Source organism: Primorskyibacter sp. S87 (assembly GCF_049801055.1).
Classification (GTDB): domain Bacteria; phylum Pseudomonadota; class Alphaproteobacteria; order Rhodobacterales; family Rhodobacteraceae; genus JBNAGF01.
Window position 1 is genome coordinate 115344 of the sequence record NZ_JBNAGF010000008.1, and the last position, 56844, is coordinate 172187.

General features: G+C 58.5%; 59 protein-coding genes (2 of these 59 running past the window's edge). 31 read left to right on the forward strand and 28 right to left on the reverse strand.

Annotation, left to right across the window (positions count from 1 at the left end; translation table 11 throughout):
• The 8 genes from ACP15U_RS14570 to ACP15U_RS14605 all read left to right on the forward strand — a co-directional run.
• On the forward strand, positions 1-975 hold the 3' portion of the coding sequence (locus tag ACP15U_RS14570) for a YcjX family protein (protein ID WP_425045878.1). It extends 435 nt beyond the left edge of the window; 975 of the gene's 1410 nt are visible here — the last part of the coding sequence; the start codon falls outside the window, past its left edge; the stop codon is at positions 973-975.
• Positions 972-1448 carry an N-acetyltransferase family protein gene (locus ACP15U_RS14575; protein ID WP_425045879.1) on the forward strand — a complete coding sequence of 159 codons (477 nt, stop codon included), beginning with the start codon at positions 972-974 and terminating at the stop codon, positions 1446-1448. The genes ACP15U_RS14570 and ACP15U_RS14575 overlap by 4 nt, the downstream gene beginning before the upstream one ends.
• Complete coding sequence (locus ACP15U_RS14580; RefSeq protein WP_425045880.1) at positions 1423-2427, forward strand: YcjF family protein; 1005 nt, start codon at positions 1423-1425, stop codon at positions 2425-2427. The genes ACP15U_RS14575 and ACP15U_RS14580 overlap by 26 nt, the downstream gene beginning before the upstream one ends.
• A gap of 61 nt (positions 2428-2488) precedes the next feature.
• Positions 2489-3199 carry a VIT1/CCC1 transporter family protein gene (locus ACP15U_RS14585; protein WP_425045881.1) on the forward strand — a complete coding sequence of 237 codons (711 nt, stop codon included), beginning with the start codon at positions 2489-2491 and terminating at the stop codon, positions 3197-3199.
• A 210-nt stretch (positions 3200-3409) separates the two neighbouring features.
• Positions 3410-6334, forward strand: a complete 2925-nt coding sequence (gene ileS, locus ACP15U_RS14590; RefSeq protein ID WP_425045882.1) for an isoleucine--tRNA ligase — start codon at positions 3410-3412, stop codon at positions 6332-6334.
• Between the two features lie 133 nt (positions 6335-6467).
• The gene (locus tag ACP15U_RS14595; RefSeq protein WP_425045883.1) at positions 6468-7304 is read left to right on the forward strand and encodes an EamA family transporter; all 837 of its coding nucleotides are present in this window, start codon (positions 6468-6470) and stop codon (positions 7302-7304) included.
• Positions 7305-7344: 40 nt separating this feature from the next.
• Entirely contained in the window at positions 7345-7800 is a 456-nt protein-coding gene (locus ACP15U_RS14600) for a methylated-DNA--[protein]-cysteine S-methyltransferase (protein WP_425045884.1), read from the forward strand.
• Between the two features lie 67 nt (positions 7801-7867).
• Positions 7868-8326 (forward strand): hypothetical protein, encoded by a 459-nt coding sequence (locus tag ACP15U_RS14605; protein ID WP_425045885.1) that lies wholly within the window; start codon positions 7868-7870, stop codon positions 8324-8326.
• Positions 8327-8343: 17 nt separating this feature from the next.
• Here ACP15U_RS14605 and ACP15U_RS14610 read toward each other — a convergent pair whose 3' ends face one another.
• From ACP15U_RS14610 to fsa, 4 genes are all read right to left on the reverse strand, one after another.
• Positions 8344-9066: a CDP-alcohol phosphatidyltransferase family protein gene (locus tag ACP15U_RS14610; RefSeq protein WP_425045886.1), complete on the reverse strand. Its 723-nt coding sequence runs from the start codon at positions 9064-9066 to the stop codon at positions 8344-8346.
• 47 nt (positions 9067-9113) lie between these two features.
• Complete coding sequence (locus ACP15U_RS14615; protein ID WP_425045887.1) at positions 9114-10034, reverse strand: tyrosine recombinase XerC; 921 nt, start codon at positions 10032-10034, stop codon at positions 9114-9116.
• Positions 10031-10738 (reverse strand): DUF484 family protein, encoded by a 708-nt coding sequence (locus ACP15U_RS14620; RefSeq protein WP_425045888.1) that lies wholly within the window; start codon positions 10736-10738, stop codon positions 10031-10033. The genes ACP15U_RS14615 and ACP15U_RS14620 overlap by 4 nt, the downstream gene beginning before the upstream one ends.
• A 211-nt stretch (positions 10739-10949) precedes the next feature.
• Entirely contained in the window at positions 10950-11603 is a 654-nt protein-coding gene (gene fsa, locus ACP15U_RS14625; RefSeq protein WP_425045889.1) for a fructose-6-phosphate aldolase, read from the reverse strand.
• A 99-nt stretch (positions 11604-11702) separates the two neighbouring features.
• Between fsa and ACP15U_RS14630 the strand changes: the two genes are divergently transcribed.
• The gene (locus ACP15U_RS14630; RefSeq protein WP_425045890.1) at positions 11703-13910 is read left to right on the forward strand and encodes a primosomal protein N'; all 2208 of its coding nucleotides are present in this window, start codon (positions 11703-11705) and stop codon (positions 13908-13910) included.
• 147 nt (positions 13911-14057) lie between these two features.
• Here ACP15U_RS14630 and ACP15U_RS14635 read toward each other — a convergent pair whose 3' ends face one another.
• Positions 14058-15119, reverse strand: coding sequence for a YeeE/YedE family protein (locus ACP15U_RS14635; RefSeq protein WP_425045891.1), 1062 nt, complete (start codon positions 15117-15119; stop codon positions 14058-14060).
• Positions 15120-15285: 166 nt separating this feature from the next.
• On the opposite strand from ACP15U_RS14635, the gene ACP15U_RS14640 reads away from it, so the two are divergent.
• From ACP15U_RS14640 to ACP15U_RS14650, 3 genes are all read left to right on the forward strand, one after another.
• Positions 15286-16518: an MFS transporter gene (locus ACP15U_RS14640; RefSeq protein ID WP_425045892.1), complete on the forward strand. Its 1233-nt coding sequence runs from the start codon at positions 15286-15288 to the stop codon at positions 16516-16518.
• A gap of 101 nt (positions 16519-16619) precedes the next feature.
• Positions 16620-17492 carry a 50S ribosomal protein L11 methyltransferase gene (locus ACP15U_RS14645; RefSeq protein WP_425045893.1) on the forward strand — a complete coding sequence of 291 codons (873 nt, stop codon included), beginning with the start codon at positions 16620-16622 and terminating at the stop codon, positions 17490-17492.
• 106 nt (positions 17493-17598) lie between these two features.
• Complete coding sequence (locus tag ACP15U_RS14650; protein ID WP_425045894.1) at positions 17599-17943, forward strand: hypothetical protein; 345 nt, start codon at positions 17599-17601, stop codon at positions 17941-17943.
• A 179-nt stretch (positions 17944-18122) separates the two neighbouring features.
• Here ACP15U_RS14650 and ACP15U_RS14655 read toward each other — a convergent pair whose 3' ends face one another.
• Entirely contained in the window at positions 18123-18341 is a 219-nt protein-coding gene (locus ACP15U_RS14655; protein ID WP_425045895.1) for a DUF1127 domain-containing protein, read from the reverse strand.
• Positions 18342-18675: 334 nt separating this feature from the next.
• Between ACP15U_RS14655 and ruvC the strand changes: the two genes are divergently transcribed.
• The 4 genes from ruvC (at position 18676) to ACP15U_RS14675 (ending at position 21662) form a co-directional block, all read left to right on the forward strand.
• Entirely contained in the window at positions 18676-19173 is a 498-nt protein-coding gene (gene ruvC, locus ACP15U_RS14660; protein ID WP_425045896.1) for a crossover junction endodeoxyribonuclease RuvC, read from the forward strand.
• Positions 19170-19844 carry a Holliday junction branch migration protein RuvA gene (gene ruvA / locus ACP15U_RS14665; RefSeq protein WP_425045897.1) on the forward strand — a complete coding sequence of 225 codons (675 nt, stop codon included), beginning with the start codon at positions 19170-19172 and terminating at the stop codon, positions 19842-19844. The genes ruvC and ruvA overlap by 4 nt, the downstream gene beginning before the upstream one ends.
• Positions 19845-19855: 11 nt before the next feature.
• Positions 19856-20884, forward strand: coding sequence for a Holliday junction branch migration DNA helicase RuvB (gene ruvB / locus ACP15U_RS14670; protein ID WP_425045898.1), 1029 nt, complete (start codon positions 19856-19858; stop codon positions 20882-20884).
• A 154-nt stretch (positions 20885-21038) separates the two neighbouring features.
• Entirely contained in the window at positions 21039-21662 is a 624-nt protein-coding gene (locus tag ACP15U_RS14675; RefSeq protein WP_425045899.1) for a hypothetical protein, read from the forward strand.
• A gap of 547 nt (positions 21663-22209) precedes the next feature.
• Here ACP15U_RS14675 and ACP15U_RS14680 read toward each other — a convergent pair.
• Positions 22210-22998 (reverse strand): delta-class carbonic anhydrase, encoded by a 789-nt coding sequence (locus tag ACP15U_RS14680; RefSeq protein WP_425045900.1) that lies wholly within the window; start codon positions 22996-22998, stop codon positions 22210-22212.
• 346 nt (positions 22999-23344) lie between these two features.
• Complete coding sequence (locus ACP15U_RS14685) at positions 23345-23737, reverse strand: hypothetical protein (protein ID WP_425045901.1); 393 nt, start codon at positions 23735-23737, stop codon at positions 23345-23347.
• A 136-nt stretch (positions 23738-23873) separates the two neighbouring features.
• Between ACP15U_RS14685 and ybgC the strand changes: the two genes are divergently transcribed.
• The 13 genes from ybgC to folD all read left to right on the forward strand — a co-directional run bounded on the left by ybgC (position 23874) and on the right by folD (position 36577).
• Complete coding sequence (gene ybgC / locus ACP15U_RS14690) at positions 23874-24266, forward strand: tol-pal system-associated acyl-CoA thioesterase (protein ID WP_425045902.1); 393 nt, start codon at positions 23874-23876, stop codon at positions 24264-24266.
• A 110-nt stretch (positions 24267-24376) separates the two neighbouring features.
• A complete protein-coding gene (gene tolQ / locus ACP15U_RS14695) occupies positions 24377-25072 on the forward strand; it encodes a protein TolQ (RefSeq protein WP_425045903.1) in 696 nt (231 codons plus the stop codon).
• A gap of 3 nt (positions 25073-25075) precedes the next feature.
• Positions 25076-25549: a protein TolR gene (gene tolR, locus ACP15U_RS14700; protein ID WP_425045904.1), complete on the forward strand. Its 474-nt coding sequence runs from the start codon at positions 25076-25078 to the stop codon at positions 25547-25549.
• Between the two features lie 9 nt (positions 25550-25558).
• Positions 25559-26641 carry an energy transducer TonB gene (locus tag ACP15U_RS14705; protein WP_425045905.1) on the forward strand — a complete coding sequence of 361 codons (1083 nt, stop codon included), beginning with the start codon at positions 25559-25561 and terminating at the stop codon, positions 26639-26641.
• Entirely contained in the window at positions 26638-27969 is a 1332-nt protein-coding gene (gene tolB / locus ACP15U_RS14710) for a Tol-Pal system beta propeller repeat protein TolB (RefSeq protein WP_425045906.1), read from the forward strand. Before ACP15U_RS14705 ends, tolB begins: the two co-directional genes overlap by 4 nt.
• 92 nt (positions 27970-28061) lie before the next feature.
• The gene (gene pal, locus ACP15U_RS14715; protein WP_425045907.1) at positions 28062-28571 is read left to right on the forward strand and encodes a peptidoglycan-associated lipoprotein Pal; all 510 of its coding nucleotides are present in this window, start codon (positions 28062-28064) and stop codon (positions 28569-28571) included.
• Between the two features lie 5 nt (positions 28572-28576).
• Positions 28577-29395, forward strand: a complete 819-nt coding sequence (gene ybgF, locus ACP15U_RS14720; protein WP_425045908.1) for a tol-pal system protein YbgF — start codon at positions 28577-28579, stop codon at positions 29393-29395.
• Positions 29386-30657, forward strand: coding sequence for a tRNA lysidine(34) synthetase TilS (gene tilS, locus ACP15U_RS14725; protein ID WP_425045909.1), 1272 nt, complete (start codon positions 29386-29388; stop codon positions 30655-30657). The genes ybgF and tilS overlap by 10 nt, the downstream gene beginning before the upstream one ends.
• 77 nt (positions 30658-30734) lie before the next feature.
• On the forward strand, positions 30735-32651 hold the full coding sequence (gene ftsH, locus ACP15U_RS14730) for an ATP-dependent zinc metalloprotease FtsH (RefSeq protein ID WP_425045910.1): 1917 nt from the start codon (positions 30735-30737) through the stop codon (positions 32649-32651).
• A 137-nt stretch (positions 32652-32788) separates the two neighbouring features.
• Positions 32789-33364, forward strand: coding sequence for an MOSC domain-containing protein (locus ACP15U_RS14735; RefSeq protein ID WP_425045911.1), 576 nt, complete (start codon positions 32789-32791; stop codon positions 33362-33364).
• 176 nt (positions 33365-33540) lie between these two features.
• Positions 33541-35217, forward strand: coding sequence for a formate--tetrahydrofolate ligase (locus ACP15U_RS14740; protein ID WP_425045912.1), 1677 nt, complete (start codon positions 33541-33543; stop codon positions 35215-35217).
• Between the two features lie 96 nt (positions 35218-35313).
• Positions 35314-35592, forward strand: a complete 279-nt coding sequence (locus ACP15U_RS14745) for a chorismate mutase (protein ID WP_425045913.1) — start codon at positions 35314-35316, stop codon at positions 35590-35592.
• An 82-nt stretch (positions 35593-35674) separates the two neighbouring features.
• Entirely contained in the window at positions 35675-36577 is a 903-nt protein-coding gene (gene folD, locus ACP15U_RS14750) for a bifunctional methylenetetrahydrofolate dehydrogenase/methenyltetrahydrofolate cyclohydrolase FolD (RefSeq protein ID WP_425045914.1), read from the forward strand.
• An 8-nt stretch (positions 36578-36585) separates the two neighbouring features.
• On the opposite strand, the gene ACP15U_RS14755 is transcribed toward folD, so the two are convergent.
• Positions 36586-36993, reverse strand: coding sequence for a PaaI family thioesterase (locus tag ACP15U_RS14755; protein WP_425045915.1), 408 nt, complete (start codon positions 36991-36993; stop codon positions 36586-36588).
• Between the two features lie 310 nt (positions 36994-37303).
• Here ACP15U_RS14755 and ACP15U_RS14760 point away from each other — a divergent pair, with 310 nt between their 5' ends.
• Positions 37304-37876: a LytTR family DNA-binding domain-containing protein gene (locus ACP15U_RS14760; protein ID WP_425045916.1), complete on the forward strand. Its 573-nt coding sequence runs from the start codon at positions 37304-37306 to the stop codon at positions 37874-37876.
• Positions 37877-37885: 9 nt separating this feature from the next.
• On the opposite strand, the gene pdeM is transcribed toward ACP15U_RS14760, so the two are convergent.
• The 16 genes from pdeM to ACP15U_RS14840 form a co-directional block, all read right to left on the reverse strand.
• Complete coding sequence (gene pdeM / locus ACP15U_RS14765; RefSeq protein WP_425045917.1) at positions 37886-38551, reverse strand: ligase-associated DNA damage response endonuclease PdeM; 666 nt, start codon at positions 38549-38551, stop codon at positions 37886-37888.
• Positions 38552-38592: 41 nt separating this feature from the next.
• Entirely contained in the window at positions 38593-41007 is a 2415-nt protein-coding gene (locus ACP15U_RS14770; RefSeq protein WP_425045918.1) for a ligase-associated DNA damage response DEXH box helicase, read from the reverse strand.
• A 72-nt stretch (positions 41008-41079) separates the two neighbouring features.
• Positions 41080-42387: an ATPase gene (locus ACP15U_RS14775; RefSeq protein ID WP_425045919.1), complete on the reverse strand. Its 1308-nt coding sequence runs from the start codon at positions 42385-42387 to the stop codon at positions 41080-41082.
• Positions 42388-42541: 154 nt separating this feature from the next.
• Positions 42542-43036, reverse strand: coding sequence for a prepilin peptidase (locus ACP15U_RS14780; protein ID WP_425045920.1), 495 nt, complete (start codon positions 43034-43036; stop codon positions 42542-42544).
• 4 nt (positions 43037-43040) lie between these two features.
• Positions 43041-43889 (reverse strand): tetratricopeptide repeat protein, encoded by an 849-nt coding sequence (locus ACP15U_RS14785; RefSeq protein ID WP_425045921.1) that lies wholly within the window; start codon positions 43887-43889, stop codon positions 43041-43043.
• Positions 43890-43919: 30 nt separating this feature from the next.
• A complete protein-coding gene (locus ACP15U_RS14790; protein ID WP_425045922.1) occupies positions 43920-44522 on the reverse strand; it encodes a tetratricopeptide repeat protein in 603 nt (200 codons plus the stop codon).
• 11 nt (positions 44523-44533) lie between these two features.
• Complete coding sequence (locus tag ACP15U_RS14795; protein WP_425045923.1) at positions 44534-45508, reverse strand: type II secretion system F family protein; 975 nt, start codon at positions 45506-45508, stop codon at positions 44534-44536.
• A gap of 10 nt (positions 45509-45518) precedes the next feature.
• Positions 45519-46487: a type II secretion system F family protein gene (locus tag ACP15U_RS14800; RefSeq protein ID WP_425045924.1), complete on the reverse strand. Its 969-nt coding sequence runs from the start codon at positions 46485-46487 to the stop codon at positions 45519-45521.
• Positions 46488-46495: 8 nt separating this feature from the next.
• The gene (locus ACP15U_RS14805) at positions 46496-47935 is read right to left on the reverse strand and encodes a CpaF family protein (protein ID WP_425045925.1); all 1440 of its coding nucleotides are present in this window, start codon (positions 47933-47935) and stop codon (positions 46496-46498) included.
• 22 nt (positions 47936-47957) lie between these two features.
• Positions 47958-49196 (reverse strand): AAA family ATPase, encoded by a 1239-nt coding sequence (locus ACP15U_RS14810; protein WP_425045926.1) that lies wholly within the window; start codon positions 49194-49196, stop codon positions 47958-47960.
• A 195-nt stretch (positions 49197-49391) separates the two neighbouring features.
• Positions 49392-50018, reverse strand: coding sequence for an OmpA family protein (locus ACP15U_RS14815; protein WP_425045927.1), 627 nt, complete (start codon positions 50016-50018; stop codon positions 49392-49394).
• 19 nt (positions 50019-50037) lie between these two features.
• Positions 50038-51462, reverse strand: a complete 1425-nt coding sequence (locus tag ACP15U_RS14820) for a type II and III secretion system protein family protein (protein WP_425045928.1) — start codon at positions 51460-51462, stop codon at positions 50038-50040.
• 203 nt (positions 51463-51665) lie between these two features.
• Positions 51666-52523 carry a Flp pilus assembly protein CpaB gene (gene cpaB, locus ACP15U_RS14825; protein ID WP_425045929.1) on the reverse strand — a complete coding sequence of 286 codons (858 nt, stop codon included), beginning with the start codon at positions 52521-52523 and terminating at the stop codon, positions 51666-51668.
• Between the two features lie 180 nt (positions 52524-52703).
• Positions 52704-52880, reverse strand: coding sequence for a hypothetical protein (locus tag ACP15U_RS14830; RefSeq protein WP_425045930.1), 177 nt, complete (start codon positions 52878-52880; stop codon positions 52704-52706).
• Positions 52881-52970: 90 nt separating this feature from the next.
• The gene (locus ACP15U_RS14835) at positions 52971-53150 is read right to left on the reverse strand and encodes a hypothetical protein (RefSeq protein WP_425045931.1); all 180 of its coding nucleotides are present in this window, start codon (positions 53148-53150) and stop codon (positions 52971-52973) included.
• Between the two features lie 382 nt (positions 53151-53532).
• A complete protein-coding gene (locus ACP15U_RS14840) occupies positions 53533-53712 on the reverse strand; it encodes a hypothetical protein (RefSeq protein ID WP_425045931.1) in 180 nt (59 codons plus the stop codon).
• A 348-nt stretch (positions 53713-54060) separates the two neighbouring features.
• On the opposite strand from ACP15U_RS14840, the gene ACP15U_RS14845 reads away from it, so the two are divergent.
• Complete coding sequence (locus ACP15U_RS14845; RefSeq protein ID WP_425045932.1) at positions 54061-54882, forward strand: lytic transglycosylase domain-containing protein; 822 nt, start codon at positions 54061-54063, stop codon at positions 54880-54882.
• Between the two features lie 132 nt (positions 54883-55014).
• Here ACP15U_RS14845 and ACP15U_RS14850 read toward each other — a convergent pair whose 3' ends face one another.
• The 3 genes from ACP15U_RS14850 to topA form a co-directional block, all read right to left on the reverse strand.
• Positions 55015-55638, reverse strand: a complete 624-nt coding sequence (locus tag ACP15U_RS14850; protein ID WP_425045933.1) for a 3-oxoacid CoA-transferase subunit B — start codon at positions 55636-55638, stop codon at positions 55015-55017.
• A gap of 2 nt (positions 55639-55640) precedes the next feature.
• Complete coding sequence (locus ACP15U_RS14855; RefSeq protein WP_425045934.1) at positions 55641-56345, reverse strand: CoA transferase subunit A; 705 nt, start codon at positions 56343-56345, stop codon at positions 55641-55643.
• Between the two features lie 202 nt (positions 56346-56547).
• Positions 56548-56844: the end of a type I DNA topoisomerase gene (topA, locus tag ACP15U_RS14860; RefSeq protein ID WP_425045935.1), read on the reverse strand. The gene runs 2325 nt beyond the window's last position; the window shows 297 of its 2622 coding nt (coding positions 2326-2622); its start codon lies beyond the right edge, outside the window; the stop codon is at positions 56548-56550.

The following is a 56844-nucleotide window of genomic DNA, read 5'->3' on the forward strand; positions in this document are numbered from 1 at the left end:
CTGGATCTGGCGGTGCTTGATCTCAGCTACAGCGAGTGGAGCAAGGAAACTCTGCAGCGGATCCGGGCGCGGGCCTGCGCGGCTGAATTTCTGGCGCGACTTGATGAGGTCGACCCTGAAATCCCTCATGACGAACCTGTCGCTCAGGATCTGGCCCGATTGTTCACGGCATATCTCAACGCCGCACGTGACGCGGGCTTTTCGGATTGTACGCCGGGGCGGTTCCTGTTGCCCGGTGATCTCGCTGGTTCTCCTGCACTGACATTTGCGCCATTGCCCGATAACCCGGCGCGCCGCGGGTCTTTGGCCCGCGAGATGGAAAGGCGGTTCGAGGCCTACAAGGCAAAAGTGGTGAAACCGTTTTTCCGCGACCATTTCTCCCGCATCGACCGCCAGATCGTGCTGGTTGACGTTCTGGGGGCCATTCACAAGGGGCCGGAAGCGGTTGAAGACATGCGGCAGGCGATGGCTGGAACGCTCGGAGCGTTTCGACCCGGCCGAAACGCCTGGCTGACCAAGCTGCTTATGGGACGACGGGTCGAAAAAATTCTGTTTGCGGCCACCAAGGCAGACCACATTCACCATACGCAGCATGCCCGCCTGACTGCGATCATGGAGGCGCTCACCCGCGAGGCGCGGGATCGGGCGCAATTTGCCGGCGCGGATACTTCCGCCCTGTCGATCGCAGCCTTGCGGGCCACGACAGAAGAAATGCGCCGGCACGAAGGGGCGGACCTGCCATGTGTTCGCGGCACGTTGCTTGACGGACGACAGGCGGCGTTCCACCCCGGCGCATTGCCCGAAGATCCTTCACATCTGCTGACCCCCGCACGCGACGGTGCCAAACAGTGGCTTGATGCCGAGTTTCAGGCCATGAGATTTGCACCGGCGCCTCTCACTCTTTCGCCCGGTGACGGGCCTCCCCATATCCGGTTGGATCGCGCAGCTCAGTTTCTGATCGGGGACCGGTTGTGAACGTCACGCTCAGACCGGCCCGCTCGACCGATGCGGGCAAAATCGGTGATATCCTGCACCGGTTCAACACCGATGCGGAATGGATGCCGGATCTGCACACCGGAGCAGAAACCATCGCGTTCTGCGGAAAGATGATTGACCGGGGTTGGGTCACGATCGCTGAGGCGGACGGACGAGTGGCCGGTTTTCTGGCGCGGGACAAGGGCGAGATTTGCGCACTTTATCTCAACCCTGGCGTTGTCGGCCAGGGGATCGGAGTGCTCTTGTTGAATTCAGCCAAGGCGGAAAGTGAAACACTGACCCTCCGGACCTTCGAAGAAAACCGGGGCGCACAGAAGTTCTATCTGAGAGAAGGCTTTGTCGAAACGGGTCGGTCGGCAGGCGAAAGCAATGATGAAAACCTGTCGGACGTCGCCTATATCTGGCGGAAAGAGAAAGAGAAGACCAATGACACAGGGCCCGGTTCTGATTGATCTGGAAGGGCGCGAGGAACCAGCGCCGAACGTAACCGAAGCGCCCCCGGTGCCGGATAATCATCCGGCCCCAAAAGGCGAAGCTATGCAGATGGCGGCGCGGGTGGCGTCCCGGCCGGTGTCGGCCTTGGCTCGTTGGTTCTTTGGGCTTGTTGGTGCCGTTGTGGCCGCCATGATTTCAGTGGCGTTCTGGGATTTTGCCACCGGTCTGGTCGACCGTGTTCCGCTGCTGGGCTGGGGCGTCACCGCGCTGATTGCGGCGCTTGCGATCGTTGTGCTGCTGATCGTGGTGCGGGAGTTGGCCGCGATTGGCAGGCTGTCCCGCGTAGACGGATTGCGCCGCGCTGCGGATTCCGCGCTTGCCGACGAGGATCTGGCTGCGGCCCGGGAAACGGCAAACCGGCTGGTGGCTTTCTACCGGAGCCGGGAAGAAACCCGCTGGGGCCGGGAGCGGCTGGCTGAACGAATCGACGAACAGTTCGATGCGGCAACCCTGTTGGGTTTGGCGGAGGATGAGCTGTTGTCGCCGCTTGATGCGGCGGCGCGCGCCGAAGTTGAATCCGCTGCCCGACAGGTTGCCACGGTTACAGCGCTCGTGCCAATGGCGCTGGCGGATGTGGCAACCGCGTTGACGGCTAGCTTGCGGATGATCCGGCGCATCGCAGAGATCTACGGCGGTCGTGCCGGCACGCTGGGCAGCTGGCGGTTGACCCGTGCCGTGTTCGCGCATCTGGTCGCCACCGGCGCCGTGGCGGTGGGTGACGACCTGCTGGAGCCCGTTCTCGGCGGATCGGTGCTGAGCCGCTTGTCGCGGCGCTTTGGCGAAGGCCTCGTCAATGGTGCGCTGACCGCCCGGGTCGGAGTGGCCGCGATGGAGGTTTGTCGACCTTTGCCGTTTTCACCGGAAAGGCGCCCGTCGGTGCGCGGGATTGTGCGGACCGCCCTGACCGGGTTGTTCGGAAAACGAAGCGAGGATTGATCTGTCGCAAGGATTCCCGCGGTGCCGAACGGCAGATTGATCGTCGAAGGAGGGGCCCGCCATGCAGGATCACGGCCATAGCCAGAGCGAGGTATCCGCGCGGATAAACTCACCGCCTGGCCGAGGTGTGTTGAGAGATGTGGTCTATGGTGGAATTGACGGCTCGGTCACGACATTTGCGATCGTTGCCGGTGTCGCTGGCGCGGGGCTCTCACCCTTCGTGATCGTTGCGCTCGGGCTGGCCAACGTGCTGGCAGACGGGTTTTCCATGGCGGCCGGGAATTACTCAGGAACCAAGGCTGAACTCGACAATATCCGCCGCCTTCGGGCAATCGAGGAACGCCACATCACGCTGTATCCAGACGGTGAACGTCTGGAGGCCCGTGAGATCCTTGCGCAGAAAGGGTTGCAGGGCCGCGTTCTGGACGAAGCGACCGAGGCAATCACCGCAAACAGGGAAAACTGGATCAATCTGATGCTGGACGGCGAATACGGCCTTGGCAGCGTCGATCCGCATCCCATGCGCGCGGCCGTGGCCACTTTTGCCGCGTTTCTTGTGGCCGGGATGATCCCCTTGCTGCCCTTCATCTTTGGTCTCGACAACGCGTTTTCTCTGTCGGTCTGGATGACGATGGGCACATTCTTTGCGATCGGCGCGCTCAAAAGCCGATGGTCTCTGTCACCTTGGTGGCGGTCAGGGATCGAGACCTTTCTGATTGGCGGGGCGGCCGCCGCCATCGCATTCTACGTCGGTTCGCTCTTCCACCCCTGATCGGCGACTTGGATTCTTCCTGCGTCACGTAGGTTCTTTACCCGGCCCTGACTGCGCCATATAAGGCGCCTATGGCCCACTTCGTCGCCATCATTATTCGAATTATACCCCCGGCGCTCTGATTGACTTGAGACGCCGGGCAAAGGTGTTTGAGAACTCGCACCGACCGCTTCGATCCGAAACACCCAGTTTATCCGAAGGACGCCACCCATGTGCGCCGAAACCACGACCGAAACACCTGACTACAAAGCGACACTCAATCTGCCGAAAACTGATTTCCCGATGCGGGCGGGTCTGCCAAAGCGCGAGCCCGGCTGGTTGCATCGCTGGGAGGACATCGGGGTCTATGACCGTCTGCGCGAAAAGGAAGGCCGCAAGCCCTTCACGCTGCATGATGGCCCGCCCTATGCCAATGGCCACCTCCATATCGGCCATGCGCTGAACAAGACGATCAAGGACATGATCGTGCGCAGCCACCAGATGATGGGGTTTGACGCGCGTTATGTGCCGGGTTGGGATTGCCACGGCCTGCCGATCGAATGGAAAATCGAAGAGCAATACCGTGCCAAGGGCAAAGACAAAGACGAGGTCGACGTCGTCGATTTCCGCCGCGAGTGCCGTGCGTTTGCTGACGAATGGGTGGAAATCCAGCGGGAAGAGTTCAAGAGACTGGGCGTCACCGGAAACTGGGGCGATCCGTATCTGACTATGGCTTATCACGCCGAACGGGTGATTGCCGAGGAGTTCATGAAGCTCCTGATGAACGGCACGCTCTATCAAGGGTCCAAGCCCGTGATGTGGTCCCCGGTTGAAAAGACCGCCCTGGCCGAGGCCGAGGTCGAGTATCACGACCACCAAAGCCATACGATCTGGGTGAAGTTTCCGGTTGTCCGGGCAGTTGAAGCAACCGGTTCACGCTCGGAACTGCTTGGGGTCAATGTCGTAATCTGGACCACGACGCCTTGGACCATCCCCTCGAACCGGGCCGTTGCCTTCAATCCCGAGCTTTCCTACGGGCTGTATGAGGTCACCGAGGCGCCCGAAGAAAACTGGGCCAAGGTGGGCGAACAGTTCCTGTTGTCCGACCGGCTGGCCGAGGAAGTGTTCAATGCCGCCCGCGTCGATGGCTTCAAGCGCCTCCGCGACGTGTCGGCCAGCCAGCTTGACCTGATGATCTGCGCTCACCCGTTCCGTGGTATCGAGGGTGGCGAAGGCGAGTGGGATTATGATGTTCCGATGCTGCCCGGCGATCACGTGACCGATGATGCGGGCACCGGGTTCGTTCACACCGCACCCAGCCACGGTGCAGACGACTTTGTTCTGGGGGTCAAGCACGGGTTGCAAATGACTCACAATGTTGTGGAAGACGGATCCTTCCGCAAAAGCCTGCCGTTGTTTGGCGGCGCGCGGATCATGGACCACAAGGGCAAGGAAAAAGATGCCAACAAGCGTGTTATCGATGCGCTCGCCGCAAGCGGCGCGCTGATTGCCCGGGGCCGGGTCAAGCATTCCTATCCTCATTCGTGGCGCTCCAAGGCACCGTTGATCTTTCGAAACACACCGCAGTGGTTTGCCGCCATCGACAAGACCGTGGGTGACGGTCAGGATCAGATGGGCACCACCATCCGCAGCCGCGCGCTGAACTCCATCGACCAGTTGGTGAAATGGTGGCCGCAGACGGGCCGCAACCGGCTTTATTCGATGATCGAAGCGCGTCCTGACTGGGTCCTGTCGCGCCAACGCGCGTGGGGGGTTCCGCTCACCTGCTTTACCCGGAAGGACGCTTTGCCAACCGACGAAGGCTTTCTGCTGCGCGACGACAAGGTGAACGCCCGCATTCTCGAAGCCTTCGAAGCCGAAGGTGCCGATACGTGGTATGCGGACGGTGCCAAGCAACGTTTCCTGGGCGACGACTACAATGCCGACGAGTGGGAGCAGGTGTTCGACGTTCTTGATGTGTGGTTCGATTCCGGATCAACGCACGCGTTTGTTCTGCGCGACCGTGAGGACGGAACCGAAGACGGGATCGCGGATGTCTATATGGAAGGCACCGACCAGCATCGCGGTTGGTTCCATTCCTCGATGCTGCAGGCCTGTGGGACGCTGGGGCGTGCCCCGTATCGCAACGTTGTCACGCATGGGTTCACGCTGGACGAGAAGGGCAACAAGATGTCCAAATCGCTAGGCAACACCATCGTTCCCGGGCAGGTGATCAAACAGTACGGCGCGGATATCCTGCGTCTTTGGGTAGCCCAGACCGACTATACCGCTGACCAGCGGATCGGGCCTGAGATCCTCAAAGGTGTGGCTGACAGTTACCGGCGGCTTCGCAACACGATGCGGTTCATGTTGGGGTCGCTGTCGGATTTTACCGAAGGCGACCGGATCGAGGATCCCGCCGAGATGCCGCCGCTTGAGCAATGGGTTCTGAGCCGGATGGCGGATCTGGATACACAGGTTCGGGACGGATATGCGCGCTTTGACTTTCAGGGCGTGTTCAGCGCGGTATTCAATTTTGCCACGGTGGATCTGTCGGCCTTCTACTTCGATATCCGCAAGGATGTGCTCTATTGTGATGGCGACACCGAACGTCGACGGGCAGCTCGCACCGTGCTGGATCTGTTGTTCCAGCGCCTGACCACATGGCTTGCCCCGATCCTTGTATTCACAATGGAAGAAGTCTGGCTGGAGCGGTATCCGGGCGACAAAAGCTCGGTTCATCTGGTCGATTTCCCGGAAACCCCGGCGAAGTGGCGCAATCTCGAGAGCGAGGAAACCGTTGCCAAGGTGCGGCGCGTCCGCCGGGTGGTCACGGCCGCGCTTGAGATCCAGCGTCGTGACAAGGTAATCGGATCAAGCCTCGAAGCGGCGCCGGTGGTGCATGTCGAGGATGCTGAAACGCGCAAGCTGCTGGCGATGATCGACATGGACGATCTTTGCATTACGTCCGGCCTGCTGGTCAGCGCCGACCCGACCCCGGCCGAAGCATTCCGCCTGCCCGAAGTCGAGGGGGTCGGAGTGGTCTTTGAAATGGCCGAAGGCGAAAAGTGCCTGCGATGCTGGAAAATCCTTCCCGACGTTGGGCGCCACAAGCACTCCGGTGTTTGCGGCCGCTGCGACGGTGCATTGGGTTGACCCGATAAGATGATGTCCTCTGTCGTTTTGGTAGGGGGCATCTTCCAAACCTGATTTTGGCAGCGTCACGCTTGACGATCACGGGCCGGGTTGCGCAAATGCAGGCGATCTCCCACGGCCACGAGACACCCCCGTGACACTCTTCGTATTTCTTGCGGTTCTGCTTGCTGCCTTTTTGCATGCGCTGTGGAACGCGTTGATCAAGACCGGCACCTCGAAAGTGACCGGAATGCTGATCATGACCGTGGTGCAGGGCTCGCTCGGGTTGGTGATCGCGCTGACCCGCCCTTTTCCGACGTCCGAAGTCTGGCCATGGTTAATTGCGTCGGGGCTGTTTCACGTATTTTACAAGCTGTTTCTGGCCTTTGCCTACGAGCAGGGTGATCTGAGCCGGGTCTATCCGATTGCACGGGGGGCTGCCCCGTTGATTGTCACCGGGTTCAGCGCGCTGTTCCTCTCTGACCAGATCGCAGGTGCGGAATATTCAGGGATAGCCTTGCTCGGCATAGGTATTGCGGTGATGGCCCGTGGGGCTTTTGCCAACGGTGAGTCGCGGCGGCTGGTCCCGCTGGCTTTGGGTTCGGCGGTGATGACCGCCGGCTACTCGTTGGTGGACGGGTTGGGTGCGCGCGTGGCCGGAGATGCAGTGACATTCGTGGCGTGGCTGTTTGCGCTGGACGCGGCGTTATTCGTGCCTGCTGCGCTGGCCCTGCGTGGCCGGGGCATTGTCCGGTCGAACCGGCAGGACTGGTTGCTCGGGAGTGTGGCGGCAATTGCGTCATACGGCGCTTATGCGATTGCAGTATGGGCGATGACACAGGCACCGATTGCGCTGGTCGCGGCACTCAGAGAAAGCTCAATCCTCTTTGCGGTTTTGATCGGCTGGCTGCTGTTCGGTGATCGCATGGACCGCACTAAGGCCTTGGCTGCCGGGCTGATTGTGGCAGGGATGGCGCTGACACGGGTTTGACCCCTTGCCCGGCCCCGAAACCCCGGTCAGACTGAGCTTTATGGGGAGCATTGCAATAGAAACCCGATTTGGCCGTCTCGGCATAACCGAGGCCGACGGCGCCATCGTTGCAGTGAACTGGGATGGTAAGGATGAGGGGGTGGTAACTCCCTTGTTGAAAGAGGCAGCAGCGCAGCTGGTCGCCTATGATAGTGGAGAATTGGAAACATTTGACCTGCCTCTGCGGGTTGACGGCTCGGCATTGCAGAAATCGGTATGTGATGCCATGCTCGCCATCCCTTTTGGCTATACCCGAACCTATGGTGAGATTGCCCGTGATCTGGGGGTTCCGGCGCAAGCCGTCGGGCGGGCTTGCGGCGGCAATCCCATCCCGGTGATCATTCCCTGTCACAGGGTGATGGGGGCGAAGGGGCTGACCGGTTTTTCCGGTAAGGGTGGGGTCGAAACCAAGGTTGCACTTCTACGCCACGAAGGCGCAGCGGGCTTGCTCATCTGACTCAGATCAAGGCACAGTCCGGGCAGATCCTGTCAGAACAATATGCGGGTTTTTGAAGGAGACCGAAATGACCGATCGTGCAGCACGCAAAGCAGCCGTGCAAAAAAGGCTTATGGCTTTGGAAGAGGCGGAACTGGCGGCGGCCAAGGCCCATTACGAGGCGTTCCTGCATGACAGCGCCCTTGATGATCGCGAAGCCCATGACAAGGATGAAATTGCAATGTCTCGAGAGAATGCCGACTTGGCGGCAGCCTTTGACACACCGGTGCATACCCATCACGCAAAGATTGACGTCATTGAAAACCTCGATTTCTCGCTGAAAGAGGTTGTCGAGCCGGGCGCCGTTGTGTCGTTCAACGGCCGCAGCTTTATCATTGCAGTGTCCACTGTCCGGTTTGACGTTGATGGGCAGACCTATATGGGGATCTCGACCCAAAGCCCAATCTACAATGCCATGAAGGGCCTCGAAGAAGGCGCAAGTTTTGCCTTTAACGGACGCGAAATGACACTGGACGAGGTGTTCTGACACCGGTTGTCCGCTTCTCAGGGGCGGGCGGCTTGCTGGTCAGTGCCCTGCTTGCGTTCGGGGATGATCTGCTGCGCGATGCCCGCAAACAGCAGATAGACCGATGAAATGACCAGTCCCCAATGCGCCCAGCTTTCGGGATGGAAATCGACCCATGCCGCCCAACCTGCGAAGAAAGTCCAGATCAATGCCATGGGCAGGCTCAAATTGCGCCAGCGTTCCGTCCGGACAGGGTGGATGAATTTCAACGGCAAAAACATGCCCACGGCCAACAGGGTTACAAGCCCGAGACTGACCCAGAAATTCGGCTGCAACGCAAAAATGACCAGCACCACCATGTTCCAGCATCCGGGAAATCCGGAGAAGGAATTGTCCTTTGTTTTCATTCGAGTGTCAGCGAAATACATCGCGCTGGCAAAAGTGATTATCAACAGTGCGAACCAACCGGTCCAGCCGTCCATCAGCCCGGACTTGAACAGTGCAAATGCAGGAATGAACACGTAGGTCAGGTAGTCGATGATCAGATCCAGAAGCACCCCGTCGAACTCGGGTGAGTAGTGCTTGACATGGTATTTTCGGGCCAAAGGTCCATCTATGCCATCCACTGCAAAGGCCACTACGAGCCAGACAAACATGAGGCTCCACTTGCCTTCGACGGCGGCGAGCATCGCCAGCATGGCGAACACGGCACCGGTTGCAGTCAGGAGATGAACGGAGAGGGCGCGAAGTTGCGGAGTCATTCGGTCTCAATGCCTCAAAACGTTGCCAAGCGCAAACGGATCCCGGGTCAGGCCTTGGGATGGGTGCGGTTATAGACGTCCATCAGATGTGCCGTATCGACGGCTGTGTAAGCCTGTGTGGTTGAAAGGGACGCATGGCCCAGCAATTCCTGAATTGCGCGCAGGTCCCCGCCAGCGCCCAGCAAATGCGTCGCAAAACTATGGCGCATCGCGTGTGGTGTGGCAGAGGCCGGCAGCCCCAGTTGCATCCGGGCCCGCGCTACCGCGCCCTGTATCTGTCGCGGGTTCAGTGCGCGCCCGCGTACGCCCCGAAACAGCGCCTGTTCCGGTGTCATTTCGAACGGGCAAAGATCCAGGTAGTCATCGACAGCATCGCGGGCGGCCGGAATGACCGGAACCACCCGTTCCTTGCCACCTTTTCCCAGAATGCGGAGGGTACCGGGCAGAGGGGCATTCCTGCCGGTCAAACCCAGCGCCTCGGATATTCGCAGGCCACAACCATATAGTAGCGTTACAACCGCTACATCCCGCGCCGCGACCCAGGGGGTTTCCGATTGCAGCTCTACCGTATCAAGCATCGCCCGGGCCGCGTCTTCGCTTAAGGGGCGGGGGAGCTTGCGTTCGAACTTTGGTGCACGGGTGGACAGCACGGTGGTTGGTTCGAACCCTTCGCGTTCCGCCAGCCAGCGATAGAAGCTCTTGACTGCAGACAGTTTACGCGCCAGCGACCGCGCGCCGATACCACCCGATCGGCTGCGCGCCATCCAGGCACGCATATCCGCGACGGTGATCTGCTCAAGAGCCCGCAATCCCTGCGGGCTGCCCTGATGCACCGTCATGAACGAGATGAATTCGATAACGTCGCCCTGATAGGCAGTAATCGTATTATGCGCCGCGTCCTCAAGTGCCCTTTGGTGCTGCAACCAGCGTTGCAGCGCGTCCTGGGCGGCTGGAGAGATCAGGCTCACGCGAGCCAGTGGCGCATCGATCTTTCGAAGACGCCAGCGAAGAAGGTGAGCAGGTCCGTCCCTTGCTGCGGGGTGAACTGGTGCGGATCCTCTGACCCCATGAGAAACAGGCCGGGCAAACGTCCTTCTCCCAGATCGAGGCGAATGCAGGCTTCGGATCGGATCCAGTCGGCACGCTCTCCGAAAATCTGCTGATCTCCGCCATGGATCTGCCGCAGGGTGACCTGCCGGATCGGGCCGCCTCGGTTCTGGGTGACATAAGTGTCAATGTACCCCGGTTCCACCACCCGCAACACCTGATCCAGCCGCTGCACGGCGGGGTTGGCTTTGTTTTGAACCGACTCCAGCATCAGCGCGGCCGCGTCGACCCGCAGGATCTCGGCGACTTCGCCCCCCAGATCTTCGAGGAAGGTTTCGAAATCAGTTGGGTCGAGCATTCTCAGGATCGCCCGGTGCACAAGGTTGGTCCCTGCGAGATTGTCATAGGCGGCGGCGATAACGCTGCGGTGCGTGTCTTCGAGCCGGTCCAGCCGGGCTTCGAGCCGCTCCATTGCTATTCCCCGCAGGTCTATGATGTTGCCGCCCATAGATTTTTCGTTCGCGGCGACGAGGGCGCGCATCACGTCCGAATCTTCAAGCACGACATCGGGTTTGGCAATAATTGCCGCGCGGAGGTCTTCCGCAAGGGTGGGGCTGCTGCTCATTGACTGCCTCTGGTCTTGTATTTTTTTGGGTTTATAGCACGACTTCCCGGACTCTGCCGACGAAAATCATCCGAAAGTCCAAAAAATGGGTTAACTGCAACAATCCGATAAGCGGTAATTGTGAAAACCCGCGCCCAACGAAAAAGGCAGCGCAGGAAAGGCGCTGCCCTGTAGCCGGGTTGTGACCCCGGTCATTGGAATCCTGCGGAGATCAGAGGATCTTGATGCCTGCGGCGTCGATATCGGCGAGGAACGCCGCAAGACCCTTGTCGGTAAGCGGATGGTTCACCATTGCTTTGATCACGCCGGGGGGGGCAGTAATCACGTCGGCGCCAATGCGTGCGCTGTCGAGCACGTGGTTCACGGACCGGATCGATGCGGCAAGGATTTCGGTTGTGAATCCATAATTGTCGTAAACGGTCCGGATATCTTCGATCAAGTCCATGCCATCGAGGTTGATGTCATCTAGGCGCCCGATAAACGGCGAGATGAAAGTCGCACCGGCTTTTGCTGCCAGCAGAGCCTGATTGGCCGAGAAACACAGCGTCACATTCACCATGTGGCCGTCATCTGTCAGCGTCTTGCACGCCTTCAGGCCATCCCATGTCAGTGGAACCTTGACCGCGATGTTTTCGGCGATTTCGACCAGCTTGCGGCCTTCGGCGACCATCGTTTCGGCGTCGGTGGCGGTTACTTCGGCCGAAACAGGGCCATCCACGAGATCACAGATCTCTTTGGTGACTTCGATAATGTCACGGCCGGATTTCTTGATCAGCGAGGGGTTGGTGGTGACACCGTCAACCATGCCGAGGTCGTTCAGTTCGGCAATGGCGTCGATCTCGGCAGTATCAACGAAGAATTTCATGTCGGCAGTCCTTTGGTGGGTTGGCCTTGGTCGCGCATGGCTTTACCCCATGTGAAGCGGGATCGAAACCCCGCAGTCGCAACGATCGAAAGGTGACCTGTGCAAACCCCCACGCCGGAACCGGAGTTTTTCGAACAAGGCGAACTGGTCGGTGTCCTGACCACGCAACCGCTCGACAGGTTGCTGGATTACAAGGCGCCAGAGGGCGGGTGCTTTGCAGGTGCATTTGTCGAGGTTCCGCTGGGTCCGCGAAAGGTTCTGGGCGTGATCTGGGGTGCTGGCCGGGGCGACTTTGACAGGTCAAAGATCCGATCGGTCATTCGCGTGCTCGAAGGGCCGCCGATGCGCGAGGAGATGCGGCTTTTCCTCGGCAAGGCAGCCGACTACACTCTCACCCCCATGCCGGCCATGTTGCGACTGGCGACCCGGGCGCCGGGGCTGGGGGATCCGCCTTCGATGCGCAAGATCTATCGACCCGGTGACGGGGAACCCGACAGGATGACCGATGCCCGCAGGCGGGTTCTGGAGGTTCTGCAGGCCTATGGCGGTCTCGCATTTACACTGCGCGAATTGTCGGACATGGCAGGGGTCACGTCCTCGGTCGTCAAGGGCTTGGTAAAGCAGGGCGCAGTGCGCGAAGAAGACAGCCCCCGCGACCTTCCGTTCCCGACCCTCGACCCGGATCTTTCCGGCAAGGATCTGACCGAGGATCAGGCTTTGGCTGCGCAATTCCTGCGCGACGCTATGCAGGGGGGCAATTACGGCACGACCCTTCTTAAGGGGGTGACAGGGTCGGGTAAGACCGAAGTTTATCTCGAGGCCGTTGCAGAATCCCTGAGGATGGGGCGTCAGGCGCTGGTTCTGCTGCCGGAAATCGCTTTGACTGCCGAATTCCTCACCCGCGTAGAGGCGCGGTTCGGTGCGCGCCCTGCCGAATGGCATTCCGGTGCCACCATGACCGAACGCAGACGCATCTGGCGCATGGTTGGGCAGGGAGGTGCGCAATTGGTCGTCGGCGCCCGGTCGGCGCTGTTTCTGCCGTTCCGGGATTTGGGACTGATCATCGTCGATGAAGAACACGACACGTCTTACAAGCAAGAGGAAGGGGTATTCTACAACGCTCGCGACATGGCTGTGTTGCGGGCGGCGATATGTGGGGCGCGGGTGGTGCTGGCCAGTGCAACACCTTCGCTCGAAAGCTGGGCCAATGCCGAAGCGGGCAAATACGGCCGGCTCGAGCTTACCTCCCGGTTCGGCGCGGCAGTTCTCCCCGAAATGCGTGCCATCGACATGCGCTCGGAGACTATGCCTGCCGGAACCTGGATTTCACCGACCCTGAAACAGGCCATGCTGGACCGGATGACCAAGGGAGAACAGTCGCTCCTGTTTATCAATCGCCGCGGTTTTGCGCCGATCACGCTCTGCCGGGCGTGCGGTCAACAGATCGGGTGTGATCATTGCGACGCGCGCATGGTCGAACATCGTTTTCTGAAACGGCTGATGTGCCATCAATGCGGTGAAACCAAACCTGTCCCTGAAACCTGCCCGGCTTGTGGTGTGGAGGGCAAGCTTGCTCCGGTCGGTCCCGGCATTGAGAGGTTGGCCGAAGAAGCAACGGCCCTGTTTCCGGATGCACGAATCGCGGTTCTGAGCTCGGACATGTTCGGCTCGGCACGGGCGTTGAAGGCCAAAATCGAAGAGATCGCCGAAGGTGATGCCGATGTGATCCTTGGCACCCAACTGGTGGCCAAAGGACACAACTTTCCCAAACTGACACTGGTCGGCGTGATTGATTCAGATCTCGGCTTGCAAGGGTCGGACTTGCGCGCGGCCGAACGTACATTTCAGCTCATGCGTCAGGTGGCTGGACGCGCGGGTCGGGCTGACCGCCCCGGACTGGCCCTGTTGCAGACGTTCCAGCCGGAGCATCCGGTCATCCAAGCTATTCTCTCGGGCGACGAAGACGGGTTCTGGAGAGCCGAAGCCGCCGAACGGCAGGCCGCCGGAGTGCCGCCTTATGGCAGGATGGCAGGCATTATTCTGTCCGGTCCCGAAGTCGGCCCGGTCTTTGATCTTGGCAATGCCATGGCGCGAAATGACACGCCTCTGCGGCAGATCGGGGCGCAGGTGTTTGGCCCAGCGCCGGCGCCGATTGCGCGGATCCGTGGCCGTCACCGGGTTCGCCTTCTGGTCAAGGCGCCCAAAGGCGCGTCCATTCAGGATGCCATAGCGCGTTGGATCGCGCCATTACGGCTCAAGGGAGATCTGCGCCTGTCTGTGGATATCGATCCGCAGAGCTTTTATTGACCGCTCAGGAAAGACGGGTTTCAGTCAGGGGTTCTGTCCCGTCGCCTGTGGCGTTTTCTCGGGGTAATTTCGGCGAGATGAATGAGGAATCCTGGTCTTCATCTTTTGGCAAATACTCCGGAGCGCGAGGCGGAGCCTCGCTGAACATTACGCCGTGACCGTCTTCCCGGGCTGGTCCACGAGATAATCGGTCAGCATCGCTCCGACCCACATGAAAAAGAGCGCAACCCAGGCGGTGCCCACGAAAATCGAACCCCCGGTGACACCGGCTCCGATTGCACAGCCCCCGGCCAGCATACCGCCGAACCCCATCAGGGCTGCTCCGATCATGGCCTTGCGCATGGTGACCGGGCCATCGAACGCCTGAAGTTTCATCTCGCCGGATAGCCCGGCAGCGACCATTGCGCCAATAAAGACGCCGGGCACCAATCCGATATCGAATTCGAGAATGGCGTTGCGGTCGAGGAAGAACATTAGCGTATGAGCTGACGGGCCGGTAAAGGTGGCGCTTTCGATCTGCACCGGTTCAAACGCCACTTGCGAAAGTGCGTAAGTCAGGACCCACCCGAGGGCCACGGCAAAACCAACACCAGAGGAAAAGATCAGGCGGGGTGCGCCGATGTGATTGCGACGCGCAAGGATCAAGGCCAGAACGGCAATGGTCAGTCCCAGCACCAACCCGGCCTGATTTGGAACACCCATTGTGGCCAGCAGGTCCATGTTGCGTCCGCCATCGGTTATCCAGAGCCCGGCTATTCTGTCCCGCATCGGCGACAGAATCCCAGCAAGGCTCATCTGAGCCACAACCGCAAAGATCAGCCCCGACACAACGGACCGCAGGTTGCCGGTCGCAGCCAGAACCAACAGACGGCCCGAGCACCCCCGCGCCAATACCATTCCGGCCCCGAACAGAAGCCCGCCAACGATTGCGCCGGACCAGCTGCCCGGGACGGCCATCATTCGCGCGTCGGCGCTGTCCATCAATCCTAGAAGCTGCGCAGCCTGAACCCATACCAACGCAGTAGAAAATGTCAGGAGCCACACTGAGACCTTGTCCCCCATCCGACCGCGGGCAAACTCGACGGTCGCGGCGCGCAGGCAAAAGCGCGAGCGCTGTGCCGCGATACCGAATGTTACGCCTGTTACGAGGCCAAACAATGCCGCCGTCGGTGCTTCGCCGATACGTTCCAGAAGGGTAACGAGATCCATGGTTCCTTCCCCAAAGAAATTCACGAATCGAGATATGTGTATGAAGCCCATCGCGCCTTGATGCAGATCAGTTTGGACCGAATGCGATCTGCGCATCCTCGCAAAGGCGCTGTGCGACCGAATCTTTCCTCTCGCCAATCAACAATGAGAGGCGTATGCGGACGGTATGACGAAAACCGTGTCCCTGTCCGATGCACATCACCTGCCTCGCTGGCGCAGGCCGGTTGCGCTTTTGTTCCTGATGGCCTTGGCCATGCCAATCGCATTCAACGGCTGGAGCGCGTTGCTCAACAACTTCGTCATCGAGGTGGCCCAGTTTGACGGCGCCGATATCGGCCTGCTGCATACGGTGCGGGAAATCCCCGGATTTCTTGCCGTCGGTGTAATCGCAGTCATCCTGTTCATTCGCGAGCAGGTGCTGGGCCTGATTTCGCTGGCCCTTTTGGGCGTGGCGACAGCAGTAACGGCCTGGTTTCCTAATCTGGGCGGGTTACTGTTCGTAACCCTCTTCAGTTCGATCGGGTTTCACTATTTTGAGACCGTGAACCAGTCACTGCAACTGCAATGGCTGCCAAAGGATCGTGCCCCGCAGATCTTGGGCTGGTTGGTTGCGGCCGGGTCGGCTTCGACGCTGGTGGTCTATGGTCTGATCGTGCTGACTTGGGAAAGGTTCGATCTGTCCTATAACCTCGTCTTTCTGCTGACCGGAGGCGCAACCGCGCTGATCGCTCTGTTTGCGCTGGTTGCCTACCCGCAGTTTGAATCGCCAACGCCACAAACCAAGAAACTGATCCTCCGACGGCGCTATTGGCTCTACTATGCCCTGCAATTCATGGCCGGTGCCCGGCGGCAAATCTTCGTGGTGTTTGCCGGTTTCATGATGGTTGAACGGTTCGGCTTTGACGTGCACCAGCTGACGGGTCTTTACCTGATCAATCTGGTCATCAACATGATGGCCGCTCCGATGCTTGGGCGCGCTGTTGCGCGGTTCGGAGAGCGCCGAACATTGATCTTTGAGTATGCAGGGCTGGCATTGGTTTTCGCGGCTTATGGCGGGATCTACTGGTTTGGATGGGGTGTCGTGCTGGCCGCGGCGCTGTATGTGATTGACCATGTGCTGTTTGCGCTGGCCCTTGCCTTGAAGACCTATTTCCAGAAAATTGCCGATCCGGCGGACATTGCTCCGACTGCGGCTGTGGCCTTTACCATCAGCCATATCGCTGCGGTGTTCCTGCCTGTCTTACTGGGGCTGCTTTGGGTGGTCTCGCCGGCTGCAGTATTCGGGCTGGCGGCGTTGATGGCGCTTGTATCCCTTGGGCTTTCGCTTTTGATACCGCGCGACCCCGAACCGGGCAACGAAACGATCCTGTCAAAATACGCGGCAGCCCCGGCGGAATAGGAACGGCACAGCAGCTTCTGCCGATTGATCAGATCGGTGCGGTAGCTTGACGTCGAGGTCGCCCGGCCCTAGGCGCATGCACAGAGAGACAGGAGAATTCGATGCCCACCTTCACCGCCCTCACGACCCTGACCGGAAAAGCCGCCGCCGAAAAGCTGGGAGAAGCGATGGAGCGCCTCTCGCCTGAACCGACCGGGATTGGTGTGTTCGAGGTCGAGGACGGTTCGGGCCTTTGGGAAGTCGGAGGCTATTTTACCGAAGCACCCGACGAAGCCGCTCTGGCGGTGCTGGCCGCAGCCTTCGATGCCAAGCCATTTGTCGTGTCGGAACTTCCCGAAACTGATTGGGTTGCTCATGTCCGCCGGGAATTGGCGCCGGTCGAGGCAGGGCGGTTCTTCGTCTACGGCTCCCATGATGCCGACAAGCTGCCCGAGGGAAAGATCCCGTTGCTGATCGAGGCCGCGATGGCATTTGGTACGGGGCACCACGGAACGACCCTCGGCTGCCTGAAGGCGCTGGACCGGTTGATCGGCGAAGGTTTCGAAGCAGCGAAGGTTGCCGATATCGGTTGCGGAACGGCGGTCCTAGCCATGGCGGCAGCGCGGGTCTGGGATGGGGACATTCTGGCATCTGATATCGATCAGGTGGCCGTAGAGGTGGCCGAGGCGAATCTGAAGGCCAACGGTATGGAGGGAACCGTGACCTGCCTTGAGGCCGCTGGTTTTGATCATCCTGATCTTGCTGCCAACGCACCTTATGACCTGATTTTCGCGAACATCCTCAAGGGACCGCTCGTCGCGCTCGCTCCCGACGTGACGGCGCATTTGCGACCGGGCGGTTACGCGATTCTATCGGGAATCCTGAACGAGCAGGCAGAGGCAGTTGTGACTGTCTATAGAGAAAGCGGAAACAATCTTGTCGGACGCGAGGAGATTGGTGACTGGACGACGCTTATTTTGCAGAAAATGGCTTAATTTTGGCAAGTTTTAGGGGCATTTAAGACGCTGGCCCTTGATTTGCCACAGTTCGGACGTAGGGTAATTGAACCGCTGGTGGGGGCCAGAGGTTTCGGAGGCTGCCATGGTCGATGACCATCTGCTTTTCAATCAGCGCGTCAACCGACTGACGCGAAAGCATCGCGCAATGGCGCGTGGATACAAGGCGCAAATGCAGCCCGACGGGCTGATCGTCATGAAGCCCAGAGGACGTCGCGCAGGAATCTCGCTTCGTCCGATCCTGTATGCCATCGCGATGCTGCTGTTGTTCAAGGGGTTCCTTGTCGCGCATCTCGGAGTTCCGGGATACAGCGATCGGCTCGCGCGTTTGGAGGAAGGCACTGCCGTTGAAAAGGCAGGTGCTTGGGCAATGCAGATTGATCCTGTGACGCAATTGATCGCGGACCAGATCTATCCCTATCTTCACTGAACAAGCCGCTGAAGCGGACATACTGGCGCCCGCTTCGGGTGCCTCTTGCATTGATGTCGCCGGGCGTGGCAGATCCGCATTGAGAACTGGGGGCAGTCTTGTCTTGTGCACCTGTTCAAAAAAAAAGCGCCGCAGCTTTTTAGCGCGGCGCTCTTTTCACTCTCCCGGCTAAAAGGAGATCAGTAGTGGACCTTGCCGGTCGCGACTGCGTCGATATCACAACGGTTCAGACCGATATCTTCCAGTTCGCGGTCGGTCAGTGCGCTCAGCGCCTTGCGTGTAACGCGTGCGTCATTCCAGTTAACGACAGTGCCGAAAAACACCGAGGCTTTTTCGGCGATACGGCCGACGAGGCCGTGCGAGCCGTAGGTGGTGCGGGTGGTGTCAAATGCAGCCATATCCTTGTCCTTCAGGTTCTGGGGTTTTGATCATTTCGTTTCGATGAAGCGCAAATAGGAGGACATAATTCCTCCCGCAAGCCGCAGTTTTTGCATGTTCAGTATGCAGTTTTTGCATAGCTGAATTGGTCGATATCGGCTTTGAAACAAACGTGATCGCGCGGTGTCGCAATTGAGATATTCTGCGCCGCAGCATGTCGCATTTCGACAATCCAGCGCTGTGTGAGGTGGAAATTGTTTCGATGGGATCACACCAACATCCTTGGAAAATGTTCGCGTTTCGTGCTAATTCTTCGAAAAAATATGAAACCGAGGTTTGGGCAGGGATTGAAACATGCGGATTCTAGGCATCGATCCGGGTCTTAGAACCCTCGGATGGGGCGTGATCGAATCAAACGGATCGCGTCTGAGCCATGTTGCCAATGGGCTTTGCCGGTCCGATGGGGATGATCTGGGTGAGCGGCTATTGTCTCTGCACAACCAGATGGTCGAGGTGATCGACGCGTTCCGCCCGGATCAGGCGGCCATCGAACAGACATTCGTGAACAAGGACGGGGCAGGGACTCTCAAGCTGGGTCAGGCGCGCGGCGTTGCCTTGCTGACACTGGCCAAGGCCGGTCTGCCGGTCGGAGAATATGCGCCGAACCGCGTCAAGAAGACGGTGGTGGGCGTCGGGCATGCCGAGAAAGAGCAGGTATTGCACATGGTCAAACTGCAATTGCCCGGCTGTCAGCCCAAAGGGCCAGATGCCGCCGATGCCTTGGCGATAGCGATCTGTCATGCCTATTATGGAAAGGCGCAGCAAACGCGCCTCAAGGAGGCGCGGGCATGATCGGCAAGCTCTCAGGTAGGCTTGACTACAGAGCCGCGGATCACATCCTGATTGACGTGCGCGGCGTCGGGTACATTGTCTATTGTTCAGACCGGACTCTTGCGGCGCTTCCAGGGGTCGGAGAGTCAGTCTCTCTCTACACGGATCTTGTCGTGCGAGAGGACCTGATGCAGCTCTACGGGTTTCTCTCGCTGGTCGAAAAGGAATGGCACCGGTTGCTGTGTTCCGTTCAGGGCGTAGGTGCCAAGGTATCGCTGGCCATTCTTGGAACACTTGGTCCCGATGGCGTCAGTCGTGCGGTCGCCTTGGGCGATTGGGCGTCCGTCAAGGCAGCCAAGGGTGTTGGTCCAAAAACAGCGCAGCGGGTGGTTCTGGATCTCAAGGACAAGGCGCCCGGTGTCATGGCTATGGGCGGCACAATTGCCGACGCAATGGACGGGCCCCCGGTCGACGTGGTGGATGTGATCGAACCGGTGACGAAACCAGCCCCTGCAAAACCCCCGAAACGGGAGGCCGCCGCTCAGGCGGACGCTCTGTCGGCGCTGGGCAATCTTGGATACGCTCCCGGGGACGCGGCGGCTTCCGTTGCCGAGGCCGCCGGCGCAAACCCCGATGCGGACACATCGGGCCTGATCCGGGCCGCGCTGAAACTGTTGGCGCCCAAGGCTTGAGGACCTGAATGATGATCGACGCCGACCCGACACTGCGCCCCGACCCGCTTCCCGAAGATCAAGGAGAAAACGACCGCGCCCTGCGTCCACAAAGCCTTGACGCCTTCATAGGACAGGCCGAAGCGCGGGCCAATCTGCGGATCTTCGTTCAATCGGCGCGACAGCGTGGTGAAGCCATGGATCATACGCTGTTTCATGGCCCTCCGGGTCTTGGCAAGACGACACTGGCTCAGATCATGGCGCGGGAACTTGGGGTCAACTTTCGGATGACATCCGGTCCTGTATTGGCCAAGGCCGGAGACCTTGCCGCCATTCTGACCAATCTGGAGGCACGGGATGTGCTGTTCATCGACGAGATTCATCGCCTGAACCCGGTGGTCGAAGAAGTTCTTTATCCGGCGATGGAGGATTTCGAACTGGATCTTGTGATCGGAGAAGGGCCTGCTGCGCGAACGGTTCGGATCGAGCTTCAGCCGTTTACCCTGGTCGGGGCCACGACCCGTATGGGGTTGCTGACCACACCGCTGCGCGACCGTTTCGGCATCCCGACGCGGCTGCAATTCTACACTGTCGACGAGTTGCATGAAATTGTAACCCGTAACGCACGCAAACTCGGCGCTCCGGCCGATGAAGAAGGAGCTCGTGAGATTGCTCGAAGGGCCAGAGGCACGCCACGCATCGCCGGGCGATTGCTCCGCAGGGTGGTGGATTTTGCCATTGTCGAAGGGGACGGTCGGATCAGCCGCGAACTGGCAGACAGTTCTCTGACTCGTCTGGGTGTGGATCACTTGGGGCTGGACAATGCCGACCGGCGTTATCTGCGCCTGATCGCCGAGAACTACTCTGGCGGACCGGTTGGGATCGAAACCCTTTCGGCGGCCCTTTCTGACAGCCGTGACGCTCTGGAGGAGGTGATCGAACCCTACCTGCTCCAGCAAGGCCTGATTCAGCGTACACCAAGGGGCAGGATGCTGGCGCAGAAAGCGTGGGACCATTTGGGAATGCCGATGCCGAAGCGACAAAGCGACCTGTTCAGCTGAATTCCCATTTTGCTGTTTCCGGATCAAATCTAAGGCATTCGTTGGGACTGTTGACGAAACACACCATAACGGGGCGGTTTGGGAACCAATATGTTGTTATGTCGTCCGTGTGCTTGCTACAAATTTCCCGAGTTTTTCTTGAAAGGTGGTTTCCATGACTCCGGAGCAAATTGAAGAATATTTCACCCGTTCTGAGAACGGCTTTGTCTTTGCGCGCTGGAGCCGTCCGATCGCGCCAGTTGCCTTTGGGGTGAAGGATGAAACGCTCGGGGTCATCAAAGGGGCCTTCGAAGCCGTTGCCCAGCTTGCCGGGCACAAGCTGGCAGACACCGACCCTGATACCGGCAGCAACTGCATGATCTTCTTTTTTCAGGAATGGGACGAGTTGCTGGAGGTGCCGGATCTGGACAAGGCCGTTCCAAACCTCGCGCAGCTTGTCGAGCGCGTGAAGGCGGCGAACGCAAATCAGTATCGCCTTTTCTCCTTCAATGAGGATGAAGGGATAAAATCCGCCTTCATTTTCCTGAAGATGGACGAGGCCCTGTCTTCTGTTCCCGCCGAAACAATGCTTTTGGGGCAGGCCGTGCAGGCGATACTGTTGTGGAAGGACAGTGCCTTCAATCAGGTTTCAGCTTTCGAAGAGAAAGATGGCCAAGCCGTTCTGCGTCATGACATTGCGACGTTGATCGCGGCCGCATACGATCCGACCTTGCCCGCAATGTCGCGCGACCCATCTCACGCGCTCAGACTGCATGCAAGGATCAGCAATCTGCAATGATACCATAGGTATCCCGTACGCGTCTGTTATGGAGACCGTCAGTTCGTTTGCGGTCGTCCGTGGCTGTTAGCTGAGTTTTTGTTGATATCGCCCTTTCCCTGATTTGCCGTTGACACGCGTTCTTCGTGCAACGTCCATGACCATCGTTGGAAGCACGAGCGAGACGCTATCGGCCGGGGACAGAAAGGGGATAAGCGCATGTTGACGGATTTGCAGATCCATTGCCTGAAACCCACTGCAAAGCACTGTCTGGTCGCGGTAGGGGGTGGCCTCTCCACCCGCTTTGAGCCAATGGTTGGAAGAACTGGATTGCCCGCAAGTCGGACCTGACGCGCGGTCTCGGGAGTTGCGGGCCTTGCTGACCTTCTTCGAAACGGCCTCAATGGGCAAAGTCGGGCCATGCCGCTTATTCCTGAATGATGCGGTCAAAGCGCGAACTGCACCCGAACGGGACGTGCTTCAGCTGTGATCTTCGCAGGTGCAGCAATGCTATCGGCCAACAGACTTCAAGAACTGCTTCGTCAGTCCTGCAAGACTTGTCTTTGCATTACTTGATGGGAGACAGGAGGGCTTCGGACGTCACGATCTGGCGAACCCCATGAGCATGGTTTTCCTCAAACACGTTGCTCTCGGCCCATTTATGCAAAGAGCTGACGTCTATCTGCGCACATTGAGGCCGTACGCTCCATGTACCTAGGTATGGGGAGCAGTTCTCTTCGGTGTAACTCGGACCGGTCGTCGAGCCTACGTAGACAATTGGTGTTCCAGTTGAATCAGGCAAGGCGTTGGGCTGGTGCAGTCCGTTCACAATGTTGCTGCCTGAACCATAAGTAAAAAGTGCAAAATCCAATGCGTTTGCGTCATTGATCACACTGAAAACCTGGGCTTCGACCCTTAGTTGCGGGTTGATGCAGCTTTCTGAAAAACACGATCCCAACGAATGCCCAGGCGCAACGTCGCATGTGGTAAACACCCAATGCACTTCAATAGTATCGCCGGTTGTAACCCCTTTGAGTGGTCCTTGCCCCTCAAAAGGATCCGCCAGTTGGGCCTCCGATAGGGACGAGCTGTCGTTGCACATCCATCCGCCATGTTCGCCCGCACCGCCTGACGTGGAAAAGCCGGGGCCTTTGTGTTCGGCATTCCTGTGCAGATGGATGTCGCACAAGTTCATCTGTGCAGCTTCCGGAGCCTTGGAGTAGATGGTTTTGTTGGCGCCGGAGCTCTCAGAAATGTCTCTTGGCGCTTGGGGCCCGAAGCCTGTGCAAATTCCTGATGCGAAAGCGGCACCGGCGGTAAGACATAATGTGGCGGTTGAAAAAGCAAAAAGTTTCATGCGACGATTTCCTCGGTTTTTTACGGCCGAATACCTCAACATGTTGGCCGCTCATTTCGCTACAAGAAAGCCGGACCATCGGGATAATCGGCCACGTTTGAACTTTCCCTTATTCGTGGTGCTGAGTTCAAGTATACAGCAGCGACGCGCACTGAGCGATAATTTCCCAAACTACGCAGTTTGCAACTATCGCACCGCTAGACCCAGCATTGAGATCAAACAGGACGTGTTCGATGCTCGCCTGCGGAAAGCCGTGCTCAATCGCCAAGAGTCGTTTGATGAACCGGTTGAGTTGCGAGCGTGCGATTTGCGACTTCAGCAACTCGCAGAAATGTCCGCGACCCGGTCATTCGTTGGATTTTCGCTGCCAAGGCAAAGCGAAAATCAGAATTACTTTGACCAGACCTTTAATTGGCTTTCTTTGCGCCAAGCTTGCCAAAAAATAGGTCATACCTGCATTGGCCTGATGCTCAATCGCGATCAAGCCGTGATAGCTGTGCGAGGCGATCACGCGCCGTGCGGTGTCACCGGGGCAGAGTTGGCTTTTGCCGATGAACGGCAAGTTCCCTTGCGCGTCAATACGATTGGTGTAGGCGACGGTCATGTTGTTTTCCAAGTCTCGGGATGGAACGGTGAATTCATCGACCCAAGGGTCCAGAGACATGAGCGCCGCCGGAACGAGCACCGCTTGCGCGCCGAGGCGGGCGGCAACGAATCGGCTGCATCCAATGGTGCCCATTTGCCCGTCTTGTCTTTCCTCTCTGAGAGTGCGCTATTTGTGGTAGCGCGGGTGTGACCTGAATAATGCGTGCTCGCCCCAGCAAGTCGACTTGTCGCGGGCATCATGGGTGAGGGTGCTACTGAAGGGTAAAAGATTGCAAAGACAAACACATGAGTACCCTATCAGGGTCTACTACGAAGACACTGACATGGGCGGGATCGTCTATCACGCCAACTACCTGCGATACATTGAGCGGGCGCGTTCGGACTGGGTGCGCCAGCTTGGCAATGATCAGAACGCGATGCGCGAAGCAGGCATCGTCTGGGTCGTGCGCAAGATCGAGGCAGAATTTCTTTCCACCGCAAAGTTCGAAGACCAGCTGATGGTAGAAACTGAGATGCTGTCGGTTTCGGGCGCGCGTCTGACAATGGGGCAGGTGGTGCGTCGCGACGACACCGAGGTATTCAGGGCAACGGTCACTGCCGTTTGCATGAATTCTGCAGGAAAGCCGGTTCGTCTTCCGGCAGAGATTCGCGCATTGCTGTAATAATTTCCCTGCCATGGGTGGATATGTTGGCAATCTCTTACGATCTGCGTTAGCGTTTGGCCATTCAAGGCCGGAGTGAACACGGCCGTAACAGGCAAAAGAGCAGGTAGATGGAAGCAGAAACCCTCGCTTTGGCGCAGGAGATTGATTTCTCCATGTGGGGTCTTTTCGCGCGCGCGACCCTGATCGTGAAACTGGTAATGCTGATGCTGACCATTGCCTCGATCTGGGCCTGGGGCATTATCATCCAGAAACTGATGACCTATCGCGCTTCCCGTCAGGAGGCAGACGTATTCGACCGGTCTTTCTGGTCGGGAGAACCCCTTGATGAACTCTTCGAACAGCTCGGTCCGACCCCGACTGGCAGTTCGGAAAAGATCTTTGCAGCGGGAATGACGGAATGGCGCAGATCGCACCGAACCGATGGCGGCCTGATTGCAGGTGCGCAGGCGCGGATTGACCGGTCGATGGATGTCGCCATCAACAAGGAAGCCGAGAATCTGCAAAAAGGGCTGCCGGTCTTGGCGACCGTTGGTTCAACGGCTCCGTTTATCGGCCTGTTTGGGACCGTATGGGGCATTATGAACGCCTTTATCGAGATCGCCGAGCAGCAAAACACCAACCTTGCAGTGGTTGCGCCGGGTATTGCCGAGGCACTGCTGGCCACTGGGCTGGGGCTCCTCGCTGCGATCCCGGCAGTCATCTTCTACAACAAGCTGAGCGCGGATAGCGACCGGATTATCGCGGGCTGGGAGGCCTTTGCCGACGAATTCGCCACAATCCTCTCCCGGCAACTGGATAGCTGACCGATGGGCGCGGCAATACAGCAATCGACAGCAGGAGATCGGCGGCGCGGACGCCGTCGCCGCCGGGCCCAGCCGATGGCCGAAATCAATGTGACGCCTTTCGTGGATGTCATGCTTGTCCTGCTCATCATTTTCATGGTGGCGGCCCCGCTTTTGACCGTTGGTGTTCCCGTCGAGTTGCCGAAGACGGCGGCAGGTGCCCTGCCGTCGGAGAATGAGGAACCACTGAGTGTAACTATAACCGCAAAGGGCCAGGTGCAGATCCAGACAACCGACGTGCCACGCGGGGAGTTGGTGGCCAAGTTGCGCGCCATTGCGGCCGAGCGCAGCAGTGATCAGGTGTTCCTGCGGGCCGATGGCAATGTTCCTTATGCCGAAGTCATGCAGGTCATGGGCGCACTAAACGCTGGCGGGTTTTCCAATGTGGGGTTGGTCACCGATACAGGTGGCCCCACCCTCGATGAAGGCGGAGAGTGAGGCCTCGGTTTGCAGACCGGCACCAAGATCTCGGCGATTGCCCATGTCACTCTGATCGGCTGGGCGTTCTTGGGCGGCGTGTTCCGCTCCGAGCCGCTGCCGTTTGAGGTGCAGGAAGTCTCCGTCATTTCGGCCGAGGAGTTCGCGGCGCTGTCGTCGCCCAACCCTGCTCCTGATTTGCAGGAAAGCCCGACCGAATTGGAGCAACCCGAAGTGAACGAACAGGTTGCCGCGCTTCCTGAACCGCCAAGGCCGGAACCCGAACAGTCGCGGCCGGACCCCGCAGAGCAACCACAACCCGATCCCGAACCCGACCCGGTCGTCGAAGCGCCGGAACCGGACGTTCCGGTGCCCGACACGCCAACGCTTGTTCAGCCGCAACCCGATTTGCCGCCGATACCGGCCCCGACCGGAGAACGACCCAAGCCCCGCCCGGTGGATCGGGTGGCTCCGGTTCCGGTTGAGGCACCTCCTCCCGAGGCAACGCCGGACGAGGTCGAAACCCCCGCTGTGACAGCGGATCAAGGTGCGGAAACCCCGCAGGAGGAGCAGGAGGCGACTGCCCCAGAAGAAGCCACCGATCAGATCGCGACTGAAGCCAACGAAACAACTGAACTGGCTCCGTTGCGCTCTCCGCGTCCGCCTGCCAAACGCCCGACGCGTCCCGAACCCACGGAAACGGCGGCTCGGCCGGATACGTCATCTTCCATTGATGATGCGCTGGCCGAAGCGATGAGCGGGACAGCCGCTGCCGCGCCGGCACCGTCCGGCCCGCCGATGACGGGCGGGGAGCGCGATGCGTTCCGCGTGGCCGTGCAGAACTGCTGGGTTGTCGATGTCGGCAGCCCTGCCGCCAGCGTAACCGTGGTCATCGCCATGAGCATGGACCAGAACGGCAAGGTTCAGCCCGGGTCGTTGCGTTTGGTTTCCAGCGAGGGCGGCGACGACCGCGCCTCGCGCGCGGCCTTCGAAAGTGCCCGTCGGGCCATCCTCCGATGTCAAAAGGATGGATACAAACTCCCGCGGGACAAATACAGTCATTGGCGTGACATCGAACTGACATTCAATCCTGAGAGGATGCGAAGCAGATGATGCGAGTATTGGTTAATCTCTTTCTGAGCGTCGGTCTTGGCGCGGCATTCCTGATCCCACAGGCCGAGGCGCAAAATGGGCCCTTGCGACTTGAGATCACCGAAGGTGTGATCGAACCGCTGCCGTATGCCGTGCCGGACTTTGTTCCAGACAGTTCCGCAGCTGCGAATGTATCGCGCGACCTGAGCAGGGTAATTGCCGCGGACTTGTCCGGCACCGGCTTGTTTCGTGAAGTTCCGTCGAGCGCCTTCATCAGCCAGATCACTGATTTCAACGCGCCGATCCAGTTTGCCGACTGGAAAGCAATCAATGCACAGGCTTTGGTCACCGGGGCTGTTTCGGTCAGTGGAAACAGGCTGACGGTTCGCTTCCGGGTATGGGACGTGTTTTCCGGGGCGGAGTTGGGCAATGGCCTGCAGTTCGCCGGAACCACGGAAGGGTGGCGTCGCATGGCGCACAAGGTCGCCGACGCAGTCTATGGCAGGATCACCGGCGAGAGCGGATATTTCGACAGCCGAGTTGTGTTTGTCTCCGAAAGCGGCCCAAAGAATGAACGGCGCAAGCGGCTGGCAATCATGGACTATGATGGTGCCAACGTGCAGTACCTGACTGACAGCGCGGCCATTGTTCTGGCCCCGCGCTTCTCTCCAACCGGCGATCGTGTGTTGTACACCAGCTATGAAAGCGGATTTCCGCGCATCTATGTGCTGGATGTCGGGCAGGTGCGACGGCGTGTTCTCGACACTCAGGATGGTGCGATGAGCTTTGCTCCGCGGTTCTCCCCGGACGGACAAACGGTGGTGTTCTCGCTTTCCGCAGGTGGCAATACCGATCTGTTCTCGATGGACATAGGTTCCGGGCGGAGGACCCGGCTGACGTCGGCGCCTTCGATTGAAACCGCACCCAGTTATTCACCGGATGGCAGCCAGATCGTGTTTGAAAGCGACCGATCAGGGTCACAGCAGTTGTACGTCATGCCAGCGTCCGGAGGCGAGGCAAAAAGGATTAGCTTTGGATCAGGCCGTTATGGCACACCCGTCTGGTCGCCGCGGGGCGATCTGATCGCCTTTACAAAGCAAAGCAAGGGGCGGTTTCACATTGGCGTGATGCGGACCGATGGCAGTGAGGAAAGGCTGCTCACGGCCTCATTCCTGGACGAAGGACCAACATGGGCGCCAAATGGGCGAGTGATCATGTTTACCCGTGAAACACAGGGGGCGCAGGGTCGTGCTTCGCTCTATTCCGTGGACATTTCCGGACGTAATCTGAAACCCGTCCGCACCCCTGATGGTGGAAGCGACCCGTCTTGGTCACCTTTGCAGGAGTAAGGCGCCGGGTTGACAGTTAGCGTGCGTTCACAACGAGTCGGTGCTGTGATAAAGCTGTACGCAACAACAAGCGAAGTAACGAGGCAATTGGCATGAACATTTTGAGCAAACTGATTTCGGTCGGCGCGCTGGTTGCGTTGGCCGCGTGCACGAACGCCACGGATCTGGACGGCTATGGGTCCGGCGCCGGCGGAGCCGGTTCCGGCGGTGCGGCCGGGTCTGCATCCGACCCAACGTCTCCGGCATATTTTCAGCAGGCAGTTGGTGATCGGGTTTTGTTCGAGGTGGACCAGTCCACGTTGACCGACGCCGCCCGGGGAATTTTGCAGGGTCAGGCAGAATGGCTGATGCAGAATGTCGATTACTCGGCCGTGATTGAAGGTCACGCTGATGAGCAGGGGACACGAGAATACAACCTTGCCCTTGGGGCTCGTCGGGCCAACGCGGCGCGGGAATTCCTGATTTCTCGTGGTGTGGCTGGCAACCGCCTGAAAGTTCTGAGCTACGGCAAGGAACGCCCGATCGAGATCTGCTCCGAAGAAGCTTGTTACGCCAAGAACCGCCGTGCTGTGACCATCTTGTCCAGCGATCTGACAGGATGAGAACGATGCGCCGGTTTTCTGGCCTGATACTATCGGCAAGCCTTCTGGTTTCGGCTGGCTCTCTTGCCGCGCAGGACAGCCAGACCTTGGCTGATATTCGGCAGGAACTTACCGTTCTCAATGTTGAGATCCAACGTCTGAAGCGGGAACTTGTCACCACCGGGGCTCCGGAAACAAATGTTGCCGGAGACTCGGTGCTGGAACGGATCGGCGCGATTGAGGCCGAGTTGCAGCGACTGACGTCACAGACCGAACAACTGCAGTTTCGGGTGGACAGCATTGTTCAGGACGGGACCAACCGGATTGGGGATCTGGAATTCCGGCTTGTCGAATTGGAGGGCGGTGATGTGAGCCAGCTGGGGGAAACCAGCACGCTCGGCGGGGGTAGTGTTGCCCCTGTCCCGAGCGCGCCGGAGGCTGGTTCAGGAAGTGGCGAGCTGGCCGTTAGCGAGCAAGCCGAGTTTGATACCGCGGCCGCGGCGCTGGATGCGCAAGACTATGCAGGTGCGGTCGATCTCTTTACCCGGTTCGAGCAATCTTATCCCGGCAGCCCGCTTGCAGCAGAGGCGCATCTGAAGCGAGGAAAAGCTTTGGACGGTCTTGGCGATACCCGCGAAGCGGCTCGTGCCTATCTTGCGGCTTTTACCGGAAACGCCTCGGGGCCCATCGCGCCTGACGCGCTTCTGGCGCTCGGGTCGGCGCTTGGGCGGTTGGGTCAGACCAGTCAGGCCTGCATTACGTTGAGCGAAGTTGCATCACGGTTCCCGTCTTCTGCCGCTGTGGCCTCTGCACAGCAGGAGATGTCCGCGCTGGGATGCAGTTGAGCGGCTGCGAGAATCGCCTTCTGGATGATCTCCGGTCCCGGCTGCCGGATCCCGCTCCGGCCCGCATTGGCATTGCGGTGTCCGGTGGTAGCGACTCCATGGCTCTGTTGCACCTGATGAACCGGTGTTTCGCGTCGGGCGCTGTGCAGGTTTTGGCAGCGACTGTCGATCACGGGTTGCGGCCCGGGGCCGAGGAAGAGGCACGGGTCGTCGAACAGGCTGCCAGAGACCTCGGAATTTCTCATGTGACCCTTCGTTGGGACAAATGGGATGGCCGGGGCAACCTGCAGGATCAAGCTCGAAAGGCCCGCTATGACTTGCTTACGCGATGGGCACGATCCCAGCGGATCGATGTTCTCGTTATGGGTCATACGATGGACGATCAGGCCGAAACCGTGCTGATGCGGCTGGCGCGTTCAGCCGGGTCAGGCGGGCTGGCCGGGATTCCGCCAAAGCGCGTGGTGGATGGCGTCGCTGTTCTGCGCCCGCTGCTCGGCCAAACCAGAGCAGACCTGCGAAGCTACCTGAAAGAAAGGGGTGTCGGCTGGATCGAGGATCCGTCCAATGACGACACGCGATTCGAACGGGTTCGCGTGCGGCAGGCGTTGCCCGAACTGGCGCGATTGGGGATTTCCGCCGATGTTCTGGCGGATGTGGCGCGCAATATGCAAAGTACCAACGATGCTTTGGCCCACTATGCGGCACAGGAAGCAAAGACACATGTGGGTATTGAAGCCGGGGATCTGATCCTGAACCGGGACGGACTGGAGGCGATGCCAGCAGAAATCGCTCGCCGGCTTCTAGACCGGGCAATCCGCTGGGTTGCTGGACAGGAACACCCGCCCCGTCGCGATCCACTGGGCAAGCTGTTCGCGGAGATTTCGGCCGGGCGCTCGCGAACATTGGGTGGATGCCGCATTCTGGTTAAAGGCGAAAATGTCCGTGTGTGCAGGGAACATGGCGCCATTCTCGGTATGCGTTGCCTTGTCACGGATCCATGGGACGACCGGTGGCAGTTCGAAGCTCCACCCGGCAACCTCTTGTCGAATGAACTGACAGTGGCGGCGCTGGGCGAAGCGGGCGTTGCCCAATGTGCTGAGTGGCGCGAATTTGGGCGGCCGTATGCGGCTGTTCTGGCTGATCCCGCGGTGTGGCACGGTGATGATCTCGTCGCTGCCCCCACGTTAGGCAAGGCCAACGGATGGCAGCTCAAGCTTCTGCGAGGCAAGGAAGAGTTCTTTGCATCGCTTTTATCGCATTGAACCTGCTCCAAAGGTCTCTATTTTAGTGGTCTAACCGGCTGCATTCAGTTTGCAGCCGTGAGAGATGGAGAGTTTCCTTGGGAAATGCGCGTAATATCGCCTTCTGGGTCGTTTTGTTCCTGCTGATCCTGGCATTGTTCAATCTGTTCAGCGGGTCGGGCGGAACCCTGCAAAGCCGCGAGATCACTTTTTCCGATTTTGTGAGCCAGGTGAACGACGGAGAAGTTTCGCAGGTCACGCTGGATGGCGAACAAGTTCGTTTTCGTGGTAGCGATGGTCAGGAGTATGTGACCATCAAGCCGGAAGATGCCGAGATCACGACCCTGCTGATCGACAAGGATATCCCTGTTCGGGCGGAGAAACAGCAGCAATCCGGTTTCCAGTCGTTCCTGATTACCCTATTGCCGTTCATTCTGCTGATCGGCGTCTGGGTCTATTTCATGAACCGGATGCAAGGTGGCGGCAAAGGCGGCGCGATGGGCTTTGGTAAATCCAAGGCCAAGATGCTCACTGAAAAGCATGGGCGTGTGACCTTTGATGACGTGGCCGGTATCGACGAAGCCAAGGAAGAGCTCGAAGAGATCGTCGAATTCCTGCGCAACCCACAGAAATTCTCGCGTCTTGGCGGCAAGATCCCAAAGGGCGCGTTGCTGGTCGGCCCGCCGGGCACCGGTAAGACGCTTCTGGCACGTGCGATCGCGGGTGAGGCGGGTGTGCCTTTCTTCACCATTTCCGGTTCCGACTTCGTGGAAATGTTTGTCGGCGTGGGTGCGTCCCGCGTGCGCGATATGTTTGAGCAGGCGAAGAAGAATGCGCCATGTATCGTGTTCATTGACGAGATCGATGCTGTCGGACGCCATCGGGGCGCGGGCTATGGTGGTGGAAATGACGAGCGCGAACAGACGCTCAACCAGCTGCTGGTCGAAATGGACGGGTTTGAAGCCAACGAAGGCGTGATCATTCTGGCGGCCACCAACCGCAAGGATGTGCTGGACCCTGCGCTGCTGCGCCCGGGCCGGTTCGACCGTCAGGTGACGGTTGGCAACCCGGATATCAAAGGTCGGGAAAAGATCCTCGGCGTGCATGCCCGCAAGACACCGTTGGGTCCCGACGTGGATCTTCGCATCATCGCGCGGGGGACACCGGGCTTTTCCGGTGCCGATCTGGCCAACCTTGTGAACGAGGCGGCTCTTATGGCCGCGCGGGTGGGCCGGCGCTTTGTCACCATGGAAGATTTCGAGAACGCCAAGGACAAGGTGATGATGGGGGCCGAGCGGCGCTCGATGGTGCTGACACAGGACCAAAAGGAAAAGACGGCCTATCACGAAGCAGGACATGCTGTTGTCGGGCTGGAGCTGCCACTCTGTGACCCGGTTTACAAGGCTACGATCATTCCGCGCGGGGGCGCCTTGGGGATGGTTGTCAGCTTGCCGGAAATGGATCGCCTGAACTACCACAAGGATGAGTGCGAGCAAAAGCTGGCGATGACCATGGCTGGCAAGGCTGCCGAGATCATCAAATATGGTGAGAACCATGTGTCCAACGGCCCGGCCGGTGACATTATGCAGGCCAGCCAGTTGGCGCGTGCAATGGTGATGCGGTGGGGCATGTCCGACAAGGTCGGCAATATCGACTATGCCGAGGCTCACGAGGGCTACAGTGGGAATACTGCGGGCTTCTCGGTCTCAGCCCACACCAAGGAACTGATCGAGGAAGAGGTCAAGGAGTTCATCCAAGTCGGTTATGAGCGCGCGCACAAGATCCTGACGGAGAAGTCTGAGGAATGGGAGCGGCTCGCGCAGGGGCTTTTGGAATACGAAACCCTCACCGGGGAAGAGATCAAGCGCGTGATGAACGGCGATCCGCCAAACTCCGGGGATGATGAGGGTGACGCGTCGGATGAAGGCAATGCGCCAAGCGTTACTGCCATTCCCAAGACCAAACCCAAACCGCAGGCCCCCGAAAGCGGATTGGAGCCAGAACCAACCGTCTGACGCAATCGCCAAAGTTTTTGACAAAAGGCGCATGAAGGGCCCGAAGGAACTCCTTCGGGCCTGTTCTTTTGTGCAGGACTGGTGAAACCAACGATGATGTGCAAACCTCCGGCACGTCAGGGGTAAGGGAGCAGACAATGCCAGTATTGAAAGAAAGCGGATATGCGGCCGAAATCGTCTGGCTGGGCCGGGTTCCCGCTGGCGAGTCACTAAGGGCGGAACCCGTTCAGAAGCTGGACCTGAGCTTCGCCGGGGTCGCCGGTGAACAACATGAAGGAGACACACGGCCGTCCTGTGTTCGTGTCCGCAATCTGTATCCCGAGGGCACGGAAATCCGCAACACACGGCAGCTGTCCGTGCTTTCCGAAGAAGAGATGAAAGCCATCGCCTCGGAAATGGGGATGGCAGAACTCAATCCAAGTCACCTTGGTGCAAGTCTTGTAGTGAAAGGAATTCCAGATTTCACTCACGTTCCACCGGCATCGCGATTGCTTGGCCCGGATGGGGTAGCCTTGACCATCGACATCGAAAACCGCCCCTGCGTGTTTCCCGGACGTGAAATAGAAGCGGATCACCCGGGGCACGGGCCATCGTTCAAACCCGCTGCAGCCGGACGGCGGGGTGTCACTGCGTGGGTGGAACGGCCAGGCCGGCTGAAGCTCGGGGACAGTCTGACGCTGTTCATCCCGGATCAGCGCGCCTGGCAGCCCTGAAGGTGCGGATTCGGAACTAAAATTTCCGATCCGAAACACCAGAAACCAACCCACGACGCTTCGCAGCGGGAATATGTCGCAATTCACATCCTTGTCAGAGAAGCCTGCCGCTATGGGTGAGGCGGTGTCGGAGACGTTCCGGCAACGTGAAGGAACACTTCCAGGGAGCGCGCGACATGAGTTACAAATCGGATATTGAGATTGCCCGCGAGGCCAACAAGAAGCCAATTCAGGAAATTGGCGCCAAACTTGGCATCGACTCCGAACACCTTCTTCCATTCGGTCACGACAAGGCCAAGGTCAGCCAAGAGTTCATCAATTCAGTCCAGGACCGCCAGAATGGCAAGCTGATCCTTGTTACGGCGATCAACCCGACGCCGGCCGGCGAAGGCAAGACCACCACTACCGTGGGACTTGGCGATGGGCTTTGCGCGATTGGCAAGAAAGCTGCGATCTGTATCCGTGAAGCTTCGCTTGGCCCGAATTTCGGTATGAAGGGCGGAGCGGCCGGGGGCGGTTACGCACAGGTCGTTCCGATGGAGGATATGAACCTTCATTTTACCGGTGATTTTCACGCGATCACGTCGGCGCACAATCTGCTCAGCGCCATGATCGACAATCATATCTATTGGGGCAACGAACTGGAAATCGACGAGCGGCGTGTGTCTTGGCGCCGGGTACTTGACATGAACGACCGGGCACTGCGCGACATGGTGACGTCGCTTGGTGGTGTTGCCAACGGTTTCCCGCGCCAAACCGGGTTCGACATCACCGTTGCCTCGGAAGTCATGGCGATCCTCTGTCTTTCCCGCGATCTGGAAGATCTGCAAATGCGGTTGGGTGACATGATTGTTGCCTATCGCCGTGATCGCTCTCCGATCTATTGCCGTGATATTCAGGCTGATGGAGCGATGACGGTCCTGCTCAAGGATGCCATGCAGCCGAATATCGTGCAGACGCTGGAGAACAATCCCGCCTTCGTGCACGGCGGTCCATTTGCTAATATCGCGCATGGGTGCAACTCGGTGATTGCGACAACAACAGCGCTTAAGCTGGCAGATTACGTTGTCACTGAGGCCGGTTTCGGGGCTGATCTGGGCGCCGAAAAGTTCATGAACATCAAGTGCCGCAAGGCCGGACTGGCGCCCGACTGCGTCGTTCTGGTTGCGACGATCCGTGCGATGAAGATGAACGGCGGTGTGGCCAAGGCCGATCTGGGGGCTGAAAATGTCGATGCTGTCCGGGAAGGCTGTGCCAACCTGGGACGACATATCGGCAACCTCAAGCAGTTTGGTGTGCCCGTCGTTGTGGCGATCAACCATTTCGTCACCGATACCGATGCCGAAGTTCAGGCGGTCAAGGACTACGTTGATACACAGGGGTCCGAGGCAATCCTTTGCACGCACTGGGCCAATGGGTCCAAGGGCACCGAGGAACTTGCGACCCGCGTGGCCGAGATCGCAGATTCCGGGGTCAGCCAGTTCGCGCCGCTCTATCGCGACGATCTCGGCCTCTTCGACAAGATCGAGCGGATCGCTACGTCGATTTATCGCGCCGAAGAGGTTCTGGCCGACAAGAAAATCCGTGATCAGCTGAAACAGTGGGAAGACGCAGGTTATGGCCATCTGCCGGTTTGTATGGCCAAGACGCAGTACTCCTTTTCGACGGACCCAAGCCTGCGCGGCGCGCCGACCGGTCATTCGGTTCCGATCCGCGAAGTGCGTTTGTCTGCAGGAGCGGGCTTCGTAGTGGTGATCTGCGGTGAAATCATGACCATGCCGGGTTTGCCACGAACACCGGCGGCGGAAAACATCCGCATCAACGAAGAAGGCTTGGTCGAGGGCTTGTTCTAAGTCGCACGATCCGCCATCCAGCAGCCTGAGACTATCAATCAGGCTGCTGGAGACAGGATGAAGGAAACTCGAAAAAGACCGCAGGATTGTGCATCGATGGCCGAGCTTCGGGTGGAAATCGATGAACTGGATCGGGAATTGGTGAAAACGCTGGCAACGCGGGCCGGATATATCGACAGAGCCATTGAACTGAAAGTGATAGAGGGCTTGCCGGCAAACATCCCTCAGCGCGTCGAGCAGGTTGTGAGAAACGTCCGTGATCGCGCAGACAACTACGGTTTGGATCCGGATCTGGCTGAACAACTGTGGCGCAGACTGATCGATTGGTCGATTGCCAGGGAAGAACAGGTGTTGGGTTGCTGCGAAATCCCGTGACGGGACAGATCCTGCGCCAAAAACAGACGAAACGATGCAGGGTGCCGAGACCCGTGCAGAAATCTGAAGGAGAGGACGAGAAATGAGTGCGCAGGTTATCGACGGAAAGGCATTTGCGGCCACGGTTCGGGCAAAGGTTTCAGAACAGGTGGCCAAGCTGAAGGAAGAGCAGGGGATCACCCCTGGACTGGCGGTTGTTCTTGTCGGTGAGGATCCGGCCTCACAGGTCTATGTGCGCTCCAAAGGCAAGCAGACGGTCGAAGTTGGCATGAACTCTTACGAGCACAAGCTGGATCCGGATACAGCTGAGGCGGATCTCCTGGCATTGATCGACACGCTGAACAACGACCCGGCGGTGCATGGTATTCTGGTGCAATTGCCGTTGCCCGGGCATCTGAACGAAGATCTGGTGATCAATGCCATAGACCCGGCCAAGGATGTGGACGGGTTCCACATTTCCAACGTTGGTCTGCTGGGCACCGGCCAAAAATCGATGGTGCCCTGCACTCCGCTGGGTTGTCTCATGATGCTGCGCGACCATCATGGAAGCCTTTCTGGTCTGGACGCCGTGGTGATCGGGCGGTCGAACATCGTGGGTAAGCCGATGGCGCAACTTCTGCTTGGCGACAGCTGCACCGTGACTATCGCCCATTCGCGTACCAAGGATCTGCCCGAGGTGGTGCGCCGCGCGGACATTGTTGTTGCCGCAGTAGGTCGGCCGGAGATGGTTCCGGGCGAGTGGATCAAGCCTGGCGCCACTGTTATCGATGTGGGCATCAACAGGATCGATGCACCGGAAAAAGGCGAAGGTAAGACACGCCTTGTTGGCGACGTGCATTATCCGAGCGCCGCGGAATTCGCTGGCGCGATTACCCCGGTTCCGGGTGGCGTCGGCCCCATGACGATTGCCTGTCTTCTGGCCAATACTCTTACGGCGTGTTGTCGTGCAAACGGTCTTTCTGAACCCGAAGGGCTGACGGCCTGACCCATAGCCTAGATGGGGACCGGGATCATGGTGCCTTGCAAGACTGCGACTAAGGTTTCCCGGTTGTCCTCGATGGCATAAACCTCGGCGGACACCACGATCAGCCGCCGGCCGGGTTTCAGCACCCGACCGGTCGTCCGCATCAGGTCGCCGCGACCCGGTGCCAGAAGGTTTATCTTGTTTTCCGCAGTCATCACCTCCTGATCCTCCGGCATCAGGGTCAGCGCGGAGTAACCGGCCGCTGTGTCACCCAGCGCAAAGGCCAGCGCTGCGTGCGCGACACCTTGCTGCTGGCGGCTTCCTTCGAGGATCGGGGCGGAGATAATCACCGACCCTTCCTCTACCAGGTCGATCTTGGCGCCAAAGGTTGCCATCATGCTCTGCCGGGAGAAGCTTTCCGTAATCCTTTGTTCCATCAAGTTTCCCTTCTTGAGCGTGTACCAGATTTAGATGCAGCGTTTACCAGATCGCAAAGTTTTGAGCTTTCGCTATTGGAGCCGATGCCCCGCCTGCGATAGTAAGAGAGGTGGAAGAGATTATTTTGCCTGAATTATTATGCGGCAACGGTTTTTGAAGACGCGCAGCAGGAGTGTTTTTCAGGGAGCGCTGGCGGTTTGGCTGCTTTTTTCCTTGATGTTCGCCCTGGCTGGACCCTTTGGCAGCTTCGCCCTGCCATTTACGGAGCGGCTGGTCTATTGGCTTTTGCTCCTTGGCGGAGCCGGAGTCGTGACACAAGCCAGCGGCTTTCTGGTTAACCGTACAGGGCAAAGTTGGCACCCTTTGGCTGCCGGCGCATTGTCGGTTGCGGTGATATCGCTGTTGCTATCGCCCTTTTGTTGGGGTGTTACATGGGCCATGTCCGAGCCGGGGCCTCAGGATGATCCGTCACTGATTGGTGTGTCGCAATATGTTGTGGTGATGGCGACCGGTTTGCTGACAGCGCGGGGTTTTCTGACCGAAAGAAAATCCCCGCCCGAAACGGCTGAACAGCCGCGTCTGCTGCGCCGCTTGCCCGCTGATTTCGTCGGACCGGTTTTGCGCCTCACTGTGCGGGACCACATGGTCGAAGTCTTTGGGCCAGAGCACGCGTCAGAAATCCGTCTGAAATTCACAGACGCGATTGCCGAAATGGAGCCGGTCGAGGGGTATTGCACCCATCGGTCCCATTGGGTTACGCGAGAAGCCATCGCCGGCATCGAGAGATCAGGTAGCAAGATCCACATTTTGCTCAGCAATGGGGATCGGATTCCGGTTAGTCGCACCTACAAACCCGGTTTGGAACAGGCCGGTATCCTGTAACTGGCGCGCTCAGGTCCGGGGCATCGGCATGGCAAGGGGCTTTGCGCCAGTAAGAATGGCGATCGCTTCGGGGCGCATGATGTCACTCAGTACTGCTTCGTCACTACGTAGCCCGCCTGTATAGGTCCCATAGGCCGGGAGAACCACACGATCGGGATCAGCCAGAAACGCCGGCCGGGTGATGGATCGGGCGCGGGTTCGCAGCCTGACCTTGGGGTGGTAGTGCCCCGAAATCTCGCCGCTTGCACCGGGCTTCGCAATGTGTCGGAAGGTCAGTGGTGCAAGCGGCAGTTCTGTCAGATGGGTGCCGCCCAGATCGACAGGGCCGGGATCGTGATTGCCCTCGATCCAAACCCATCTGCGCCCGGCCTGCATCTTTGTGATCCACATTTTTTCATCATCCGGCAAGGAAAACGCGGCTTCGGTGTCGTCAAAGCTGTCGCCTAGACAAATTACTACCCGCGCATTCGTTTTCGACAGATCAGCTGCGAGCCGGGTCAGGGTGTCCCGGGTTTCATACGGAGGCAAAGGAGCGCCTCCGCGCCGTGCGATGCGCTCGGCTTTACCCAGATGAAGATCGGATACGCAAAGCAGCTCTTTTTCGGGCCACCATAGAGCTCCGGAACCGAGCGCGCGCAAGTCTGTTCCGGCAAGAGTGACGGAAAGTTCGTTCATGTTGTGTTCCTCGCCGATCACGGGCTTGATTGCAAGCGGCATCATTCCATTGCGGCCAACCCCGAACTTTCCATCAGACGTTTGGTTTCTTCTGCGAGAAGCCGTTCCTCCGCAGCGCCCTGAACCGGAACTTTGCCGACTTCGAGAAACAGTGGCGCGGCAAGAGGCGTGACCCGCTTGAGCCTGTGGAGATCAATCCTGTTGCCAACCCGTGCGATCATCTCTTCGATCCGGCCAAAATCCACCAAACCGCGCAAAGCCTCGGTGCGCGTGATCTGCATCAATACGTGTTCCGGGTCGTATTTCAGCAAGGTGTCATAAAGAATGTCCGAGGAAAACGTCGCCTGCCTTCCGGTCTTTTTCTGCCCCGGCAGGTTGCGTTCGATCAGCCCGGCAATTGTTGCCGAAACGCGAAAGGTGCGCTTCATCACCGCGTTGCCTGCCAGCCATCCGTCCAGCCCCTGACGCAGAGCATCGATATCAAACAGGGGCGCGGCATCATTTAGCGGATCCAGCCCCCAAATCAGAGTGGCATAGTCGGTCGATACGAACCCCAACGGATGCAAACCGGTTTCTTCCATGCGTTTGGTCAGCAACAGCCCAAGCGTCTGTTGCGCATTGCGACCGGCGAAACCATAAACGCAAACATGTTCTCTCCCATCGTGTGGAAAGCTTTCAATCAGAAGCCTCCCAGATTGTGGGAGTGAGGAGACTTCGTTCTGAAGACGCAACCAATCCGCTGTATGCTCGGGAAGAGATGACCAATCCTGACGGGCGAACAGGTCGAGAATTCGCGCGCTGAGATGGGTGGATGTCGCGAATTTTGTTCCTGAGAACGTTGCGATCTTGGGATTTCGGGCCGCATCGCGGCTGACCTCGACGGTCATTTCCCGCAACCCTTCGTATCGTACGATCCGACCGCCGATCAGGAAAGTGTCTCCCGGCGTGAGCGAGGCAGCGAAACTCTCTTCAACTTCCCCCAACGGCTTGCCGCCTCGGTTTCGTTTCATTCTGACCTTGAGAAGATCGGCATCCTGAATTGTGCCGATGTTCATGCGTATTCGCTGTGCGCTGCGGGGGTCTCTCAACTGCCATTTCCCGTCAGGTCGCTGCAACAGCCGCTGCCATCGGTCATAAGCCCGGAAGGCGTATCCGCCTGTCGCACAGAACTCCAGGCAGGCATCAAAATCCTTGCGGCTCAGGTCCACATACGGACCGGCGCTGCGCATTTCCTCGAACAACTCGGTCGCGTCAAAAGGGCCGGCACATGCTGCAATCAGGATATGCTGGCACAGAACGTCCCGGGGGCCAGGGCCACGGGGATCACCGTCAAGCTCACGCGCCTTGACGGCTTCGAGCGCCGCCAGGCATTCAACCACCTCGAACCGGTTGGCCGGCACCAGCAGTGCCTTGGAGGGGGCATTGTAACGATGGTTGGCTCGCCCGATCCGTTGCACAAGCCGTTTGACGTTCTTTGGTGCTCCGATCTGGATCACGAGATCCACGTCGCCCCAATCAATGCCAAGGTCAAGCGACCCGGTGCAGACCACGGCGCGCAGTTGACCGCGCACCATGGCGGCTTCGACCCTCTCTCGCTGCGCCCTGTCCAAAGAGCCGTGATGAACTGCAATCGGCAAGCCTTCTTCGTTGGCAAGCCAAAGATTGTGAAAGAAAATCTCAGCCTGAGCCCTTGTATTGTGAAAAATCAGGGTGGTCTTGTGGCGGCGGATCTGCTCGAGAACGGCGTCGATAGAATAGGCCGCCCCGCCTCCCGCCCAAGGAGGCTGTTGAGCGGTCTGCAGCATTGAAATGTCCGGATCGGGGCCGGGGTCGGCGACCAGCACATTGCAGGGATCCGGGTGCCGGGCGAGAAACCGGGCAATTGCTTCGGGGTCCTCGACCGTCGCCGACAGCCCAACGCGTCGCAGACCAGGGCAGATCGTCTGCAACCGTGCCAGCGACAACATCAACTGATCGCCCCGTTTGCTTTCGGCAAGCGCATGTATTTCGTCCACGATCACGCGTTGCAGTCCGGAAAATGTTCGATCCGCATCCTCGTAGGATGTCAGCAGAGCAAGGCTTTCAGGAGTTGTTAGCAGGATATGAGGCGGATCGGCGCGCTGTCGTTTTTTTCGGGTGGCAGAGGTGTCGCCGGTTCGATCTTCGATCCGAATTCCGAGATCAAGTTCTTCGGCCGGAGCGCGAAGATTGCGTTTGATATCCGCCGCCAACGCCTTGAGTGGCGAAACATAAAGCGTGTGCAGGCCCTCATGTGCTCCGTCCGCCAGTTCCGCCAGCGTGGGCAGGAAACCGGCCATGGTTTTGCCGCCGCCTGTGGGCGCAATCAACAATGTCACCGGATCACCGGCGCGTTGCAGCATGTCCTTCTGGTGCGGATGCAAAGACCAGCCCCGGTCGGAGAACCACCCAGCAATGGAGGACGGCAAAGATGTCATCGCCCCGGTCTACAGCAATTTGCACCCGAGTGGATGGAGAAACGCGAATTTTGACTGACCTGTGGGGCCCCGTTACTTCACAATCTCTTCGTCTTTGACGAACATGTTTGCCCATGCGCGATCGATAAGCTCGGGGCTCATCTGGTATGGGATGCCCTCAAATTCGCAAATTGAGATCATCTGATCGATCAGGAAGATCGGTTGGTAGTTTGCATAAACGTTGTCGATTGTCGGGTATTTGACCTTCAGAAGATGAATAAGCGCAGTCTCATCAAGCGGGATGCCCTTCTTTCGGGCCACCAGCGCAAAGATCTTGAGGAAGTTCTCTTGGCTGGGCCCGTCGATTTTGATCTTGAAGAAGATCCGGCGCAGCGCCGCTTGGTCAAAGATCTCGTTAGGGTGAAAGTTGGTCGAAAAGATCACCAGCGTGTCGAACGGAACCTCGAATTTTTCGCCCGATTGCAGGCCGAGAATGTCTTTGCCTTCTTCCAAAGGTACAATCCATCGGTTGATCAGCGCCTGCGGTGGTTCGGCCTGGCGGCCAAGGTCGTCGACGATGAAGATACCGCCGGTGGATTTCAATTGCAGCGGCGCCTGGTAGGTGCGGGCGGTCGGGTTGTAGACCAAATCCAGCATCGACAGCGAAAGTTCGCCCCCGGTGATAACGGTAGGACGCTCGCAGCAGACGTAGCGGGAATCGTAGCGGCGCACGCGGCGCAAACTATGCGGGTCGTCGACCTCATCGGGCAAAGCATTGTGAACGATGGGATCATAAACGGTAATGACCTGTCCGGAATACTCGATAGCACGCGGAACATAGACCTTGTCACCAAGAGCATCTCGAATCCCGTTTGAAATTGAGGACTTACCGTTCCCGGGCGGGCCGTACATCAGAATGGATCGCCCGGCGCTGACCGCAGGGCCGAGATGGTCGAGCAGGCTGTCGGGCAGAACAAGGTGCCCCATCGCATTGGTCAGTTGATCGCGGGTGACCTGAATATTCCGGATTGATTGGCGCTTGACCTGTTCGCGGTAGACTTCCAGCGGAACCGGCATGGCCCCAAAGTACTCCGACTGGCTCAGTGCATCCAGCGCCCGCGCTCGGCCGGCGTCTGTCAGCTGATAGCCCATTTCATTGCCGTTGTTGGCATTCAGCGTCCCGGTTGCTTCGAGCAGTTTCTGTTCGCGGGCCATGTCCACAAGTTCTTGCGTTACCGACCCGGGCAAGCAAATGGCCTTGGCAATATCGCTGACCATGTCCACGTTCTTGCGAAACATTGTCTTGAGCAGAATGTCCCGCATCATCACGATGGGCAGCTGCATTTCCGCCATGCCCTTCGGGGGGGGCGGAGCCATCACGGAAGTGGTGTGCATGTTCATGGGTCGGACCTGTAAATTGTTCAGGGACAAACCGAGGCATCAGCCCCGAAAGTCTGCGAAGTTGCTCTTTGCAGCAGTTTCTCAGGCCAATGTGGCAAATGAAGGGCATGTGTTTGGCCTGACCGGGGATCAAGCTATTCCCATTCAATGGCAGTTATTGCCCCAATAAGGCGGCCAGAATGAGATACAGTGCCAGCGTTGCGCCTAGGCAGAGCCCCATCGGGAACTTCTGGCCCGTGCTCCAGCTTTTCCAATGCGGAGCGATCTGGCGCAACCCGGTATGCTTGGCCAACCGGTGTGTTGTAAACGCAGCCAGCGTGCTGGCGCAAAGAATCATGATCACGACCAGCATGTCCGGCGGCGCGATGAACCCGGCCGCGGCGGCAATGAATTTGGCATCGCCTGCGCCCATTGCTCCGCCGGCGTTTAGGAGTATGCCGATAACCAGCATGACCGCCATGCGAATGACGCCCATGCCGTAGTCGGGCAGGGGCAGCACAAACGGGCCAACAACAAGATAGACCACCGCCAGCGCGATTACGGCCTGGTTGGTGATGCGCATTTCCCGCAGATCCGTGAAAGCCACGTAATAGCAGAGCGGCAGCACGAATGGCAGGAACCACAACGCAGCCGTTTGCGACAGCGCCATTAGATCAGCCGTTCTCCAGCGCCCGCAGACTGCGGACAGCTTCTTCGAAGTGCTGGGGGTGGGTGTTGATTGCTTCGCGCAGCAGCCCCTTGCCGGTTTCGACGTCGCCTTGCTTCACGGCCGATAAGGCCATCGTATGCAGCAACAGCGCCCGTTCAGATTGAGCCATCGGCACAACCGGAAGATCATATTTGCGCTGTGCGCCACGGGCCAGAACCATGTTGTTCTTGGCGGTGAACATGGTGGGATCCTGTCGGATTGCATCGCCAAAGAGGCGCTCTGCACCAGAGTAATCGCCACGCGTCAGTTTGGAATATCCCCAGTTGTTCATGACACCGGCGGGTTTTGTCGTCAGACCCACGGCAGTTTCATAGAAACTGTCCGCAGTTTTCCATTCCTTGTTGGCGTCGGCAACCATCGCCTCGAGCCGGTAACGCTTGAATGTCTCATGGGTGGGCGGAACCTTGTCGAGCGTCGCCTCAGCTTTTTCCCAGTCGCCGTTGCGGATCAGTGCATCGGCATACTCCACCTGATCGGCCGGGGTTGCCCCCTCCATTCCAGCGACTTTCGCCCAAGATGCCACACCTTCGGTCGTGCGCTTGGCCCGGATCTGCGAAAACGCCAGACCGCGCTGAAGGTCGATCCGGTCGGGATCGCTCTTGATCGCGCGCGTGAAGTAATCGATTGCCTCGTTCGGGTCAGCAACCGTCAGCATCACGTCGTTGAGGTTGTTCTCATCCACGACATTGACGTCCTGAAAGGCCTTTTCGACGGCCTCGTCGCCGGTATCAGTGCAGGCCGAAAGGGTCAGCCCGCCAATCAGAATTGCCGGAATCAAGGTAAGGTGGCGCATTGTGTGCGTCCTTTACTGCTCTTGCCTCGGTCACGGTGTCTTACGGATCAGGAATTGGGTACTGCCCCGCCGCACCAGTTTATAGTCTTGTTGCTCTGAGCCGACATTAGCAGGATTTTCCGAATTTGCGAGTGCTAAGCGAAGATTGTTCCTGATTGAGTCACTTTCGCCATTGTCGAGCGCATAGGCCCGGCGAAACATGTGCTCGGCCTCCTGCGATTTCCCGCGTTCCATTAGGACCACGCCAAGGTTGTTCCATGCTTCGGGCCATTCCGGAGACTGTTCGACGGCCCGGCGCAGCATGTCTTCGGACTGCCCCAGTCGCCCAAGGCCCAGGTTGGCGGTGCCCAGCCCGGTCAGGATTTCTGGGGTCATGCCTTTTTGCAAAGCGGCACGGGTGTAGGCGTCCAGTGCAAGCTCATATTCGCCAGCTGCCATCAATCGATTGGCGACCTGCTCCGGATCCGCACCCTCTTTGCGGATGTCGACACCGGGCGCGAGGCTTTCGGCTTCCGCCAGCGCCTCTTCGGTCAGGCTCTGCTCCTGAGTGCACGAAACCATCGCCGCGCATGCGGCGATGGTCACAAGAATTTGTCTGAACGGTGCGGTCAGCGCCCCACCTGGCGGTTTCATTTGGTATCTGCTCACATACTGCCCAGGTTCGCGATGTTGTTTGCCGATGGGCCGACCAGGATGATCAGCAGCGGCGGAACCGTCAGCATCATTGTGGCAAGGGTCATTTTCGTTGGCAACTTGTTTGCAGCCTCTTCGGCACGCATTACCCGCTTATCGCGCATTTCACCCGCATAGACCCGGAGTGCTTCGGCAATCGAGGTGCCGAACTGCGCCGATTGGATCAGAACCGTCACAAAAGAGGATACATCCTGCACACCGCACCGCGTTCCCATGTCGCGCAGCACCTTATCCTTGTCTTTGCCTGCTTTCATTTCATAGGCGACGACTTCGAATTCATCGGCCAGCGCGGGGTAGGAGGCCCTGAGTTCGCGGGCAACCCGCACAATGGACTGGTCGAGAGACTGGCCCGCTTCGACGCAGACAAGCATCATGTCGAGCGAGTCCGGGAAGCCGGCGGTGATCTCTTCGGTGCGGGATTGCACGCGGCGGTTGACCCAGTATTTCGGAAGCATATACCCAGCCCCGCCCGGCCCGATGGTGTACATGACCATCTGCTGGGTATCCATCGCATCGCCGGCACCCAGCACGGTGACGTAAACCACCCCGCCGAGCAGGCCAATGATACCCAGGGCGAACTGGGCGAAATGGAACATCCGCACTGCGTCTTTGGACTGATAGCCGGCTTGGGTCAGCTTTAGCTGGATTGCGGACAATTCATCCGCGTCCTTGGGTTCAAGGAAGTTGGCGAATTTTTCCAGCTGCTCATTGCGGCCACCTTGGCGCAGCCGCTCCTTTTGCGGCTTTTTCTTAGGTTCACCTGTCTGGCTGCGCTTCAGCTTTTTGAGCGGATCTTCGGGCTGATTGAGCATCGCCGGAATGGTTAGAAGGATCATGAACATTCCAAGGATGCCAACCACGATCAGCGGGCCGAAATCCCCGAGATGTGAGGTGAGAAAATCGTTTATCTGGGTCAGAATTTCCATGACGTTCTCCTCAAACCTTGATGTTGGTGAGCCAGCGCATGACGATCAGGTTGATGGTCAGCATGATACCCACAATGAAGCAGCACGGGATGAAGTAGGGGTGATCAAGCACCTCATCGTAGTAACCGGGGTCCTGCACCAGAATCACGATCAACGACAGGATCGGGAAGGCCGACAGGAACTTGCCAGACCATTGGGCTTCGGCGGTGATGGCCTTGACCCGACGGAACAGGCGGAAGCGGGCGCGGATCACCTTGGCCAATCCGGCCAGAACCTCGGCCAGGTTACCACCCGACTGCTGCTGGATCGTCACTGCGACGGACAGGAAACGCAGATCCTGCATATCCAGCCGCTCGGCCATTTCCTTCAGTGCTTCGCCCACATCGCGGCCATAAGCGGCTTCGTCGGCGATAATCCCAAACTCGGTGGCGATGGGATCCTCGACTTCTTTGGACACGATTTGAATTGCCGAGGAGAAAGGGTGGCCGACACGCAACGAACGAACCATCAGTTCCACCGCGTCAGGCAATTGCTCCGACAACATGTTCATCCGGGTCGTGGCCTTCTTGTTGACCCACATGTAGACCGCTCCGACGCCAATTCCGACCGATGCAAGCACGCGCACCGGGGTTTCGGTTTCAGTCCCGATGGACAGCCCGATGAAGGCGATGAAGGCCAGACCAATCATGATCATGATCAACTGGCGCGGCGTGAAAGCAATTGCCGCTTTTTGGGCTTTTTCGGCTAGCAGTGAATACAGCGGAATCGAGGTCGATTTCATGTGCTGCTGCATTTCTTTGCGCAGCTGCTCCAAGACCTGTTCGCGGCCCGCACCCTTGTCGAGCATCTCGAGCCGGCGGTTCACTCTGCTGTTCAGGCTGATGGATTTGCCAAAGGCAACCAGATAGATCCCCTCGACGAGCACCAGCACGCCGACAAAGATCAGTCCATAGATGATTGGTTCTGCACTAAGTTCCATGGATCACCTCACATGGTTGTCGGTTCGTAGATGGAAGCGGGCAGGTCATACCCCCACATCCGGAACCGTTCGGAATAGTGGCTGCGCACACCGGTCGCGGTGAAGTGACCGATGATCTTGTTGTCGGGTGTCAGGCCAACACGCTGATAGCGGAAGATTTCCTGCATCGATATCACGTCACCTTCCATGCCGGTAATCTCGGTAATCGAGGTCATTCGGCGCGATCCGTCCTGCAGGCGGCTGGCCTGCACGATCAGGTTTACAGCGCTGGAAATCTGGCTGCGCACCGCTTTCAGAGGCATTTCGATACCGGCCATCGCAATCATATTCTCCAGACGGCTGACACCGTCACGGGCACTGTTGGCGTGAATCGTTGTCATCGAACCGTCGTGGCCGGTGTTCATGGCCTGCAGCATGTCGATCACTTCCTCGCCGCGGGTTTCGCCGACGATGATGCGGTCCGGGCGCATCCGCAGGGCGTTTTTCAGACAGTCGCGCGGGCTGACCTCGCCTTTGCCCTCGACGTTGGGAGGGCGGCTTTCCATTCGGCCCACATGGGTCTGCTGCAGCTGGAGTTCCGCCGTATCCTCGATCGTGAGGATCCGCTCGGCGTCGTCGATAAAGCTGGACAGGGCGTTCAATGTTGTCGTCTTACCGGAGCCGGTACCACCCGACACGATGACGTTCAGACGGGTCGAGACGGCCGCCTGAAGATAGGCAGCCATTTCTTCGGTGAAGGCACCGAATTGTACCAGATCGTCGATACCCAGCTTGTCCTTCTTAAATTTTCGAATGGAAACAAGTGAGCCGTCGACGGCAATCGGCGGGACCATGGCGTTGAAACGGGAGCCATCGGCCAGGCGGGCGTCGACATAGGGGTTCGATTCATCTACGCGACGTCCAACGGCCGAAACGATCTTGTCGATGATCCGCAGCAGGTGCTTTTCATCCTTGAAAGTGATGTCACTGATTTCCAGTTTGCCGTTGCGCTCGACAAAAATCTGCTGTGGACCGTTGACTAGGATATCGCTGACTGTTTCGTCCTGAAGCAGGGTTTCCAGCGGGCCTAATCCGGTGACCTCGTCGTAAAGTTCCTTGTTGATGGTCTGGCGATCTTCGCGGTTCAACACCACGCCTTTGTCTTCCAGCAACTCACCAGCAATCGTGCTGATCTCCTGTCGCAGTTCCGCTTCGGAGGCATGTTCAAGGGCGGCCAGATTGAGGTTTTCCAGAAGCTCGCGATGAAGCTGAATCTTGATGTCGCCCAAGCGCTCCTTGCGCTTGCGCTCCCGGTCTTGAGGAACCGCTTCGGCCCCCCGTTTGGGCGTAGGTTTACGCAGCGAAGCCGCCTGTTGGGGCGCTTCGGCGGGCTTTACCTCTGCAAGATGCGTGACATTGTCGACCTTCTCTTCAACTACTTTGGCCGGCTTTTTGTATTTGGAAAACATACCTTAGACCCCCTTTTCCTGCTCAAGCCGCCTGGGCTTCGCTTTGACCAAGCTCGTTGATCGATTGCGCAAGTTTGGCGATCTCCCGACGCAATGGGTTCTTTGCGGCAGATGATGCCAGAGGAAGCCCATGGTCGTTGCCCTGTGTGACCTGTTTGCCGCCATCAGGAAGTTGCAGGTCAATCGAGATACCGAGGCTTTCGCCCATACGCTTCACCCGGCTCTTGCCGCTGAGGTCGGTGAATTTCGGCGCCCGGTTCAACGCAAAGCGGAGTTTGTTGAAGGGCAGGTCCTCGGATTGCAGTGCGCGTTTCATGCGCAAGGCGTTCTGGGCCGAACGCATGTCGAGCTCGATGAGCGCGAAATAGACATGCGCTGCCTGCAGCACGGTCTCGGACCATTGCACCAACGTCTTGGGCATGTCGATCACGACATAGTCAAAATGACTGCGGGCCATATCGACGACACGCTGAATATCCTCAGGCGTGATCAGATCCAGCGGCACCATGTCGGATGGCGCGGTTAGGACCTGAAGCTTGTCTTCGTAGCTCAGCAGAGCCTGGCCAAACACTTCTTCGTCCATGTTGTCGGTTTCCGACAGCATCTCAAAAACGGCCTCGCGGCGCGGCAGGTCAAGATAGGTTGAGATCGAGCCGTATTGCAGATCAAAATCAAGCAGGCAAACACTTGGGGACTCATCGCCCGAAAGAGTGGCCAGTTCCCACGCAAGGTTTACCGCGAGCGTTGTCGCGCCGCTGCCGCCGGCTAGTCCATGCACGACAATGACGGCGCCCTCTTTTGAGGTGCCAGATTTCAGCTGATGCGTGTTCTGGGTCTGCTCAGCGCGCTGCGGTTCGGGCGCACTGACACGATCAATCGCCATCTGCAATTCTTGCTCGGGCAGGGGGTAGGGGACAAACTCATCCGCGCCCTTGCGCAACAATTGATGCAGTGACGCTGGTGTGACGTCCTCGGCGATCAGGATCACCTTGATGCCTCGGCTTTTGGCCTGAGTGATGATCTCGCCCATGAGCACGAGGTTGTCCTCGTCCTCGCCGTCCAGCGCCAATGCGACGAACTCAAGACTTTCCGCTTCGGGCTGCCCGAAAAAGGCCAGCGCCTCGGCGAACCCGAGATCGCCCCAGGCCTCACCCATCGCGGTTTCCATATCTTCGATCAGAAGATCGAAATTCTGAACATCCCGGCTGATCGTGCACGCGACGATCGGGTTCGGTTCGGGTTGTGGCATTCCACTGCTCATTGCCTTCATCCTCTACACGGGGCAGAGCGGATGGGCCGAGGTTTTTCCCCTGTGCGCCACCTCGCGGCTGCCGGCGTGCGACTCGGTAACGTCACACGTCTGCTACAGGGTCTAATGTCAGTGGGAAGTTGGGCGAGATTGGGGCTGAAAAGAACCAATTGTTGGGAAATCAGCTACGATCTCGCTTATTGTTTCTTATTCGGTTGCAAAGCCTTCAGAGCCGGTCGACGTGGTGATGCTGCGATATGTTGCGCTTTCCACGTACTCGCGGCGGATAACAGCGGCATACTGACCGTCGAGTTCTGTCGGTTTGCGGCCAATGAAGCCCGATACGCGCGTCACTGTCCGACGATTGCGGCGATCGCGGTCCGTTGTGGCGACGACGGGTTGAGATTCGCCGTAGGAAACCATTGTCTCAAGTCGCGAACGATCGATACCGCGTGCGGCGAAGAAATTGACCACCGCGCGGGCGCGGCGCAGGCCGAGATTCTTGTTGTATGATGGCGATCCGACCGCGTCAGTATGTCCGTAAACGCGGAAGCGAACTTCGGGGAACTGGCGGATCCAGTTGGCTTGCTGTGTCAGAATCTGCTGGGCGGCAGCGTCAAGAACGGCGCTGTCGAAGGCGAAGTTGATGGTATTCGGAACTTCGTTGGCAAATCGTTGATCAAGAATGGCGGCATAGTTCAGTTCGCCGTTCATCATCTGGGTGTTGTTCAGCGTCGCATTGCCGAACGTGCCCATGTCAACTTCGTATCCGGCCTCACGCCCGCAGGCTGAAATCACGAGCGTCAGGCCCAGAGCTGTCCCAAGTTTCCACATCGGTCCCATGTCCTTCCGCTTATTCCATCACATAGCCATAAGAGCCACTGAAGTCTTGCTTGGCGACTTCGCTGGCACCGCTGTTTCCGCCACCGTTGTCGGTGCGGGCGACCCGACCAAATAGGAAGAGGTCGGCTTCGCTGGGCGGTTTGACCCGGTCGGTCGGCAGAGCGAGAGCCTCGCCGCGAGTCGGTGTCACCAGGTGCGCGGTTACGATGATAACAAGTTCGGACTGGCTGCGCTGGAAATCCGCGCTGCGGAACAGGCCGCCAAGTACCGGCACATCGCCGATCCAGGGGAGTTGGGCACTGTTGTCCCGGAAATCATCCTGAATGAGGCCCGCGATCGCAAAGCTCTCACCATCACGCAGTTCAACCGTCGTCGAAGTCTCGCGGCGCGAGAAGGCGTCGATGTCGAAGCCGTTGATCGTGACCGAGGTTGACGGGTCGATTGCCGACACGGCTGCAAGCATTTCGAGGTTGATGATATCGTCATCAACAACACGCGGTACAAACTGCAGCTCGATACCGAAGGGTTTGTATTCAACCGAGAAAAGGCCATCGCGCTGGGCGACGGGAATTGGGTATTCGCCACCGGCGAGGAAGGTCGCTTCCTGCCCGGACAGAGCCGACAGGTTCGGTTCGGCAAGGGTGCGTACAACCCCTTTTTGCTCCAATGCTTCCAGCAACAGGCGAACCTGTACCGATCCGGCAGTGAAGCCGAACAGGAAGGCGCCCGTGTTGGTGTTGGCCAATGGGATGTTTCCGTTCAGGGCGTTTGTCAGTGCGGGCTGTGTGTTCAGGCTGCCGGATCCACCGTTGATGGCGAGATCTGCGCCACCGCCGCTGAGACCGATCGAAGAACTCAGAGCCTTGGTCACCGACCGCTGCATTTCAGCGAAGCGAACTTTCAGCATGACCTGCTGCACGCCGCCGACCGTCATCAGGTTCGAAACGCGCTCGGGTGCATAGCGTTCGGCAAGATCCAGAGCGCGTTGCAGCCGTTGGGTGCTTGAAACCGTGCCGGACAGAACGATCCCGTCATTTGCAGTCCGAACTTCGATTTTTTCGCCCGGCAGGATCTGGCGCAGACGTTCCTTGAATTCGGTCACATCTGCGGCGACACGCACAGTCACGTTGGTGATCAGTTGCCCGGCCGCGTCAAGAAGGGTCAGCGTTGTCAGACCAGGAGACTTGCCCAGCACATAGATTGTGCGATCGGAAAGCGAGGAGATATCGGCGATACCGGGGTTGGCAATGCTGAGCTCCGCAAACGGGACCTCGCTTTCGACAACCACGGCCCGGTTCATCGGTACGTCCAGCGTGGCTTCGGTGCCGCGTTTGACTACGCGAAGCTCTTCGGCTTGCGCGATCGACGTCGCAACAGGTGCACATACTACAGCAAGCCCAAGACAGGCTGCCTTCATCCATTTATTCAATGTCATGTGACCTGCCTCTCCGATCACGCCTCAGGTTCGGGTCTTCTTGCCCGTATTTTTTCACAGTCTGCGTCAGTTCCGGTTTTTTTGCAAGAATCAATGGTTTCCGCCCGAAATCTTATGTGGATAACGGGCAACAATCCCAAAAGGGCCGCGATCGTCTCGCGGCCCCTTGGGAATAAATTGCTGTTTTTGCATCTGATTAGGCATCAGTTGGTGCAGGGGATCGGGATCTCCACGACTTCGGCACCGCGCCGGGTTCGGATCGTACAGACCCTTTCGGCCTGTTTCTCGATCGGTGCTTCGATGTCCGCGAGCCCCAGCAACTTGCGCTGGTCAACCTCGATGACCGAAGCAACAGTGTCATCTTCGGCACCAACCAGCGCCAGCGACAGGCGGCCGGTATTCTGTGCTTGCGCCAGTGTCGCAACCTGCTCGGGGCGGGCGGCAACGGTCACTGTGCGAGCGATGATCGTTCCGTCGATATCGCGGCCGGCGCTCTGGTCAATGGCGATCAGCTCGATGCCGGGCTGAATCATGCGGGTGACCTCACGGCGGGCGCCTTCGAGTTCCTGACCGATACTCCCGGTCCAGTAGACGTCCACCCGGTCGCCCGGACGAAGGAACCCGGAAACACCGGTATCGACGTCCACTTTGATCGCAAAGGCGCGCATGCCCTTTTGCAGGCGCGACGTAATACCGGCGTCCTGTCCGGGTTCCGTCACCTTAACGGCCATGACGGCCTCATCCTTTTCCATCGCGCGAAGCACAACGCGGTGCGGCGGCTTGCCTTCCGGGAAAAGGGCAGCAGATTCTAGAAAGCTACCCTCGGGGATGGCGTTTTCGGGCCAGCTGACTTTGCGGATGTTCTCGAGTGTCAGGCGTTGGCCGTAGCGAAGCGGTTCGTTCGCAACGAACACTTCGACGGTCGGCACAATTTCCTTCTGGCCTGCGCGTTCCTTGGCAAGGGCCGTCTGGTATTCGCCGATATATTTCTTGGCCATCATCACGGCACCGCCCGCGAGGGCGATGCCGACGATTAATACAAGTCCAAATACTGCGCGCATACCGTAACCTTTCCGTTGTCTTTATCCCGGTGGGTCCGGGGTGGGCTGCTCGGCCCGGTCTTTTCAAAATCGTTAACAGGCTATTGTGGCCAAATCTTGGACAATAAGCGGCGTGCCGGTGGCAGGCCTAATCGTTTTGGTTCAACATGCAGGGAAAGCCGCGAAGTTCGATGTTGCGGCTTAGTGCTCCCATGTGCTCATGTAGGTGTTCAAACCGTCGGCCAGGCCGACTGTGGAATCGCTTGTCGCCGAAGCAATCGCGGCACCAAGCACCAGAACCAGTGCGCAGAGAACAACCCAGTCAGCTGTTACGGCGCCGTCTTCGCTTTGGCTGAAACGCAAGAATCGTGAAAACATAACAAACCTCTCAATGGCAGCTTTGAGGCAAAAGGCCGTGCCTTGGGATCCAAGGCACGGCCCCTAATGTCAGGCTAAGCCAAGAGTGACTTAGTTAGGATCCTGCGCTTCGATGAAGGAAGCGGTGGTACCCGTCAGGGCCGACGTGCCGCCCGAGATCGAGGTGTAGGCTGCGCCGCCCAGGGCAACAACGGCCGCGGTCAGCACGACCCAGTCAACAGTCACGGCACCGTCTTCGTCTTTGCGGAAGTTTTTGATGAAGTTCAGCATGGTAGTCCCTCCAAAGGATTTTCAGTTTCAACTATCCCCGCCTGGCTTTCGATCTCGCCTCTCTCTCTCATCGGCAAGAGCCCTGCGCGGCATAAAAACAGCTAACGCTTGGAATTGGGCAGCATTGCGGCCCAAAAAAAGAATTTTCGTGGATGTAAGTAAACAGTTTGTTCACGCTCTTACATGCAAAGAAATAAGGGAAAAATTTTTCTTCAACGCCTGAAGTACGCCCAGAGAGCGTGATGACTGTAACGAATGTGGTGAAAATACGGCGGCATGGAAAATCGGGACAATTAGGTATGTTTGCGCGCCAAGCAAAAAAAACCGCACCCTGAGCAGGGTGCGGTTTCTGTTCCGATGCCAACTCGGGTTGGCGTCAGACTTAGTTCGGGTCTTGCGCTTCGATGAAGGAAGCGGTGGTGCCGGTCAGGGCCGAAGTACCGCCCGAGATCGAGGTGTAGGCTGCGCCGCCCAGGGCAACAACGGCTGCGGTCAGCACGACCCAGTCAACAGTCACGGCACCGTCTTCGTCTTTGCGGAAGTTTTTGATGAAGTTCAGCATGGTAGTCCCTCCAAAAGGATCAAAATGAGTAATTCCACCCCGGCGTCTCTTGTCGAACCCGCTCTCTCTTTTTGGGTCCGTGTCCGTCGCGGCATGGGGGTATATAGCCCTTGACCTGTGGCAGCATTTGGGCCGAAACGTGGATTTTGATGCCCAAATTTAAGGAATTATTCATTTCTCGTTAACGTGCTGATAAGTTTTGATATTTTATTCGCCAAAGATGCGATGCGACCCACATAGCGATGCAACGGTGCTGCAATTTTGGCAAAAGTGACAGATTTCGGCTGGTTTTTCTGGCGTGACAGGGTGGTTTGAGGGACAGTGGCAAAAAAATATTGAGGCAGTCCTATGTATACGCGAGCATTTGCAGCGCGTTTTGGCTTGTGTTGTCTATGTGTGGTGCTTCTCGCGCCCATAACCGGCGTGGCCGAAACCTCTCAATACTATCCGGAGTTCGAAGCCAAGCGAGTGAAACCGCCTGCGCCGGGAACAGCCAAGCGCATCACCGTGCAGATTGACCCCGAGGCGCAGCCAACGCCGCCGCCAAAGGCAAAGCCCAAGCCGGAATCGGAGAAGGAAACGTCACCGGGCCGATATGCATGGTTCTGGGACAAGGTCTCTCCGGGCTTTCAGGGCACTGGGCCGGGGCGTCTGGACGAGGCGCTAATGACTTTAAGCGTGGACGGTGAAATCTCGGCGCCCCGTCTTCAAGCGATGCAGGACATTGCGAAGGCCCGCGGTGTTCCAATTCTGCGCTCGACCGTAGGCACGCAGGTTTCTCCGGCGTTGGTCCTTGCCGTGATTGCCGTGGAGTCGGCCGGCAGGGCGGACGCGGAGTCGAGGGCCGGGGCACAGGGGCTTATGCAGCTCATGCCTGCGACGGCAGAGCGATTTGGTGTAAGCGACAGCTTTGCGGCCGAAGAGAACATCGCCGGGGGTGTCAAATACCTGAACTGGTTAATGGAAGAATTCGGCAGTGACCCGATCCTGGTTCTGGCGGGATACAATGCAGGCGAGGGGAATGTTTGGAACCACAATGGCGTGCCGCCATTTGCGGAAACGCGGGATTACGTGCCAAAAGTTCTCGCGGCGTTTCAGGTGGCAAGAGGCTTGTGCAGCACACCGCCTGAACTGATTTCAGACGGCTGCGTCTTTACTGCTATGAACTGAATTTGGTGAAATGGGTTGGTTCTTGGCCGAAGAGCCTCCATCAACCCAGGCCACATCAGCGAAACACTATTGATAGTCAGGGCGGACAGGCACTTGGGTGTGATGCCTGCCCGTTTTTTCATTCCCGGCCGATCAGAGGACGGTTGCCTCGGTCGCGGCCCGGAGTTCCTCTTCGGTCACGCCATCGGCGGTTTCGACAATCTTCAGACCGCCTTCAACAACGTCAAGAACGCCGAGGTTGGTGATGATGCGATCCACCACGCCCTTACCGGTAAGCGGCAGAGTGCATTCCTTCAGAACCTTGGAGTCGCCGTGCTTGTTGGTGTGGTCCATGACTACCACCACCCGGCCGACACCCGCCACCAGGTCCATTGCACCGCCCATGCCTTTGACCAGCTTGCCGGGAATCATCCAGTTGGCAAGATCGCCGTTTTCGGCAACTTCCATTGCGCCAAGTATGGCGGCCGCGATTTTGCCGCCGCGGATCATGGCAAACGAGGTCGCGCTATCGAAATAGGCGGTCCGGGCCAGTTCGGTGATGGTTTGTTTGCCGGCATTGATCAGGTCGGGGTCTTCGTCACCTTCATAAGGGAACGGGCCCATGCCAAGCATGCCGTTTTCCGACTGCAAGGTGATATCTTTGTCGCCCACATAGTTTGCCACAAGCGTCGGTATCCCGATGCCGAGGTTCACATACATGCCGTCTTCGAGCTCTTCTGCCGCACGTGCGGCCATTTGATTGCGGTCCCAGGGCATGTTCAGGCCTCCTCACGTGTGCGGATGGTGCGTTGTTCAATGCGCTTTTCGTGGTTGCCCTGAATTATGCGGTTCACATAGATGCCGGGCAGATGGATGGCGTCCGGGTCAAGTTCGCCGCGCGGCACGATTTCCTCGACTTCGGCCACGCAGATCTTGCCGCAGGTTGCCGCGGGAACATTGAAGTTCCGCGCCGTTTTGCGGAAAATCAGGTTTCCGGTGTCGTCCGCTTTCCATGCCTTGATGATGGAGAGATCCGCAAAGATGCCTTCTTCGAGGATGTAGGTCTCGCCGTTGAAGTCTTTGTGCTCTTTCCCTTCGGCAATCACGGTACCGACACCTGTTTTGGTGTAGAAACCGGGAATACCTGCACCGGCGGCACGCATGCGCTCGGCCAGTGTGCCCTGTGGCGTGAACTCGAGCTCCAGCTCTCCACTGAGATACTGGCGCATGAATTCTGCGTTCTCGCCGACATAGGACGAGATCATCTTTTTGACCTGCCGGGTCTGAAGCAGGATGCCGATGCCAAAATCGTCGACCCCGGCGTTGTTCGAGGCAAAGGTCAGATCCTTGGCGCCAGATTTCTTGATGGCTTCGAGCAGCAGTTCCGGTATACCGCAGAGGCCGAACCCTCCTGCGGCGACCAGCATTCCGTCCTGCAGGATGCCGTCGAGCGCCTCGTCGGCGTTCGCATAGACTTTCTTCATGGAAAACTCCCCCAATGACTTGGTGATGCGCCGGTTTTGCCGTTGCGTCAGGGTGAAGTCAATGAAGCGGGAGCGGAGAAGGTATTTCTACCTAAACTAATTGCGGCCCAACCCGAAGCGGCAGCAGAAATCAAATCGCAACCGCGTCGTTATTAGGGATTCGACGGGCTTGCGGAGCACATTTATGGTGAGGCGCTAAGCTTTACGCTTCGCTGGCCTTTGCCGCCTTTTTCTTTGCAGTGGTCTTTTTGGCCGCGGCTTTTTTCTTGGTGCCCTTCTTGGCAGCCTTTTCCGCAATGAGGTTCAGCGCCATCTCAAGTGTCACGTCACCGGGTTCCACCCCCTTTGGCAACGTCGCATTTATCTTTTCCCATTTTACATATGGGCCATAGCGACCGTCGAGCACATTAATCTGCCCGCCATCGGGGTGATCACCGAGTTCCTTGAGTGGTTTCGCGGCAACGGCACCGCGACCACGGGGATTGGCGCGTTTTTCAGC

Coding starts and splice junctions, on each gene's coding strand:
- ACP15U_RS14580 (WP_425045880.1), top strand. CDS start 1,423: ATGACACAGGGCCCGGTTCTGATTGATCTGGAAGGGCGCGAGGAACCA.
- ACP15U_RS14585 (WP_425045881.1), top strand. CDS start 2,489: ATGCAGGATCACGGCCATAGCCAGAGCGAGGTATCCGCGCGGATAAAC.
- ileS (WP_425045882.1), top strand. CDS start 3,410: ATGTGCGCCGAAACCACGACCGAAACACCTGACTACAAAGCGACACTC.
- ACP15U_RS14600 (WP_425045884.1), top strand. CDS start 7,345: ATGGGGAGCATTGCAATAGAAACCCGATTTGGCCGTCTCGGCATAACC.
- ACP15U_RS14605 (WP_425045885.1), top strand. CDS start 7,868: ATGACCGATCGTGCAGCACGCAAAGCAGCCGTGCAAAAAAGGCTTATG.
- ACP15U_RS14610 (WP_425045886.1), bottom strand. CDS start 9,066: ATGACTCCGCAACTTCGCGCCCTCTCCGTTCATCTCCTGACTGCAACC.
- ACP15U_RS14620 (WP_425045888.1), bottom strand. CDS start 10,738: ATGAGCAGCAGCCCCACCCTTGCGGAAGACCTCCGCGCGGCAATTATT.
- fsa (WP_425045889.1), bottom strand. CDS start 11,603: ATGAAATTCTTCGTTGATACTGCCGAGATCGACGCCATTGCCGAACTG.
- ACP15U_RS14635 (WP_425045891.1), bottom strand. CDS start 15,119: ATGGATCTCGTTACCCTTCTGGAACGTATCGGCGAAGCACCGACGGCG.
- ACP15U_RS14640 (WP_425045892.1), top strand. CDS start 15,286: ATGACGAAAACCGTGTCCCTGTCCGATGCACATCACCTGCCTCGCTGG.
- ACP15U_RS14645 (WP_425045893.1), top strand. CDS start 16,620: ATGCCCACCTTCACCGCCCTCACGACCCTGACCGGAAAAGCCGCCGCC.
- ACP15U_RS14650 (WP_425045894.1), top strand. CDS start 17,599: ATGGTCGATGACCATCTGCTTTTCAATCAGCGCGTCAACCGACTGACG.
- ACP15U_RS14655 (WP_425045895.1), bottom strand. CDS start 18,341: ATGGCTGCATTTGACACCACCCGCACCACCTACGGCTCGCACGGCCTC.
- ruvC (WP_425045896.1), top strand. CDS start 18,676: ATGCGGATTCTAGGCATCGATCCGGGTCTTAGAACCCTCGGATGGGGC.
- ruvA (WP_425045897.1), top strand. CDS start 19,170: ATGATCGGCAAGCTCTCAGGTAGGCTTGACTACAGAGCCGCGGATCAC.
- ruvB (WP_425045898.1), top strand. CDS start 19,856: ATGATCGACGCCGACCCGACACTGCGCCCCGACCCGCTTCCCGAAGAT.
- ACP15U_RS14675 (WP_425045899.1), top strand. CDS start 21,039: ATGACTCCGGAGCAAATTGAAGAATATTTCACCCGTTCTGAGAACGGC.
- ACP15U_RS14680 (WP_425045900.1), bottom strand. CDS start 22,998: ATGAAACTTTTTGCTTTTTCAACCGCCACATTATGTCTTACCGCCGGT.
- ACP15U_RS14685 (WP_425045901.1), bottom strand. CDS start 23,737: ATGGGCACCATTGGATGCAGCCGATTCGTTGCCGCCCGCCTCGGCGCG.
- tolQ (WP_425045903.1), top strand. CDS start 24,377: ATGGAAGCAGAAACCCTCGCTTTGGCGCAGGAGATTGATTTCTCCATG.
- tolR (WP_425045904.1), top strand. CDS start 25,076: ATGGGCGCGGCAATACAGCAATCGACAGCAGGAGATCGGCGGCGCGGA.
- tolB (WP_425045906.1), top strand. CDS start 26,638: ATGATGCGAGTATTGGTTAATCTCTTTCTGAGCGTCGGTCTTGGCGCG.
- pal (WP_425045907.1), top strand. CDS start 28,062: ATGAACATTTTGAGCAAACTGATTTCGGTCGGCGCGCTGGTTGCGTTG.
- ybgF (WP_425045908.1), top strand. CDS start 28,577: ATGCGCCGGTTTTCTGGCCTGATACTATCGGCAAGCCTTCTGGTTTCG.
- tilS (WP_425045909.1), top strand. CDS start 29,386: ATGCAGTTGAGCGGCTGCGAGAATCGCCTTCTGGATGATCTCCGGTCC.
- ACP15U_RS14735 (WP_425045911.1), top strand. CDS start 32,789: ATGCCAGTATTGAAAGAAAGCGGATATGCGGCCGAAATCGTCTGGCTG.
- ACP15U_RS14740 (WP_425045912.1), top strand. CDS start 33,541: ATGAGTTACAAATCGGATATTGAGATTGCCCGCGAGGCCAACAAGAAG.
- ACP15U_RS14745 (WP_425045913.1), top strand. CDS start 35,314: ATGGCCGAGCTTCGGGTGGAAATCGATGAACTGGATCGGGAATTGGTG.
- folD (WP_425045914.1), top strand. CDS start 35,675: ATGAGTGCGCAGGTTATCGACGGAAAGGCATTTGCGGCCACGGTTCGG.
- ACP15U_RS14755 (WP_425045915.1), bottom strand. CDS start 36,993: ATGGAACAAAGGATTACGGAAAGCTTCTCCCGGCAGAGCATGATGGCA.
- pdeM (WP_425045917.1), bottom strand. CDS start 38,551: ATGAACGAACTTTCCGTCACTCTTGCCGGAACAGACTTGCGCGCGCTC.
- ACP15U_RS14770 (WP_425045918.1), bottom strand. CDS start 41,007: ATGACATCTTTGCCGTCCTCCATTGCTGGGTGGTTCTCCGACCGGGGC.
- ACP15U_RS14775 (WP_425045919.1), bottom strand. CDS start 42,387: ATGAACATGCACACCACTTCCGTGATGGCTCCGCCCCCCCCGAAGGGC.
- ACP15U_RS14780 (WP_425045920.1), bottom strand. CDS start 43,036: ATGGCGCTGTCGCAAACGGCTGCGTTGTGGTTCCTGCCATTCGTGCTG.
- ACP15U_RS14785 (WP_425045921.1), bottom strand. CDS start 43,889: ATGCGCCACCTTACCTTGATTCCGGCAATTCTGATTGGCGGGCTGACC.
- ACP15U_RS14790 (WP_425045922.1), bottom strand. CDS start 44,522: ATGAAACCGCCAGGTGGGGCGCTGACCGCACCGTTCAGACAAATTCTT.
- ACP15U_RS14795 (WP_425045923.1), bottom strand. CDS start 45,508: ATGGAAATTCTGACCCAGATAAACGATTTTCTCACCTCACATCTCGGG.
- ACP15U_RS14800 (WP_425045924.1), bottom strand. CDS start 46,487: ATGGAACTTAGTGCAGAACCAATCATCTATGGACTGATCTTTGTCGGC.
- ACP15U_RS14805 (WP_425045925.1), bottom strand. CDS start 47,935: ATGTTTTCCAAATACAAAAAGCCGGCCAAAGTAGTTGAAGAGAAGGTC.
- ACP15U_RS14810 (WP_425045926.1), bottom strand. CDS start 49,196: ATGAGCAGTGGAATGCCACAACCCGAACCGAACCCGATCGTCGCGTGC.
- ACP15U_RS14815 (WP_425045927.1), bottom strand. CDS start 50,018: ATGTGGAAACTTGGGACAGCTCTGGGCCTGACGCTCGTGATTTCAGCC.
- ACP15U_RS14820 (WP_425045928.1), bottom strand. CDS start 51,462: ATGACATTGAATAAATGGATGAAGGCAGCCTGTCTTGGGCTTGCTGTA.
- cpaB (WP_425045929.1), bottom strand. CDS start 52,523: ATGCGCGCAGTATTTGGACTTGTATTAATCGTCGGCATCGCCCTCGCG.
- ACP15U_RS14830 (WP_425045930.1), bottom strand. CDS start 52,880: ATGTTTTCACGATTCTTGCGTTTCAGCCAAAGCGAAGACGGCGCCGTA.
- ACP15U_RS14835 (WP_425045931.1), bottom strand. CDS start 53,150: ATGCTGAACTTCATCAAAAACTTCCGCAAAGACGAAGACGGTGCCGTG.
- ACP15U_RS14840 (WP_425045931.1), bottom strand. CDS start 53,712: ATGCTGAACTTCATCAAAAACTTCCGCAAAGACGAAGACGGTGCCGTG.
- ACP15U_RS14845 (WP_425045932.1), top strand. CDS start 54,061: ATGTATACGCGAGCATTTGCAGCGCGTTTTGGCTTGTGTTGTCTATGT.
- ACP15U_RS14850 (WP_425045933.1), bottom strand. CDS start 55,638: ATGCCCTGGGACCGCAATCAAATGGCCGCACGTGCGGCAGAAGAGCTC.
- ACP15U_RS14855 (WP_425045934.1), bottom strand. CDS start 56,345: ATGAAGAAAGTCTATGCGAACGCCGACGAGGCGCTCGACGGCATCCTG.